Consider the following 41,510-nt stretch of genomic DNA (forward strand, 5'->3'; position numbering starts at 1 on the left):
GCGCTCGAATTGCACTTTATCCATCGCCAATAATTCAGTGGCGCGCTCGGGCGGCGCCGACCAGACGATGGAACAAAGATTGTCTTCATACAAAGGTAAAAATGCTAAGGGGCCATCCTGCAAAAACACCTGGCGGGCGGTGGCAAGGTGTGGCATTTCGGTGCGGATGGTGGCGACAATCGCATGGTGGCCATAATCCCAGAAGGTTAACGGGATCTTACATTGCTCGCGCACCCAAGAGTTCGCGCCATCGGCGGCAATCACCAGCGCGGCGCTGACGCTTTCTATGTCAGAATCGCCACCATTGGCAAGGGTTAGCCAGGCTTCGCGCTCACCAAAGGCGATGCGTTCTAGGCGTTGGTTTTGGATATGGGTGATATTGTCAAACTCACTGGTGCGTTTCGCCAGCGCATGGCTAATGGCATCGTTTTCGATAATCGCGCCGAGACTGGTTTCACCTATGCTGTTGGCGTCAAAGGCAATTTTGCCGAAACCGTCCTTATCCCATACCGCCATTTTTTGATAGGGTGTGGCGCGGGAAGTGTCTAGATAAGCCCAAGCACCTAAGTGTTCCAACAAGCGCTGGCTCGCCTTATTAATGGCGCTCACCCGCAGACGCGGCTCGCCGCTCACGGCCTCGGTATGGCCCGCATCGATAACCACCACATTAAGATTGGCCTGTGCCAATCCAATCGCGGTGGCGAGCCCCACCATGCCGCCACCCACAATGGCAATGTCATAGGCTTGTGAACTTAACATGGGTACATCCTTTTCGCGTTGCGATACCAGTAAATTACGGGGTTATTTCCAGCCCATTGCCCTTTGAGCGACGGGGGTTTTCAGTGGCGGAAACCAAGACAGTAAACGTAATCCGAGATTACGCCCTAGGACCAAGGGCCAGTATTGGTTTGAAAAGCCACGGACTAAAAATTCGATATTACGGATAGTGCTGTTTCTGTCCTGCTCGCGGGCATTGAGATACGCATGGGTCACGGCGGCCGAGCCGATATCATTCCCCTGGGCTAACGCCGTTTTAAGCACTTCAAGCAAGCTCACTACATCCCTCAGCCCAAGGTTAAAGCCCTGCCCCGCAATCGGATGCAGTGTCTGCGCCGCATTGCCGATAAACACACATCTATGGTGGATTGGCCTTGGCATATAAGACAAGTTCAGCGGATATGCATGGCGGGCGCTGACATCGACAAACTGACCCGCACGATAGCCAAAGGCTTGCTGCAGCGCCGCTAAAAACTCGGCTTTGGGCGCATTGAGCATCGCTTGGGCGCGGCTATCATCGAGCGCCCAGACTAGGGATAAACGCGGCTGGCCTTGGCTGTCTGCCATAGGTAGCAGGGCTAAGGGGCCGTTCTCGGTAAATCTTTCATAGGCCCAGTGCTGATGCGGCTTATCGGTTTGCAAATTGGCGATAATCGCAGTTTGCTCGAAGGCCACTTGGGTCGCAGGCAAATTAAAACTGCTGCGCACTTTGGATTGCAGGCCATCGGCGGCGACCACGAGTTTCGCCTGAATGCGCTCGCCCGTATCGAGCACTAAGGTGTGGCCTTCGGCGGCGGCTTCAATTTGGGCAAGTTTGGCGGGGCAAAAGAACTTGACCTCGCTCTTGTTCAACTCGTTAAACAGCACTTGGCCGACCCGCTCAAGCTCAACCACTTGGCCTAGGGCATCTAAATGAAACTGCGCCGCATTTAACTCTGTCATACCAAAATGACCGCGATCCGATACATGGATATTTTCAATCGCCGTGCCCAAATGGGCGAGTTTGGGCCATAAACCTAAACGGGATAATTCGAAGATAGAACCGTGGGCGATAGCGATGGAGCGAGCATCAAACCCAGGGTGGCTTTTATCGGGAACATGGGCCTCGATGAGCGCCACCGAAATGGGGGTAGATGTTTGGGAAAGACGGGCGAGCGCTAACGCTAAGGTCGCCCCCGCCATGGCACCGCCTACAATGGCAATGTCGACGTTTTGAACTGAAGTATCCATGTGATTGATGGCCGTCATGGGGTTCTCATTCAAGCTATGGCATGGCGATTAAGTGCGTAACGCCATAAATAATGCAAGTTGCAGAGGCTAGCATTCGGCCCGCCTCTTAAATCCGTACAGCAACACCACTGTGATCAGTGGATTACCGCCGCATCCTCCGACTCACCGAGCGGGATCTCTGGGCCAAATTCCGAATAGCACAGAATGGCGGCGATGCGCACAAACTCCAGCAGTTCGATATAGGCAGTTTCCGATTCTTCATCGTCGGCGACATCAAATTCGACTTGGGCGATTTCGGCGAGATCTTTGATCACTTCCCGCACCTCAACCGAAGCTTGGTTGAGTTTAGGTTGAATAATCGCGATCCCCGTTAGGAAGCTTTGGGTCCACAGGGACAACGCTTCAACACGCTGGCTGAGCGGTTCTTCTTCTTCGGGTAATAACGGTGTAAAACCAAATTCGAAGTCCACTAATCGGGCCACAGAATCTTGGAATAAATCACACACCAGTTGATGCAAAGGCTCGGGTAAGGGTTGACCATCATTCATCAGGTCAAATAACGGTTTTATCCAGATATCACCGGTTTGCTCTACACCGCCGCAGATTAAACCCACTAAGGCGCCGTGAACTTCCACTGGATGTTGGCCAATTTCAGCCGCATCGAGGGCGAGTTTTAAGCTGTCGATACGTAACGAAGGAGGGGTTGCCATATCAGATCCCAATCAGAATTTTCCAGCAGCAATGCTAGCAGAGATAGAGACTTGAACCAACACCGAATCCCGATTCTCTCTCCCTAAGATAAAAATTCCCGCAACTGCTCACACAAGCAGCAAACAAAACGCTGGATAGCCAATCCATTTGCGGCTTACCTTGCACTTTTAATATCAGCCCTATATAGTCCGCCCTATCGCTGCCAACAAAAGGATCTTCCGCGAATGAGTAACAGTGCTGTTGAAATTACCCTACTCGGGCGCACCTACTCTATCGCTTGCCCGAAAGGTCAAGAGGATGCCTTGCGTACTGTCGCCCAAGGGGTTGAACAACAACTTACTTCGGTGAAAAACCGCACTAATAGTTTGAGCCGTGAAGAAATTGCCATTATGGCGGCGCTGAATATTGGACACGAGTTGTACCAAGAAAAGCAGAAAAATAAACATTATATGAAACAAATGGATGACCGCATCAGTCTGTTGCAGTCGACCCTAGAAAACGCCTTAGTTGAGCGTTCAACTAAATAGATTTAAACTGGGTAACTCGGCACTTTAGCCACTCGTTTTCGAACAAGCGTTGCACAGTGAATAACTAAACTGGCCTATACTTTTATGGCCAATGCTTTAGTGATTCGATACCGTTTTTGCTCCCTGGGGTGCAGGCCAACTGGTAATGTCCCTGTGCCGATAATTTTGATCTCAGGGTGAATGCTTTACCGACATTGAGCATGCTCGGCTCGTACCGAGAAGCCTTAGGAGGTAATCATTTACCCGCCTTGAACCTACGGTTCAAGGGCTACACCGGTAGCGGCATTCTGGGGAGCATCTTATTACTATGGTTATTTCTGCCAAGACTTCTGACTCTTCGTTTTCCACTGTAGGAGCAAGCCTGCCCACTGCGACTAAGACGAATCGAGATCAATTAAGAAAAACCATCCGCGCCGCCCGTAAATCCCTATCGGCAACAGAGCAAAGCCAAGCAAGCTTAAGCGCCTGCCAACATATGCTCGATACATTGCAGACAAAAAAAGCGCAACATGTGGCCCTGTATCTCACCCACGATGGCGAACTCGCTACACCGCCGCTAGTCGAAGCACTGTGGCAACGGGGCATTCAAACTTATCTGCCAAGATTACATCCCTTCAATGCCGGACAATTGTTATTCCTGCATTACACCCCTGACACACCCATGCAGCCCAATCAATTTGGGATCTTAGAGCCTCAGCTTGATGTGCGCGCCATTATGCCAATAGAACGCCTCGATGTGGTAATCACGCCGCTGGTTGCCTTTGATTTAAAAGGTAATCGTATGGGGATGGGCGGTGGCTATTACGACAGAACACTGGCGAACTGGCAGCAAAAAGGTAAACCTCTGCCTATGGGTTACGCCCATGATTGCCAGCAAGTGACCAGTTTACCCTGCGAGCATTGGGATGTGCCTTTGCCCTTTATCATCACCCCAAGTCGGGTACTGACGTTTTGAATAAAGAAGGTGCAAGAAACTAGAAGCTAGAGCGCTTCGCTGCTAGAAAAAGCAGAGCGTCGCTCCATAACGACTTCTTCTTGAATCTAGAGCCATGCAATGGCGTTCTAGAGGCCGCAGGCCGTTCTAGATTTTTCTTTACCTCAAATGCCGGCCACCATCGACACTATGGCTGCGCCCCGTGACATAGCGACTATCGAGCAGATACTCGACTAAAGCGATAATTTCCTGATTGCCCGCTTCCTTTGGCAAAATTGCCTTAGCTAAAGTCTTTTGCCGATAGGCTGCATCATCGCCTTGATTAAATAGGATCATCGCCGGCGCGATAGCGTTCACTTTCACTTCGGGTGCAAATTTGGCCGCAAAGGATAGCGTCATATTGTGCAGTGCGGCTTTGCTGGCGGCATAGGCAATATGTTTCGCACTGCCCTTTTCGGCCACATAGTCTGTAATATGAATCACATCACTTGCACCTATCTCGCCTTTGGCCCCCGCTCGTAACAGCGACTCTAAGGCTAGATTCAACTGATAGGGCACGCTTACATGCACCTGCATCATCCGCTGCATCACCTCATGGGCAGCGAGGGACGGGCTGTTATCCGCCAGCCAATCCGATGCATTATGGATAATGGCGCGAAACGTTGGATATTGGCCTAATTGCTCAATCAGGGTTTGTACCTGAGCATTGTCGTAGAAGTCGCATTGGATTAAGGTCGCACCAAGGGCGTGTAGCTCATCAATGCTGGGATAATGGCTGCGATAGGTGCCAATCACCTGCTGACCTTGGGCGAGAAAATGTTTGGCTAAGGCGTAACCTATGCGTTTACCCACGCCTGTGATAATAATGGGAGATGTCATAGCTATCCTTCATTTTTAGTCAGTGATTCACTCGGTGGTAAGCCGCTCACTTAACAATAGGTAATCAGGTTAAACTGATGAATAACCAAGATATTACTGCACTCATTTGAATTTAACCTAGCCATATCGATAGAGACTACGCCAATACGATTCTCCACGGTGAAACCGCAACGGGTGAGGTGTTACTCGGGTTAGATGTCACCTGCAAAGCGTGGGCGCTAACTGGCACCCGCTCTTGGGTACAAGTGTTACGCTTACCGCTTATCAAGCCTATCGCAGATTGGGCTTACTTAGGTTTTGCTAAGCACAGATACCGTATTTCCTATCTACTGACGGGCAAAGCCCGCTGCGACGATAATTGCCAAATTCCCACTAAGCGCCGCTAAATTAGATTGAGAAAGTGCAAAACGCAGATATAAAAAACGGAGCTTAATGGCTCCGTTTTTATTCGTCATAACCTAAACAGATTATCCGAAAGATTACTTAACGAAATCAACGCCTAGTTTGATATCGCCCTTCAGCGTATCTAACATTGAATCACGGGCGTTAGCTTCAAATGCACTCACTTCACCGTAAGGCAGTACTTTTTCAATACCGTTTTTGCCTAACAGCACAGGTTGTGCGAAGAATTCTGCGTGCTCGCTGCCGCCGTCAACATAGGCACATTCAACGATGTTAGCTTCGCCTTGCAGACCACGAACCAGAGACAGACCGAAACGGCAAGCCGCTTGACCCATAGACAGAGTCGCGCTACCGCCACCGGCTTTAGCTTCAACCACTTCGGTACCCGCGTTTTGAATGCGAGTCGTCATAGTTGCCACTTCTTCGTCGCTGAAAGTCACGCCTTCAACTTGAGACAGTAATGGCAGAATGGTCACGCCACTGTGGCCGCCGATCACATTTACTTTAACGTCAGCAACGTTTAAGCCTTTTAATTCGGCGATGAAGGTTTCTGAACGGATAACGTCAAGGGTAGTCACACCGAATAAACGGTTTTTGTCGTAAACGCCGGCTTTTTTCATCACTTCTGCTGCGATAGCAACAGTCGTGTTTACTGGGTTAGTGATAATACCAACCAAAGCTTTAGGACAAGTCGCAGCCACTTTCTCAATCAGGTTACGTACGATACCTGCGTTGATATTAAACAGATCTGAGCGATCCATACCTGGCTTACGAGCAACACCAGCAGAGATCAGTACAACATCAGCACCAACCAGTGCAGGTGTTGGATCTTCGCCAGCAAAACCTTTGATTTCAACAGCAGTTGGGATGTGGCTCAAGTCAACCGCAACACCCGGAGTCACCGGTGCGATATCGTATAGAGACAATTGTGAACCCGCAGGCAGTTGAGTTTTTAACAGTAGGGCAAGAGCCTGGCCGATACCACCAGCAGCACCAAGTACAGCAACTTTCATAGTTATCTCCGTTATTTCTCGGATATGTGTGACATGGATCTAATTTGCGTTGGCGTCACATTACTGGAATGTCACGCTAATTTCAATTATCCCTTAGTCGTGGGACAAAAGAATTCCGGAATAACTTAGAAGCAATGTAGAACAATTACTCAAATTGATATTTTTACGCCCCCAATAAACGCTTAACCATAGGGAGTTAGTGAATTTTTATTCAACCAATCTGGTTATTTGTTGACAATTTTTCTAAAAATATTCAAAATGGGCCTGTTTTTTTGAATAACGAATAATAATATTATGCAAACGACCAAGAATCAGGATGACCTTGTTAGAATTTTTAAGTCGATTTTAAAAGAAGAGCGCTTTGGCTCTCAGAGTGAAATCGTCACCGCCTTGCAAGCAGAAGGCTTTGGTAATATTAACCAATCGAAAGTATCGCGCATGCTCAGCAAGTTCGGTGCAGTGCGGACGCGCAACGCTAAGCAAGAGATGGTGTATTGCTTACCGGCCGAATTAGGTGTGCCCACCGCCGGCAGCCCATTAAAGAATTTGGTGCTCGACGTCGACCACAACCAAGCGATGATCGTCGTGCGCACCAGCCCTGGAGCGGCCCAATTAATTGCCCGTTTATTGGACTCCATTGGTAAACCCGAAGGGATTTTGGGGACGATTGCCGGTGACGACACTATCTTTATTTGCCCATCGAGCATCCAAGATATCGCCGATACCTTAGAAACCATCAAATCTTTATTCAACTACGCAGAATAAAAAAACAGGTCAGCTCGCTGACCTGTTCTATTTTATCTGTACACCACACGGTCCAGTATCTTGACGGCATTTGAGTGGCTGTCCCGTTTACGTTACAGCTTTCACCTCAATATTACCTGATTACGTACCTTAGTAGGCCACACTGATCCTTTGATTGGGATGAGCCGCCTTTTCGGCTTCATCGAGCATGGCTTTAGCGTAGTCGGTGACAGAGATGCGGCTTTGACCATTAGCATCGGTAAAAAAGCTGTCGCCACCAAGACGATATGGGCCTTCACTCTCGCCAGGATAAATTTCGGCGGCTGGGCTAACAAAGGTCCAATTGATTGCCGTTTGTGCGGCGCGAAATGCCTTAAGTGCTTCGCCTTGAGCGAGAGCTTCATCTTTATAGGCTGCGGGGAAATCTGGACTAGAAACCAGTGTCACCCCCGGTGCCACTTCTAAACTCCCGGCCCCACCAACCCACAATAAGCGTGGCACTTTCGCCTGCGGTAATACCGCTAATAGATTATGCACTGTCTTAGTCACTAGAGCGTGATTTTGCTCGGCGCGGCCACCCACGGCCGCAATCACTAAGTCGACTCCGGTAAATGTTTCGGCATTTAATGGCTGGGTTAGATCGACACTGCGCACCTCCGCCGCTGTCATGCCGAGTTTGCTTGGGTCTCGCACCAAAGCGACAACGCTATGACCACGACCTAACGCTTCATTAAGAATGGTGCCACCAATCCAACCGGATGCGCCTAATACTGCAATTTTCATCTGATAAGTCTCGCTGCTGATTTACATTGAGCTCAGTTTACTTGCAACACTTCCCGTGATAAATATCAATAAATGAGCATGATTGTTTCAGATTGAGATACTAATATGGATAGAATTGCCGCAATACGTAGCTTTGTCGAAGTGGCAAACGGCGGTAGCTTTACCAAAGCTGCCGAACATTTAGACCTCAGCCGCCTACAGGTGTCGCGCCATATTCAAGAAGTCGAACAATGGCTTAATCTACGTTTATTGCACCGCACTACCCGCAGTGTGAGCCTTACCCTGCAGGGGGAAGAAGCGCTTCATTATTGTCAGCGCGTCTTAAGTGAAGTCGCCTCCATGGAGAGCCGTGCCCATAGCCATAACACTGAATTGGTCGGCAGTATTCGTATCGCCACGCCTATTGGTCTAGGTCAGCACAGCCTGTTCGATGTCGTCGACCGATTTATTAAGTTGCACCCTAAAGTGACTATTCAATTGGTGATGTCCGATAGCATGGCGCAATTGGTCGATGAAAGGGTCGATGTGGCGTTGCGTTATACCGAGCGACCCGATGACAGTCTTATTGCGCGGCGTCTGATGACCATAGACGCAGTGCTGTGCGCCGCTCCCAATTACCTCTCGACGGTCACGCCACCATCGGCTCCCATAGATCTGCTCGAACATAATTGTCTTATCCATTCATCGCAGCAGAATTGGCATTTTCTGAAGGAGCAGCAAACAGAGCTAATTAAACCTAGGGGAAATCTAAAAGCAAACGATATGGGCGTGCTACTGAATGCGACTCTGAGAGGACATGGGATTGCCCGCTTGCCCTGCGACTTGGCCAACCAATACCTTGCCAGTGGCCAACTTGTTGAAGTATTACAGGAGTTTACCGCGCCAGGCCAAGCACTGTGGGCCGTATATTTATCCCGCAGCTATCAACAGATTTTAGTCAGAAGCTTTATTGATTTTACCGCCCAGCAATGGCAGTTCGACATCAAAAAATGGACCCATGCCAATTAGCGTTACCCACAAAAAACGCACTTAGCCAGAGTAGCCTAAGTGCGTCATTCACATATAAAAAACTGATTAAAACTTGGCTTATTCGTCAAATTGCAGCATAAAATCTAAGGCGGGTGCAAAGAAGGATGAACCCGTCATCGCCTTAGTGAAATGCATTAAGTGATCATGATTCCCTTCGCCATCGCCAAACATCATGCTATGCAGCATCTGCTCAAAATGGTCCGGTGTACGGCAGTTAGAGATAAACATCAATCCCTGCTCTTTAAGTGAGCCATAGGGCATGCTTTGACGCAAAATCTCAATCGAATTGCCATCGGCATCCTTAAGATTCACCCGCTTAATATGGCTAGTTAAGGGTTTATCTTCCGACTCATATTCAATGTTATCTTGCTTAGTGCGACCGATGATATCTTCTTGCTTTTTAAGCGGTAATCTATGCCACTTACTCAAATTGTGGGCATATTTTTGCACATGGATATAGCTGCCGCCTTTAAACTCTGGATCTTCATCCCCCACTAAAGCCACCTCTTGGCGGTGACGACCCTTAGGGTTTTCGGTGCCGTCAACAAAACCGGTCAGATCGCGGCTATCCATAAATCTAAAACCACGTTCTTCTTCGACTAGTTCGACTAAGTCTTCAAACATCTGGCTGATTTCGTTAGCGACTAAATGCAGAATATCGTAACGGTCACAGCGGATATGCACGAACAAATCATATTCAATTGCCGGCGCTTCACGGCTACCCACTTGCATGGCAGGGAAAGGTTTAAGCATTTCGGGGCGAGAATCGGGATACAGGCTGTCCCAATAATTAGCGCCTATGGCGACAAAACCATTGAAGGCGCTATCGGAATACTGGTCCGTCAGCTCATAAATATACTGCGCTACGTTGGCAATACAGGGACGTAATTGCGACTCAACATTGTCATTGGCGTTAAACATCAAATAGACACTATGTAAGTTCCCTTCAGCACACACACCCAACTGTTCACGCGGCATATTTTGAATATCCATCTGATTATCACCCTTTTCTAGACTCATTTTCGGCAATATTATCCGCAACTTTACCTGAAAATGACATTAACTAACGCACAGTTTGCTTGGTTATCTCTATGATAATGCTAATTGCGGGGCTTTATCGCACCTAAGGTGCCCTCAAATATAAAAAATTGACGAGACCGCGAAAGTCTCGTCAATTAGCTTACCCAATATAGGACGAATACGACTAGCGCGCCGCCATTATGTTGCACTAATATCCCGCAGCATGCCCATCTTTACGACTCTCGGAGGCACCACGGTAAACCCCAGTTTCAGCATTAAAGCCAATGGCTTGATAACCACCAAAATCCCCTAGACCATCACGCAGAACATGGCCCTTCTTGATAAGCTCGCGGCGGGTTTCCACCGGGAAACCCGATTCCAGACTGACATAGCCGCCATCTTTCATCACTTCCCCCGTTGGCTCGGTTGAACCCATATGCAAAATTCTGGGGGCATCGCCCGCTTCTTGCAAGTTCATTTTAAAATCAATCAGATTCATTACAATCTGTGCGTGCATTTGTGGTTGAGTCGCGCCGCCCATCACCCCAAAGCTGAGCCAAGGTTTCCCCTCTTTGGTCACAAAGGCGGGAATAATGGTATGGAATGGACGCTTGCCCGGTGCGTAGGTGTTGAATCGTCCCTCGGTTAAATCGAACATTTGCCCACGGTCCTGCAGTACAAACCCTAGGTCTGGCGGCGTCATCCCCGAGCCCATGCCACGGTAATTACTCTGGATGAGTGATACCATATTACCGTCTTTATCGGCGGTGGTCAGGTACACAGTGTCGCCATGTTGCAGCGCAGGATTACCCGCATCGACACTCTTAGCGGCCTTACTGGGATCGATTAACTTAGTGCGATCATAGTTATATTGCTGCGAGATAAGCTCTGTAACCGGGACCTTATTAAAAGCCATATCGGCATAAAACTTAGCCCTGTCGGCAAAGGCCAGTTTTTTCGCTTCGACAAATAAATGCACATACTCAGGGCTATTAAAGCCCATGGCGGCAATGTCGAAGGGTTCCATGGTTTTTAGAATTTGCAGCGCCGCAATCCCTTGACCATTAGGCGGTAACTCCCACACATCGTAACCACGGTAATTGACCGAAACTGGCTCAATCCATTCGCTGCTATGGCTCGCTAAGTCTTCATAACTTAGGTAGCCACCTTGGGCCTTGATGTATTTATCGATACTTTTAGCAATATCCCCTTTGTAAAAGGCATCGCGGCCGCCCTTGGCTATTTTCTCGTAGGTGTTAGCCAGCGCAGGATTTTTAAAGATGTCACCCACGGCTGGCATCTTGCCATTGGGCATATAGGTTTCTTTAAATCCGGGGAATTTAGCGAGTTTTTTACCGCTGCCCTCAAGGTAATAGGCAATGAGTTCTGACACGGGGAAACCATCACGGGCGTAATGAATCGCTGGCGCGAGATTATCGGCCATAGGCAATTTACCGAACTTATTATGCAATTCATACCAACCATCGACGGCGCCGGGTACGGAAACAGGCAGAGGCCCAAGTGGCGGTAAATAATCTAAACCTAGGGATTTAAGTTTTTCTAAACTCAAAGATTTTGGGCTGCGACCCGATGCATTAAGGCCATAGAGACGTTTATCTTTGGCACTCCAGACGATAGCAAATAAATCGCCACCAACACCCGAGCCAGTGGGTTCAACTAGCCCTAACATGGCATTGGCGGCAATGGCCGCATCGACCGCACTGCCGCCCTGCTTGAGTATGTCGATAGCGACCTGGGTGGCTAATGGTTGACTGGTCGCCGCCATTCCATGGGTGGCATAGACTTCCGAGCGGGTTGCAAAGGCTTTACCTGTGATCCTATCCATAGCCATCACTCCTGAAGACGACATCGCCGTCGCCACTGTCACTAAGGTACAAATTGATTTTATTGTTTTTATCATAATTCCTCCAAATCTGAAGGGTTAAGGTACCAAGGACTGTCGAAAATATCACCAAGCTAAACGGCTTTTACTTAAGTTAAACGTAAGCAAAAATGTCATACTTTAGTTGTCTATGGCATGGGTCAGTAGGCCTAGGATTCAAGTCCTTCAGGCTTAACTAAGGTAAGCATTTCAGCTCATCGCACCCGACGTTATACGGCTGACAACTTAGCCACGCCAAAGAGGATATTTTCCGCCACGGTTAAGTGAGTAATTGATAGATAAATCGAGAGCGGAATACAACTTAACAGTTTGTTTTTAAAATGATTAAATTCAACGCTGGTGATTATCCCAAATCAAACTAAACTGAACATTAATTTGCATAAAATGGCTATAGGAGGCGTTATGTTAACTTTGCTGTTTGTTATCGTAGCCGCTCTTGCGCTATTTGCACTAGCCAAACTGAGGAGGGACAAGAAAATCCGTAAACATTATTTCGGAACCTTAAGTTCAAATGGCCGTAGAGCTAAAAGCGATACAACGCCAGATCATCGCTTTCACTGCGTCAGTATAGTGAATAAAGGTGATTGCTGCGAGCAAGTTAACACCCTCACCGGCAAGCGTTTTTTGTCGAAAGAGGCGCCAGCGATCCCCATGGAAGAATGCACCATGGCACACTGCGAATGTCGCTATCAACACTTTGAGGACAGACGCCAATCGAGTAATGAACGCAGAGTAGATTATGGTGTTACCCGGGAGCTTTTCGGGGTTTTTGGTGAACAAAATCGTCGAGATAGATCAAAGGGAAGGCGCACAACGGACAATTGAACGCCTATATACCCAATTATTGGGGGCGAGTTTCAATAAATGCGGGGAGATTACGCATCTCACTAAACCAAAGCGCGGTAGCTGGAGCCACTTTTCGCCAATCTAACTCTGGATGCCTAAAATCCACGTAATCCAGTAAACAAATTAACGCCAATTGTGGTGCTTGAATCGTGGCTTGCGTGATCACCTTGAGGTGTTCCATCTGCATCAATCCGCGCAATAACGCCTGCTCAAACCGCGAAGTCCAAAAGGCCGATCTCACCCCTTCCTCCTCACGCATTTGCTCCTGACGTAATTTGACCGCGCTATCGATAAGCCCTTTTATCATAGAGAAATGACACTGTAATACCCAGTTATCCCTCTGACTGCCAAACATCTGCTGTTCACCTAACTCAGCATCCAGGTAGCGCATAATCACTTCGCTATCAAACAGTGGGACACCGTCGTTGGTAATAAGGCAGGGGATTTGACCCAGTGGATTTGCATCGAGTAATTCCGCCGTGTTTTCGAAGGGATTCACGGTCACTTCTTCAATATCTTTAATATCTAAATAGCGGATCAGGCTTCTAACGCAGCGGGCATAGGGTGATGCCTGGGAACAGAGCAATTTCATTAATCATTCCTTCTATTTGTTTTAATTTCAGTACTAGCGCGTAATTCGCTCATAAAAACCGCAAGGCTTACCAATATTTTTCGACTGTTATTTGCCCTGGAGCACGGCGTAAATTTTTAGCGAGACCTTTACCTATCAGTGCCACCTGAGCACCCGTTATCATACCTGGATTACCGCAAATCATGACTTGGGAGTCAGTCGCGCACAGGGTTAACCCGACTTTACGCTCAATCTCGCCAGAGATTAAACCATCGGGAATACGGCACTGCAATGCCCCTTCAAAGGGTTCACGGGTCACACTCAAACATAAAATAAACTGATCAGGATATTGTTGCTCATAGGTCCGCAGTTTATCGAGGTAGGCCAGATCCTTCGCCTCCCTCACACCATACACTAATACGATTTTATCAAAGCGTTGCCAAGGTTCATCGGTATCGAGCATAGACAAGAACGGCCCCACGGCAGTGCCTGTGGCTAAAAACCACAAATGCCGACCTTGCAACTCACCCTTGGGGATTTCATCTAAGGTCATAAAACCCGTTGCAGTTGGGGTTATATCAATTTCATCGCCAATAGTCAGGTTTTGTAATTGCGGTGATAATTGCCCATCCTCTACCGCAACGGCGAGCACTTCGGCGTAGGCTTTATCGGGGGAATTAACGAGGGAGTAGGCTCTGGCAACGCGTTTATCATCACGCACTTGACTGAGTTTGATAAACTGGCCGGGAATAAAAGGTGCAAGGTCGGCGGCAATCCGCAGCGAAAATAATTTATCATTCCAATCAATACGTTCAATAACTCGTCCCCTAGTCCACATAACTTGTCCCCAAGTGAAACGTTAGATAAGTTTCTAGCATAGACTTTTATCGGCACAACAAAAACCCCTTATCAAAAGGGGTTTAAGTTTACCAACCGAGCAATGGCGGAGCTAAGATGTTGTCGATTGTGTCTCATCTGGTTTTTTATTAAAGCTATCCCTAAAGGCTTGCAGCCCCTCTTGCACTAGGCTGTAGGTTTTATCTACACCATCGGCAATGTCTCCCTGCAATACCTTAAGGCCCGACAAAATATCCCTTGCCTCCTGAAAACCGCTATCGATAGCGCCACCGATAATGCTCATAAAGCTATCGAGCTGCTCATCAAAATCCATACCCGAATTCTGCTGTTGATGAATGCTAAAAAACTGGGTTGCAAAACTCACTATGCGATCGGCCGTGGCTTCAGGAGATGTATCGACACCGTTGTCGTAGGCGGTTTGAATCGCGTTTTCCCCCATGGACGGGGCTAATTCTTTGTTGATCGCTTCGATTGCGGCGCGATAGAGCAAGACCATAGACTCATCGCCAGTTTTGATATTCACATCCTGCTGCGCCGATAGAATCGCTTGATTCATCAGCTGCTTACTCGTTTGCTGTGCGGTTTGTGCAGAAGTCGCTTCGACGGCTTTTGCATTCTTTGAATCACTCGCTTCGGCCCCCTTGGCAGCCATATTCTCAGCATACTTTTTGTGTGACACAGGTACTTGCGGCATATGAGGGGTTTTGTTGATTTCCATGATGGCCATCCATTCAATTTGAGTCGACTTAATTATCGACCAAAATTTAACCAACTTTAGTAATTTTTCGATTTGCAGTACCATCATGCCGCAACGCTATGGTAGAAACAGGATAATAAAATCATTCTCCCTTAACTCATTGCATCAGCCTACTTAAAAGGATGTAACCCAATGGCAGCAGACCGCAGTTTACACTTTTTCCACTTTATTTCCTTGGCTGGCCTCCATAGGCGCTTTCCCATATCTCCTGCGCGACTGTTGGCAAGCCTGGTGGTATTTATCGGCCTTGGTTTAACCCCGATTAATCACGCTATTGCAGACAGTAGGCTGATTATTTTAGTCAGACATGCCGAAAAGTCCGACTCTCCAGCAACGGATCCAACATTATCTCCCGCGGGGGAAATGCGTGCTATGGCCCTCATTAGCGCCCTCAATCGCACGCCACTATCCCAACTTATCGCAACACAATATCAACGAACACAACAAACACTAACGCCAGTAGCCCAAGCCCGCCACTTGCCTGTCACTGTTGTGCCCGCAACCAAAGCGATAGCGGCACATGTGCAGCAAATCGCTGAACAAGTGCATGCGGTCAAAGGCAATACCCTCATAGCCGGCCACTCCAATACGGTTCCCCTTATCATCAAAGCCCTTGGCGGACCTGAAATCCCAGCGATAAGTGAAGATGATTACAGCCAACTATTTTTACTCTCCCTCAATGAGGGTCAACCTGCGAGCCTGATTTCGACTCGGTACGGCCAAGAATAAAGGATAATAATATGAATGAACTCAATTGGTTTATGTGGGGACTCGATCTATTCTCTGGACTCTTTTTGATCCTTATTGGACTCGGTGTACTCGCCATTGTGTACATGTATATCGCCGATAAGATGCAAACGAAACAAGCGGTGAGACACAACTATCCCGTGATAGGTCGTTTTAGATATCTATTCGAAAAACAAGGAGAATTCTTTAGGCAATACTTTTTCGCCCAGGACAGGGAGGAACTGCCCTTTAACCGCGCCGAACGAAGCTGGGTGTACCGCGCAGCCAAAAATGTGGATAGAACCATCGCCTTTGGCTCGACACGTCCCTTGGACAGCGCCGGCACCATTATGTTTATGAATACCGCCTTCCCTACTCAAGATGAAGATATCACGCCCATTCATCCACTCACGATTGGTAGCCACTGTCGCCACCCCTACACAACACAGGCCATCTGCCATATTTCTGCGATGAGTTTTGGGGCACTATCGCGTCCAGCAATCACCGCCCTTTCCCATGGCGCAGCGCAAGCGGGTTGTTGGCTTAACACGGGTGAAGGCGGATTAAGCCCCTATCATCTGAAAGGTGGCTGCGATCTTGTCTTTCAAATTGGCACGGCCAAATACGGTGTACGTAACGAACACGGCCATTTAGACGATGAAAAACTGAAGGCGATAGCGGCACATCCCGAAGTCAAAATGTTCGAAATAAAAATGAGCCAAGGGGCTAAACCCGGTAAAGGAGGCATATTACCCGGCCTTAAGGTGACCGAAGAAATTGCCCACATTCGCGGTATTCCCCAAGGGCAGGACTCTATCAGCCCCAATGGCCATATCGAATTTAAAAATGTGGGGGATATTCTGGACATGATAGCCAAAGTACGGGAGGTCACAGGTAAGCCTACTGGCATTAAAGCCATACTCGGAGACGTGCTATGGCTCGAAGATTTATGCGATGAAATCGAGCGCCGCGGTGAAGATGCTGCACCCGACTTTTTTACCTTAGACAGTGCCGATGGTGGTACTGGCGCCGCGCCGCAACCGCTGATGGATTATGTCGGTTTACCACTGAAGGAAAGCCTCCCTATTCTGGTCAATATTTTGATCCAACGGGGATTGCGTAAACGCATTAAAGTCATTGCCTCCGGTAAGCTTATCGTGCCCTCACGGGTGGCTTGGGCGTTAGCATTAGGTGCCGACTTCATCGCATCGGCCCGTGGCAATATGTTTGCCCTCGGCTGCATCCAAGCCTTGCAATGTAACAAAGATACCTGCCCAACGGGCATCACTACCCACAATAAGAAACTCCAACAGGGGTTAAATCCCAGAGATAAGTCGACGCGAGTCGCTAATTATAATCATAATTTACACCACGACTTAGCGTTGATCGCCCATTCCTGTGGTGTCAGCGAACCAAGGCAACTTAAGCCAACGCATGTGCGAATCGTGCTCGATAGTGGCCTGTCACTCTCCCTCGACAAATACTATTCACACATAAACCAATAGCGTTAGGGCCCGTGGCACTGGGCTACTACTTTTGTCTATACTGACTAAGGTAAGGTATATTTGAATGCATATCACAAAAGAGGTAAGATCTGTGAGGTAAGCATTTACCGAATGTCTTAATGGTACAGAAATTTAAGGAAACACTTTTGAATTCAAGCTATGTAAGCCAACTGCCAGTCAGTAAAACTGTAAGCACGAGCTGTAAGAGCTGTAATCGCTTGACCGAAATCGAAGGCGAGCTGGTGTGTTTTCGTGAAGGCCAAATTATTCGGCTCACTCTCATCGACGAATCGACAACAAAATTAAATTTGTTGTGTGAAGGTTGGAAGGCGGGAAAAATTAAGGGAATATAACCAATCAATATTCCCTTTTACTCGGCATATCAAAAAATCTCTCGTTACATTATCTCCCACGCTAGCGTATCCATTGAGCGTTACTCAGATAACCCTTCGTCTCACGAATAATACCGGCCAAATTAATATCTTGATTGAATTTGGCCAAGGTCAGACGTCGAGTGGTCACTTTCAATCCCGCATTGAGCTCCGCGTGAATTCGCTGAAGAGAATCATAGTCAACACCGCGTTTTTTTAAGGTCGCCATGATAGCAAACCAATCTGTGTCGACCTTTTCTTCCTTGCCTTCAATGTTCACTCTCAGTGCAATATTTTCCATGCCAGATCTCTTCCTATTGATGTGTTGGCATTTGAGTATAGAGAGCCGAAGCTGAATAAAGACTGAACTATTAATGGTCTAAAGGTGTTTTTGATTGCTCATTTTGTATCCGCCACAATTTGGCATATAAACCATCCATAGCCAATAGCGTAGTGTGGTTTCCCTGCTCGACAATCTCTCCCTGACTCAATACGACAATCTGATCCGCATCTATGATAGTAGAGAGTCTATGGGCAACGACAAGACTGGTGTGCCCCTTGGCGACTTCCCGTAATGCCGACAAGATAGCCTGCTCGGAACGGCTATCGAGGGATGATGTGGCCTCATCAAACACCAACACGGGCGAGCCTTTTAAAATCGCCCGCGCAATGGCAACCCGCTGTTTTTCCCCACCCGAAAGCTTTAAGCCACGCTCGCCCACTTTGGTGTCCCACCCCTGGGAAAGTGATGCAATAAACTGCTCTAAATGGGCAAGTTTGATGGCATGTCGAACCTCTTCATCGCTCGCGCCTGGGCGGCCATAGCGAATATTTTCAACCAGAGAATCATTAAATAACACTGTATCCTGCGGCACTATGGCGATGGCACGTCGCAATGCATCCTGGGTGAGATGACGAATATCCTGGCCGTCTATCCTAATAGCACCCCGATCCACATCGTAAAACCGAAACAACAATTTGATCAGCGTCGACTTTCCGGCTCCGCTGTCTCCCACTACGGCGACTTTTTTCCCCGCTACCACTTTGAAGCTGACATCCCGCAAAATTTGCCGGTCACCATAGCTAAAGTTAACATTTTCGAAGCAAAGCTCGCCCTTGGAGGGTTGAAAATCTAAGGCATCCGCCGAATCGACAATACTAGGATGCTTATCCAACAAACCAAACATTCGCTCAATATTAGCTAAGGCACCACGAATTTCACGATAGACAAAACCTAAAAAGTTCAATGGGATAAAGAGTTGCATCATAAAGGCATTGATCAGCACAAAATCCCCTAGGGTCATTTCGCCATAGGTCACTTTATAGGCCGCCAATGCCATCATAGCCGTCATCGCCAATGCAATAATCAAGGCTTGCCCGCCGTTGAGCGCAAATAAAGACAAACGGTTTTTACGCTTAGCAACCTCCCACTGTTCGAGTGCTTGATCGTACCGAGTCGATTCATATTGCTCATTATTGAAGTACTTTACGGTTTCATAGTTCAGCAAACTGTCGATGGCACGGGTATTAGAAAGCGAATCGGCTTTGGCCGCATCGCGCACATATTCAGTGCGCCACTCGGTTGCGATAATAGAAAACAAAATATAAGCCAATACGGAGAAGAAGGTGATAGCCGCAAAGGCGATACCGTAATTAAAGAAGAAAATGCCGACGACCATGGCAATCTCCAATAATGTTGGCACTATATTGAACACCATAAACCGCATCAAAAAGCTCACACCACTGGTGCCGCGCTCTATATCACGGGATAAACCGCCCGTTTTACGTTCCAAATGAAAATCCAAATCGAGTCGGTGCAAATGATCGAATACGGCAAGACCTAAACGTCGAATTGCGCGCTCAGTCACGCGGCCAAATAAAGTGTCACGGATCTCCCCCGTAATGGCCGTCAATAATCGCACTGCGCCATAGGCTAAGACTAAGCCAACGGGTACGCTTAGGACCTGCGCCGTTTTGTCCACATCTAAGGTATCGACCAAATGTTTAAGAATGAAGGGAAGTCCAACACTGGCCAGTTTTGCGACCACAAGACAGGACATAGCGAGGATTATGCGGCCTTTATATTCAAGTAAATAAGGCCAAAGCAACTTGATCACATGCCAGTTGAGTTTATCGACCGGACCTTCAAAATATAATGTGGGGCGCATATGTCTTAACCTTTGCTGAGTTGGGGCAATTGTAACAGCAGACGGCGAGATTAAGCGAAGTCAATTACGCAAAGTTTGAATAAAATCAACCAGATTAATCTGACAAACCTCGGGCTTCCCATAAGGTAAAATTTACCTTCAACAGTGATAAAATGTCATGCTTATGACTTATCATCACAAACCTACTCCGACGAATGAAAAACAGAGGTGAGGGCAATTTTGTCGGTATGAAACAGGTGAAAATAGGTCGTAATATTGAGGTTTCTAGAGTTGATTATTTTTTCTGTTTTACCCAAAATGCCCTAGGGATAAGTGATGTAAAATTGCAGCATTAGCAAATCTCTCAATATTGCTTAGGATAATGAAGACACTGTAAACATCCATCCCCAAATAACATTAAGATTATTCAATTAAATCAAGGTCAAAGGAAGCTTTATGTTGGATTCCGCTAAAGTTCAATACCCACCATTACCACTCATCCAAACTTGGGTGTGGATGATGATAGAATCAGGTAATCCAGAGATTCAGGATAAAGGTCGAAATAACCTGATTGCTGCCTTTGGCAGCTTAGCCAAAGCTAACGAATATTTAGCCGAAATGAGCAATAAATAATAAAAATAAAGGCGCCGGGATAGCGCCTTTGCTTTTGTGCCTCGAAGCGATAATAACGCTTATATCAGTCGAATGACTTACCGCGACGACGCTCCACAATGCTCTGATTTAACACGGCAAGAAGACGCGCTGTGTCTTCCCAACCGATACAGGCATCGGTAATACTCTGGCCATAACATAAATCTTGGCCCTCAATAAGATCCTGACGACCTTCTACTAGATGGCTTTCAACCATCACGCCAAAAATTGCTCGATTCCCAGCGCCAACTTGTTCAGCCACATCCTGTGCCACCACCATTTGGCGCTGATACTGTTTACTGCTATTGGCATGACTGAAGTCGATCATTATGTTGTCTGCAAGCTTGGCTCTTTGCAGTTGTTCACTGATCTGAGCAACATGCGGAGCACTGTAGTTAGGCTCCCGGCCACCACGCAAAATAATATGGCAATCGGGATTGCCCTTAGTGGAGACGATGGCGGAATGACCAAACTTAGTGACCGACAGAAAGTGATGCGGTGCATTGGCGGCCCCAATAGCATCGATCGCCACTTTTATGGTACCGTCCGTGCCATTCTTAAAGCCCACGGGGCAAGACAACCCCGAAGCTAATTCACGGTGTACCTGGGACTCAGTAGTGCGCGCACCAATGGCTCCCCAGCACATGAGGTCCGCCACATATTGCGGCGTGATCATATCGAGAAACTCACCGGCGGTTGGCATACCACTATCGTTTAAATCCACCAATAACTTACGCGCGGTACGTAAGCCATCGTTGAGTTTAAAACTGTTATCCATATAGGGATCATTAATTAGTCCCTTCCAACCTACTGTGGTTCTTGGCTTTTCAAAATACACTCGCATCACAATTTCAAGTTGATCTTGATAACGCTCCCGCAGTGCAACGAGGCGCTGCCCATATTCCAGTGCGGCTTTGGGATCGTGAATAGAGCAAGGACCAATCACCACTAACAGGCGATCATCCTGTTTGGCGAGAATATTGTGTATGCTTTGACGCGCGTTAAACACAGTTGCAGAGGCTTTTTCAGAAGCAGGAAATCGTTCTAGAATCGCAATCGGTGGAAGTAACTCTTTTACTTCTTTAATGCGAACGTCATCGTTTTGGTAATACATCATTTACTGCTCCAACTCTGGTGTTTTAGGCTATTTTTTATCGCTGCAATACGGGATCTCAACTGCAATACTGAGTTCAATTTATCCAGTCTGCCACGTTAATGCAACCAAGTTGTCTCTATTTCAATAAATCAAATATAACTTATTGTTTTAATATATTTTTAAAAACAATAAATTCAAATATACGACTGTGTTCGCATGCTTATTAAACAAAATCGAATATGGCGGATAGAAATAATTGACGGGAATGTTCTACTAAAGTGAATGATGTCAGGCTTACAGGACAAGCGCTAGCCACAAAGAAAGCGCACTAGAGCAATTTTTTGCGGTAAGTTTCGTTCAACGAAACATAAAGCGACAGTGACTAATGCCGTTTCATCGCCTGTAATTTTGCCTGATAGCGGTGTTTATCCGTCTCATCAGCACTCAATGCCATGGCTTTTTCCATATTGAGCTTAGCGCGTTTTTCATCCCCTAACGCCCAGTACGTTTGGGAAAGGCCAAAGAAAAACTCATGGCGATAATCCGCCCGCGCAAGTGCCCTTTGATACCAAGCTAAGGCTTCATCATATTGATGCTCATCAAAGGCTTGCTGCGCCATATCATAGTAGTAATAGGGGTTACGAATTCGCGCCAACTCAAGCACTTTATGGACTTCTGCCCATTCATCTAACCGCCCTTGATCCCCTAAAATCACCGCTAAGTTATAGAGCGTTGTCATGTCATTCGGATCGAATTTAAGTGCGTAGCGATATACCTGTTCGGCGCGCTTTTCATCCCCTCTATGGCGGTAAATAACCGCCAACGTATTGAATGCCGGAACAAATTGCCCCCTTTTTAAACCTGCTTTAATCAGGGCATAGGCTCGGTCTAAATCACCATCCACTAGGGCTTCTGCGGCCATATTATTGTAAAACATGGTAATTAATGTCTGTCGATTGATTTGGGTTTTATCGTACCCGCGTAAAGCCCGTTCTGGCATAAAATCAACGAGTATGGCATGGGACGACACATACACAGTGTGCGTATTGGTGGGTGGCAGTAAGCGTAAATTGACATGACCATTGATTAAATAGAAATCCCCTTGTTTATCCCACACAGGTTCAATGGCAATATCTTGAAATTCGGTCTCAATGTTAAAAATATCCGCCAAGGCCGAGGTCATCACCACCAGCGACATGCAGTTACCCGCCCGCTGAGCGTAGGTTTCACTGGCTATTTGCGTCAGATTATCTTGATATCTAAACTCACGCTGGGTGCTGGTTTGATTGGCATTGATATAGTTGGCCAGCCATTCATGCGCGGTCAAAGTGTTACTGTGGGATAGGCTATATCGTTCGAATGCACGCCTCACTTCAACCACGGCATCCGGTGGTAAATAGAAAATGTCCTCTGCTGAAGGAATATCTGTCACTGGCGTGAAGAGACTATCGACGAACAAAGATTCGACCTCGTCGGCCTTTGGCATTTCAGGGCTTGAGCTACATGCCCACAATTGGCAAAGCAACACGCCATAAATGACACTCGAATAGACGGCTCGGAATAGTGTCGACATACATCCTCCAGACCATACGCTCTTCATTGAGCTTATAACAAATGGTCAAAAAGGCATTATAAAATGGTTACAAAAAGTGAATGTCGTTGAAAACCGTATGGCAAATAGTCGAACTAAGGGTCAAATCTCGCCCCACTTGCCTGTTTAAGCTCCACTATTTTTGAGGATTATCGACTTTAATATAGACTTCACGCTGCTGGTAATTGTAGGGACGATAGCTGTTTTCACCACAGGTATAATAACGGTAAGGCCGCATCTGTGGTACACAACCTATAGGCAATGCCTGCAGGATCTGAATTTGTTCCTGTCTTCTAAGTGACTCCTGCCACTCAAAATCCTTCAGCACTTGATCGCGCACGGCAAAAGCATCGAAATGTTCGCTAGAGCGCGTTACCACCACTTCACCGGCCAATACTGGCATACAAAAACAACCACCAACAAATACCGTAAGCCCCAACTGACGCACTTTGCCTGCAAATAAGCCCATAGGTCGCTCCTTAATGGGTAACAAAACAATCGCTTTCGAAGGATCAAAAAAGCAGAGCACTAGGCTCTGCTTTACTATCCCGCGATCTACACTGCGCATCAAGTCATATCAAGATGTTTTTAGCCCGCGCTTTTTACGGTCACAAACTCTGGGTAAGCGTCGATTCCGCAGTCAGAAGCGTCCATTCCGTTGTATTCCTCTTCCTCAGAAACGCGGATCCCCATGGTCATTTTGATCACAAACCATACGGCGAACGATGCACTGAATACCCAAGCAAAAATGATCGCAGCACCCGTTAACTGGGCCACAATAGTCGCGTCTGCATTCGATAAAGGCACACACATTAACCCGAGGAAACCCGCCACACCATGCACAGAAATGGCACCGACTGGATCATCGATCTTAATCCGATCTAAACCCACGATAGAGAACACGACTAAGCCACCAGCAACCACACCTATCACACCCGCCATCAACAGAGAAGGAGAGAGAGGATCGGCGGTAATCGCCACTAAGCCCGCCAGAATACCGTTGAGGATCATCGTTAAATCCGCTTTGCCCCAAATCATCTTACAGACGATAAGGGCTGAGATAGCGCCAAATGCCGCCGCGGTATTCGTGTTCACAAACACTTTAGCCACTGAACTGGCGTTCGCCGCATCGGACACCATAAGTTGCGAGCCACCGTTGAAACCAAACCAACCCATCCACAGAATGAACATCCCTAGGGTCGCCATTGGCAAGTTAGAGCCAGGAATAGGATTCACTTGACCATTCGGGCCATATTTCCCCTTACGAGCGCCGAGCAATAACACGCCTGCGATGGCCGCTGCGGCCCCAGTCATATGCACTATGCCACTGCCCGCAAAGTCCACAAAACCGAGCTTAGCGATAAAGCCTTGGCCCCAGGTCCAATAACCTTCTACTGGGTAGATAACCGCAGTCATCACCACAGAGAAGAACAGGAAAGCCCAGAGCTTCATCCGTTCGGCCACGGCGCCAGAAACGATTGACATCGCCGTTGCGACAAACACCACCTGGAAGAAGAAATCCGACTCTAACGCATGGCTTGCGTCGGAGGATTGTGAACCGATGAGTGTCCCGATAGAAGGCAACCATCCCCCCTCTGCATTATCGACGTACATAATGTTGTAGCCGACGAGCAAATACATCACACAGGCAATCGCATAGAGGACCACGTTTTTGGTTAAAATTTCAGTGGTATTTTTAGAGCGCACTAACCCCGCCTCTAACATGGCAAATCCTGCAGCCATCCACATCACCAATGCGCCCGAAATCAAAAAGTAAAAGGTATCGAGTGCAAAGCGCAGCTCAGAAACTGTCACACCTAATTTTGTTAATTCTTCCATCATCAGCCCCTTATAGCGCTTCAGTATCGAGTTCACCCGTACGAATACGGATAGCCTGTTCTAAGTCGACGACGAATATCTTACCGTCGCCAATTTTTCCCGTATGAGCCGCAGTGGTAATGGCTTCAATCAGCATGTCGAGATTTTCAGCTTTAGTGGCAATTTCAAGTTTGACTTTCGGCAAAAAATCCACTTGATATTCAGCGCCACGATACAGTTCTGTGTGCCCTTTCTGACGGCCAAAACCTTTAACTTCGGTCACTGTCATACCCTCAATACCAATTCCGGCAATAGCTTCACGGACATCATCCAATTTAAATGGCTTGATGATAGCGCTGACTAGTTTCATCCTGACCTCCAAAAAAACACGATTGTTATTAACTTGTATCAAAGGTAATTCAATCATTGGGCCAGAAATTCAATTGATTGATTAATAATAATTTTCACACAAACGCTCACAATGCTACGCTTAAAAATGCACCATATTTGTGCATATCACTGGGCGACGCACTCTTTTAGTGAGCAATTGAAGTGCAGCTTTTATTCGACCTTATGCCTATTGGTAACAGAACTGATTTGGGGTTTACTGGGGGAAGCGTAATCGAGATGAAATCTGAGCATCACAGCACAAGCTCTAAGATAAAAGCGAAGAACAACACTAAGACAATAATCAAGCGCAAAAGGAAGGCCCGATGTTAAAACCGGAAGAATGCACTCTCGTTATCGTCGATGTGCAGGGAAAACTTGCACAGATCATAGATAACAGTAACAAGCTGCACCAACAACTACAGACCTTAATCCAAGGTGCGCAGCTATTTGAAATCCCAATTTTATGGTTGGAGCAACTGCCCGATAAACTCGGAGCAACCAGTCCAGAGCTTCAAACCCTGCTGGAGAAAACCGGCTCACCCATAGCCAAGCAACATTTTAGCGGCTGGCACTGTGAAGAATTTGCACTGGCACTCACTAAGACCAATCGCAAGCACATCATACTGGCGGGCATTGAAACCCATGTGTGTGTTTACCAAACCTGTTGTGACCTTATAGAACAGCAATATTCGGTGCACTTAGTCGCAGATGGCGTCTCATCACGCAGTGCCGATAATAAACAACTGGGTATTCAGATGATGACGGCCAGAGGCGCCCTATTAACCAATGTGGAATCGCTGTTATTTGAATTACAACATCAAGCCCAAGGCGAGCGCTTTAGGGCATTATTAAAACTGATCAAATAGTCTCAAATTTATTTAGGGTCAAATAATTAAGGTCACATTATTTTGTGACCTTAATATTAAAAAATCGTTACAAACAATAAATTAGAAACGACCAGTCAAACCTAAACCAATAAATACACCATCAGCATCTGAATCTAATTCTCTAGCTAACTCAAAGTTTGCAGAGAAGCTATCAGACAGACGTAACCAATAAGCAGTTTTTAATACGAAAGTATCATCATGACCATCATCAGTATAACCTAGACCAACAGACCATGACTTAGTCACATACCAATCTGCACCTAAATTGAATGTGTCGTCAGAATCTTGATGTGTCCAGTTTGCGCTCAAATCCACACCTGTGGTTGATTGCAGTGCAATAAAGCTACGCACTTTTAAACCGTATGATTCTTCGATGCTATCGCTGCCATCGTTATAGAAAGCAGATACAGCAGAGCTATCGTTGAAGTAATAACCAACTTCTGCACCGTAAGTGTTCCAGTCAAAACTACCAATTTCAGAACGTTGATAGTTAGCTGCAATAAACCATTTAGAAGCAAATACATAAGTGCCATCAACACCAATGGTATCTAGATCTGATTCATCATAATTGCTGTAATTAGCACCAACATTAGACGTTTGAGCTAAAAATCCATTAAGCGCATAAGGACCTTTAGTTTGGTCTACAGGGCTAATGTAGAAACGATAATTCGCGTTCCACAGACCATCGCTGAATTCTTCAGAATTTGCGCTATATTTTAGACCTGCCTCGTGCTGATATGGGTTATCTTGTGCAGCAGCGGCATTAACACTTACAAAACCTAATAATATTGCTAGCGCGGTAATTTTTTTCATCAAAGTATTCCCTTATATGATTATAAGCTAGGAGTAAAAGATGAAGATAACGAAGAGACAATCTCAGTATTGCTGATTCCATTACCATTAATATCAATTTAAATTTGCATTTAAACTAATCTGCTCTCCTAGCGGCGCACACCTTAATCCAAAAAATATATAATTGAAATAAAAATTTAATGTTTACACTTTAATAAATGATATAAAAAAGCTCCCTATATAGGAGCTTTTCATTATTTTGAAGTCTACTTAAGTATTATTTATAAGTGGCTTCGCGTTTTTTCGCTTCTTCATCCCACTTAGGTAACATGTCTTTCTTGAATGCGTCTTTCTCTGCATTCATCTTATCCATATCCATACCTAATGCAGCCTGTGCCTTAGCTTTGGTAGAAATATCAGGTATAGCGACAGGATCTGTGATGCCTTTTTTCGCTAATAACTGTGCTAACTTAACCCGCGCATCGGCCGCTTTATCTACCGCGGTACCAAGAATACGCAGTGCTTCTTCGGGTGCATGGGCAGCAACGCCGTGGGAAGCAATAGCATAGTCCCAACGCCATTGTGAATGGCGGATGTCAGTCAAAATAGGCTTCATTTCTTCTTCAGTTGCACCCGCTTTCCAAGCGGCGGCGGCTTCAAAGTGTGCTTTCACTAATTGCGATTCGGCACGACCTTTCAACTCTTTCACTTTCGCCTTACGTTCATTAGTCAGATTGACTAAAAACTCTTTGCTTTGGCTGTGACAAGTTGCACAGGTTTCTTCGAAACGATCGAATGGGTTGCCCACTTTATGGTCAGTGTACTTACGACCCTTGTCGTTCGTCACTTTAGGCATATGACAGTCCACACAGCTCACATCGTTCTTACCATGGACACCTAGCTTCCATGTTTCATAGCCAGGATGTTGCGCCTTTAACATTGGGGTTTTAGACAGCGCATGAGTCCAATCGGAGAACTCGATACCATCGTAATAGACTTCCATTTGCTCAACAGTTGTGCCCATATCCCATGGGAATTTTACAAAGCCTTTTCTGTCTTCTTTTTTCTCGAAATAATATTCAACGTGGCACTGACCACACACCATAGATTGTTTATCTTTCTTCGATGCTTTATCGAATGGCGTGCCTAGAGCTTCCATACCACGTTCGGCAAAGGGGCGAGAGATGCGCAATTTTGGCGTGCCCTTTTCATGACAGTCGCCACAGCCTATGGTATTGACGACTTCTGGGCCGCCCTTGGCCCATTTACCTTTAAAGTAGCCATCTTCACCTTGCTCTTCAATTAAGCGAGGTACGTCAGGGCTCTTACAGCTCCAACATGCCATTGGCATTGGGCCATCTTCCGCGTTGGCTGGTGCACCAGTACGCAGGGTATTACGCACATCTGTCACGGCATACATATGGCCGCGAGGTGCATTGTAATCTTTAGCAAAACCATAACCTGCCCACAGCACGACTAGACTAGGATCACCACCTAACGCATCGGTGATCTCTTCACTTTTGGCGGTGTCATGCCAACTGTTATATTGATTGGCAAATTTATCTTTATAAACTTCATTGCGAGGTTCGGTTTTATCACTCGCCATTGCGCCCGCCGCCATGAAGCTGGCGGCAACCAATGCACTCAGTGCAAAGGACTTACCTGTCATCTTCTTCATCATCTCATCTCCGTGTTACATTATTTTAGTGAATCACGACATCTCCAAGGCCAAAGTTAGTGGCTTAATACCTCTAAAAATATACCTCTTAGTGGGTATCTGGCGCGAAGTTTGCGCTAGATCAAAATGTAATAGTGTTGTTGTTCACACTTTTGTGCTTTTGTTAATGTAGTACATTATTTTCTAATGTAAAAAGCACAGCTAAAGTGCCACAAGTGAATGATCATCAACTGGATACTAGACACATGAAACAAGGCAGCCTCACCTCTAAAATACTAGGATTAATGTTAGTATTGATTTTGCTTTCTAGTAGCCTTGCCATCTTCGCAATCATCAATTTGTCTTACAGTTTAGGCGATGCTAAAGCCATTAACGCATCGGGTTCACTGCGGATGCAAAGTTATCGGCTGATGTTTTATGCGAATTCTGGCAGTGAGGATGCACAGGAAAAAATCGTCGAATTTGAAGCAACGCTGCACTCAGAGGAACTGCAACCCTCCACGGGTTGGTTCAGCCCCAAAAAGATAGCCGACCAATATCAACTCGTCATAGATAAATGGCTAGTGATGAAATACTACATTGAGCAGGAAAACTCCCGAGACTACACGGCTTCCCTAAAGGATTTTGTCGATACCATAGACTTACTGGTACTAGAGATGGAGCACCATGCCGCCTTTAAACTGCGACTACTGGCCGCCAGTCAGATTTTTGGTTTAGGGCTGATGCTCGTCATCGCTTTTCTGGCGGTGCGTTTTACCAAACGCAAAGTGGTGGTGCCGTTACAGAAATTAATGGAATCGGCCAATACGATTTCTAAGGGCAATTTCGAGATTGAAATGCCCGAGACCGAATATATAGAACTCACCGCATTAACCCACGCATTGCAAAAAACGGCCAAGGAGTTGGCGACCCTATACGGTAACTTAGAGTCCCAGGTCACTGAAAAAACCTTAGCACTGACGAGGGCAAATAACGAGCTGGCCTTCTTATATGATAACCTGTTGACATTAAACGAAAATAAACTCGACTACAAGGCATTAAAAGCCGTACTAAATCAATTAAAAGACTATGAGTCGCTCGATTACCTTAGGCTTATTATCCAATACCCAGAGCAGGAGTTAGAGATTGTTCAGGCTGATGGGGGTTGGCCGAGTGACCCCATAAATAGTACCCGCTTCCAGCTACAATTTGAGCAAGCGGATCTTGGCTACTTAGAACTGATCTCGGCACAGGAACCCAATACCGCACTGTTTAAAAATTTTGCCATTATGCTCACCCGCTCCATAGTGATCCACAACGCGACGGAGCAGCGACAGCAACTGGCACTGATGGAAGAGCGCGGAGTGATAGCACGGGAGCTACACGATTCCCTAGGTCAAGTCTTATCCTTCCTTAAAATTCAAATTAGCTTACTGCGCAAAAACTTAGATTACAGTTGCCGTAGCCCTGCGGTTGAAAATCAATTAACGGAAATCAATGAAGGCGTGAGCACTGCGTATGTGCAGCTAAGGGAACTGCTATCGACCTTTAGATTAACGATTAAAGAACCGAATTTGAAAAATGCACTCGAGGCGATGCTAGAGCAACTCAGAACCAAAACTGACATACAAATCAACTTAGATTACAAACTTGCCCCCCAATGGCTCGAAGCTAAACAACATATCCATATTCTGCAGATCACCCGTGAAGCGACGCTAAATGCGATCAAGCATGCGAATGCAAGCCTCATTAATATCCGCTGCTATAAGGATGACAAGGGAATGGTCAATATCAGTGTCAGCGATAACGGGATTGGGATTGGATACTTAAAAGAGCGCGACCAACACTTTGGCATAGGGATCATGCACGAACGAGCCAGCAAGTTAGCGGGTTATGTTGTATTTAGTAGTAATAGTAAGTCCCCTGTCGGTAGCCAGACAGCGGCAGCACAGCAAACACTGATAAGCCAAACACAAAGTGGTACTCTCACTACCACGACCGACAGCGAACCAAGTCTCCCACAAGGAACAAAAGTCACGCTGATTTTTCCTTCTCAACAGGAGCCTGCAAATGGGTAAACCTTATTCCGTACTTGTGGTCGATGATCATCCTCTCCTACGCAAGGGCATCTGCCAACTGATCGCCTCAGATCCTGACTTTAGCCTCTTTGGTGAAGCGGGCTGTGGCTTAGATGCCCTAAGTGCAGTCGCTACGGATGAGCCCGATATCATCTTGCTCGATCTGAATATGAAAGGTATGACGGGTCTGGATACACTCAACGCCATGCGCCAAGAGGGCGTGACCTCTCGCATAGTGATCCTTACGGTTTCCGATGCAAAACAGGATGTTATCCGTCTGCTACGTGCGGGTGCTGACGGCTATTTACTCAAAGATACCGAGCCCGATTTACTGCTTGATAAACTCAAAAATGCCATGTTAGGCCATAGAGTCATCAGCGATGAAGTCGAAGAGTATCTCTATGAACTCAAAGATGCGGCCGACGAGCAAGAATGGCTGTCGAGTCTCACCCCGAGGGAGCTACAAATTTTGCAACAGTTGGCAGAAGGGCTAAGCAACCGTATGATTTCAGAGCATTTACATATCAGTGAAGGCACGGTCAAAGTACATGTCAAAAACCTACTGCGTAAGGCAAATGCCAAGTCGAGAACCGAAATGGCGGTAAGATATCTCAATCATTAAGCCAAATGCACGGTAGAAACAATAAAGGCAATCATTTGATTGCCTTTATTGTTTCTCTGCTGAGCCTGCAAAGGAAAATGGGGTCCCCCCCTAACTGCCCTTTTGCACAAACTCATACCAGCTTAATAGGGCCTGTTCGAAATCCTCTAGGCCACAATAGGCCTCTGACTCCGCATCATAGAGCGACATATCCTCTTCCAATTCATACTCTTGTTCAAAACCTAAAGTATTGGCAAAGACTCGCGCCTGCTCACGCTCTAACTCTAAGGTAAAATCATTGCCAACGAGGCGCCATGAGGTGAGTTTATCTGCCTGAATATCTTTTATGACATCCAACACTTGCTGAACTTTGGCTAACACTGGCCCTAGCTCTTCAGAAAACCACTGGCCTAGCACTTCATGATCCATGCTAAAGGTGGCTAAATAAGTGCCAGTCAAACTGTTACGCCTAAATTCATATTCCATTTTATTGTCTCTTTGCTCTAAGCCTACTGATGCTAATTTTAACCTATCCTTGGCGAAGTTGCTTGCCTCACTCAGCGCCGCCGATTTATGGCGATTGACTTTGACCTCATATCCGTTAAGCATCAGTACTGACTTCATTTTCACAGAAAAATCAGTTAGCTTGAATGCATAGTTGAGTAAGAGAATGGAACACAATAATGCACGATGGATTTATCTATAGCTTAGTGCTGAGTGGCGATCAAGCGGGCTCCACCTTAAGCCCGGCACAAATTGAAACCTGGGATCCCAATAACGGTTTGCTCTGGGTACACCTGCGTTATCGCCATAAAAAAGCCCGTCATTGGGTACTCAATAGTGGACTAAATAGAGTCGAAACCGACGCCCTCCTAGCCCAAGACACTCGACCAAGGGCTGTCATCGCCGGTGAAGGGGTATTGTTGGCACTGCGCGGAGTCAACCTCAACCCCAACTCAGCCCCCGAAGACATGGTTGCGATCCGTATTTACGCCGATAACCAAAGAATTATTTCGACCTGTGATCGCGAGCTACAGTCGGCCAAAGATGTGGCAGAACTCATCATAGAGGGAACAGGGCCGACAACGACTGGGGACTTTATCGTCGCTATATGTGAAAAGCTGACCACTCACAAGGTGGAATTTATTGACAAGCTAGAAGAGCAACTATCTGAATTAGAAGAGTTAGTTGTCTCTGGCAATGTCAAAGATCTCAGGACAGATATCGCCGAGTTGCGCCGCCAAACTGTTGCGCTGCGCCGCTATTTAGCGCCACAAAAAGAAGCCTTCTCTAAGCTCCTCAGCGATCAATTTATATTATTTAACGAGCCGGAGCGGCTGAAAATGCGGGAAACCACAGACAAGCTTGTGCGGACGCTTGAAGATCTCGATGCCCTGCGCGATAGGGCGAATGTGACCCAAGAGGAGTTACTCAGCCAGCAGTCGGAGCAACTCAATAAACGCTTATATTTCCTATCATTAGTATCGGCTATCTTCTTACCTTTGGGGTTTTTAACTGGTTTACTCGGTGTCAATATTGGCGGCATACCGGGGGCAGACAACACTTGGGCCTTTGCCACTTTCTGCGGCATTTTAATTTCGCTGGTTGCGCTGCAAATGGCACTATTCTATCGATTCAAGTGGCTGTGAACTGAAATAAAAAACGCCAATCTCGAGGGATTGGCGTGATTGTTTTCGGTGGCAATTACCCTGTGGGTAATTCAAACAGCTTTGTCATCACCTTATAGAGTTCTGTCCCTTGATGTACCGAGGCCGAAGCAAAGTGTAAAATCGGCACGCAGTCCTGTGGCAAACTGACTGTCTTTAGCTCATCCACCGTACCGTATAGATCCAGTCGCAGCAAATTCACTAAGGGCTGTCCCGCGACTAATGATTCCCCCACGGGCGCGAGGTATTCCACTAAACCTGAGCTTGGCGCGTGATACTTTTTATAGTCTTTCAGGTAACAACCAAAGCGTTGCATTTTAGCGGGCGCAACGGTTTCAGCGATCACGCCTCTGTGGCTTAAATACGCCATAATCCCTTGGGCATCAACCAGCGCATCCTCAAGACAGACTCGCTCTTGGCTCGCCAGTTCTAAGGTAAAGGCCGAGACAGCAATGTTAAGATCCCGCCCCTGCGTTTTTGCAACATCACTCAATTGCCACCAAGGACAAAACGCCGCCTCATCCATAGCGCCCCCAAAACTATTGGGGATAACTAAGGTGTAAGGGATAGAGAAAAACTGGGCTGCAGCCAAGTCATACTCTGGGCAATACAAATGCTTGCAGGACTTAGGACCCGTATGCAGATCGAGCACTATATCGGCTTTGTGAGCCATAGCCTGCAGATTAACCGCTAGCCTATGCCCCGTCGTTATCCCCCAATCAGTGTGCAATTTCTGCTGACAGGCCTCAACCAGAGTGCTGCGATAGGCTTGGATAAGTTCGCTATCACTGAGTTTGGCATGTTGGCTATACCAAGTGGGTAAATCGATGGCATGGTTCAGGTATTCACGGTTCCAATTCGCTCCCGTAATAGGATCGAAACGCCCTAGAGTAAACTCACCGCTTTTTTGGTTGATGCCTAATGGATTGGCGAGTGGCACTAAGGTGATCTCACCGCGGATATCACAACGTTCAAGTTGCTTCATCAATTGATAAATCACCGCATTACCTTGCACTTCAGCACCGTGAACATTGGCCTGAATATACACTTTAGGGCCAGTCGCCTTACCGTCGCTCGGCTTAAAATGGTAAATAGGTAATGTCAGAGCCTGCCCAGCGGCAAGCTCACCGATTTGCAAAGACGATTTTGTCGGCAGCATATTAGACGCCTTCAAACAGATTTTCGTGCAGTGCTTTAACCACCTGCGCCGCTTCCGCTTCGGCCACTAACACACATAAATTATGTGGGCTGGCACCTTGGCAAATCATCCGCACATTGTGGGGCTCTAGCACTTCAAACACTCGGCGACAAATACCCGGCGTGGTCGCAATTCGGTTACCGATAATAGCCACTAAGGCTAAGCCATCCTCGACCCGTACACGGCAATGTTGTGATAACTCTTGCAACAATACCTCACTCAACAGGCCTTGACCGCTGGAATCCGAGCCGGTTTTATCGAGTGTGAGTGATACGTTCACTTCAGAGGTGGTAATTAAATCCACACTGATCTTATGCCTTGCCAAGGTTGCAAAGGTCTCGGCCAAAAAACCCTGAGCATGCAGCATTTGTAGGCTGTGGAGATTTAGCAGGGTTTGATCGCGGCGCAGTGCTACGGCGCGGAAAACGGGCGCATCTTCCACTTGGTGACGGATCCAAGTGCCCCCCTTTTCAGGCTCTTTGCTCGAACCCACAAACACTTGGATTTGCTGACGAACGGCGGGAAGAATCGTCGCCGGATGCAATACCTTGGCACCAAAGGTCGCCATCTCGGCGGCTTCATTGAAACTGATTTCGGCAATAGGGTGCGCATTAGGTGCAAGGCGGGGATCGGTAGTATAAATGCCTGCCACATCGGTCCAAATCTCTACCGCTGAAGCATTTAAGGCTTCCGCTAATAACGCAGCAGAATAGTCGCTACCACCGCGGCCAAGTGTAGTGGTTTGCCCTGCTTCATCTGCACCAATAAAACCTTGGGTCACAATCACTTGTTCAGATAAAAGTGGTAGTAAGTGCTCACGGGAAAGCAAAGCAATCTGTTCAACCTGAGGCTCAGCACGGCCAAAGTGGCTATCGGTACGCAGCACACGGCGCACATCAAATGCACTCGAATTCGCGCCTTTTTCACGCAGTACCGCCGCAAATAACGCGGAGGAGCATTGCTCGCCGAGGGACAGTAATTCATCCATAGTGGCTTTGCTGCGCGTTGAGGCTAAAGCTTCGCTCAATACCGCCATGCGACTTAACAGCTTATCCAACGCGGCAGCAACATCGTTGGGACGACCGAGTTTATCTAAGATAGCGTATTGAATTTGAGCAATTTGTTTTAATCGCTGCAAACGACCATCGTCGTTAATCGACTCTTGGGTGAGTTCAACCAGTAGGTTGGTCACGCCGCTCGAGGCGCTGACTGCCACTAAACGGCAAGCGGCATTAGCCAGCACAATATCGGCGCAGCGATTCATCGCACCGTAATCGGCAACCGAGGTACCACCAAATTTTGCGACAACGAGGGACATTAGCGCACCTCCGTGAAACACGTAGGGCAAGGAATAAACGCAGCTTGAATAAGATATTGATTAACTAACATGATCACACTCCGAACTAACTTCGTTCGAAGAGCCTGGTGCTCAATGATAACGCACCCCAATAGAAGGGAAACAGCAATCGTCACCAGAAGCTCTCCACCAATTACAGGTGACAATCGTTAGGATTCAGCCTAAGCGACCGACATAAACATGCAGCAACCATATCTATGCCTCGGCGTTAATCTCCCTCATCAGTCATCGCTGGAGTTTGTGCTCCTCTGACCGACTACCTAGTTAACGCTCCTCTTCTGTTCCTTTCCGCCGGAAAGGGACGAAAAAAGTAGCAATAAACCCCTAATGAAGTCAATGCTAATTTCATAACAAATGAATAATTTAAATAAAATCGCTTAAAAATAGATGATTATGCGTCTAAATCCGGTAATTCATACACAAGCTGCACATAATCACTAAATTTACCTAAACAAACCTCATCCCGCTCTACCAGAGTGCAAGGTACTAAGCTCACTTCACCTTGCTCCACCATATAAATGGCGTACTGATTAAATTTTTTACCCAGTTGCAGCGCCATCGTTCTATCGATAAATACGGCCCAACTTTTTTCCATATGGGATAAATCCGGCGCCGCGCCGACCAAGGCACGGTATGGACCGCCCAATAATTCAATTTCACGGAGAAGTTGGCGATCGAGTAAACGGTTTTGACTGGGAGAAAGCAGCTTTGAAGCGGGATTATGGGCGGTAATAACAGCAAAGGAAAAATCGCAGGATAGTGCTTGAGTAAGCAAAAACAACGGCGTTTGATAACACTGCCACAAATCTTGAGTCGTATTGTCCATTGGTTGTCTAATCGAAAAATGAACCCGCGTTAGTGTAGCAGAGTGAGAATAAAAACCAAATAGGCGTGAACTAGCTCACAAGAATCAAAAATACATTAGCTATACTAATCAATGACTAAAGTAAATATCATGGTAAATCTTGGCTTCACCTTGAATTTTGTTAACATTTCATTTGTTAACAAATGCCTAAAACGAGTACAATGAAGTCACTGGCCTAGTTGGGCAAAAAGCCAAGATGCTTAGTGTTCAATATAGTTTGTTACATTTATCTGCAGAGATAACATAGGCTGGCCAGACATCTGTTTAAAATGTGTTCTACATTTGATTTATCATTTAAACATTTAAAAAAAACAATAGTTAAGGAACTATTTCTAACTATTGCTTATCGAAGTTGATACTGGTTACGTTTAATCGCATTACACTTTAAACGTGCACTTTTATATACATCCTGACATGTCGCCGTAAAGATCTTTCCTTTAGAAGCACAGAGCAGTCCGAGAAAGTATCAACATTTTTATGAATATAAGCGTCCGATGTAAGTGGTGCTTATGGTTAGAATAAAATTGGTTAAAATTTAGGTAAATAACATGCAAAATCCGCACATTCTGATCGTTGAAGATGAAGCCGTTACCCGTAACACGCTGAGAAGTATTTTCGAGGCAGAAGGGTATGTGGTAACTGAGGCCAATGATGGCGCAGAAATGCATAAGGCTATGCAGGAAAACAAAATTAACTTGGTGGTTATGGATATTAACTTACCAGGTAAAAACGGTCTGTTGTTGGCACGTGAACTGCGTGAAATCAACAATATCGGTCTTATCTTCCTGACGGGCCGTGACAACGAAGTCGACAAGATTCTTGGACTTGAAATTGGCGCGGACGATTATATTACCAAGCCGTTCAACCCACGTGAATTAACGATCCGTGCTCGCAACCTTCTGACTCGCGTCAACAGCGCTGGCAACGAAGTCGAAGAAAAAAGCTCTGTCGAATACTATCGTTTCAACGATTGGAGCCTAGAGATCAACAGTCGTTCACTGGTGAGCCCACAGGGTGAATCCTACAAACTGCCACGTAGCGAATTCCGCGCTATGCTGCACTTTGTTGAAAACCCAGGCAAAATCCTAACTCGTGCCGATCTGCTGATGAAAATGACTGGCCGTGAGTTAAAGCCACACGATCGTACCGTTGACGTGACTATTCGTCGTATCCGTAAGCACTTCGAAAGCTTGCCAGATACGCCAGAAATCATCGCGACTATCCACGGTGAAGGCTACCGTTTCTGCGGTAACTTAGAAGACTAATCTTCTATTACCCGATCCCATGCAATAAAAACCAGATCCGAGGATCTGGTTTTTTTATGCCTATTACTTAGCGCTCTTAAGCTGTCGAACGAGGAAATCCGCTAATGAGCAGTATAAGTGATTACGCACTTTCTCGCCGCGCATCGAATGTTTAGATCCCGGATAGTCGATCATCTGGAACAGTTTGCCTTCGTCCTGCAGCGCCTTATAAACCCGAGTACTGTTTTCAAACAAGACATTATCGTCGGCCATACCGTGATACATCAACAGACCCGCTTGATAGTTTTTCACATAAGGGAACACGCTGCTGGCTTCATAACCCTGTTCATTACCTTCGGGGTGACCTAAGTAACGCTCAGTATAATGGGTGTCATACAAGCGCCAGTCGGTCACAGGTGCGCCCGAAATCGCGGCTTTAAAGTAATCTGGTGCCTTAAATAGACTCATTAACGCCATATAACCGCCGTAGCTATGGCCGTAAATCGCCACATTATCGGCATCGACAAAGGGCAAACTGCGTAAATACTCCACCCCCACTTTTTGATCATTCACTTCCGCTTCGCCCAAATGGCGGTAAATCACCTGCTCAAACCGAGTACCTCGATGAGCGCTGCCGCGGTTATCTAATTGGAATACTACATAGCCTTGTTGCACCAGATACTGGGTAAAATAATCCTGCTCGCTCCAGCTATTGGTCACCAACTGCGCATGTGGGCCGCCATAAACCCGTACTACGACAGGATATTTCTTGCTCGCATCGAAGGGCACAGGTTTGAATAAACGAGTTTGCAGCACTTGGCCATCTTCGGCTTTCAGTTCACCAAATTCGGGAATTTGCCACAGACCCGCATAGTCGTACAGAGGATGACCTTGCTTGACTGCATTTTGCTCGACCCAAGCCAGTTGTTGGCCCTTGTCACCGTGCAAACTGATTTGCGGTGGCTGAGATAAGCTGTTGAAATAATCGAGATACACACTCTGATTATCGGCGAAAACGGGATCGTGCATCCCCGCTTGCTTGCTCACGCGCTCAACCTTGCCGCCCGCTAATGGCACGCGATAAAGCTGTTTCTCGATTGGCGTGTCTTTGCGACCAGTGAAATACACCCAGCCTGCGGTTTCATCTATGTACTCCAACGCATCGACGGCCCACTCGCCCTGAGTCAATTGCGTTTTAAGTTTGCCTTTTAAGTCAAACAGATACAGATGATTAAAACCATCACGCTCAGACGCCCAAATAAACGCCGACTGCTGCTTTAAAAAATGCAGATCGTTATTGAGATTTACCCAAGCATCGCTGCGTTCTTTCACTAAGGTTTTTGGTTTAGTCAGCGCATCTAACGCCACTAACTGTAAATCGAGCTGATGCTGATCGCGGCTCTGCCACTGGAACGACAGGTGTTTGCTACCCGGCAGCCAATCGACGCGCGGCAGGTAAATATCCTTATTTTTATCATCACTTAAGGTTACCCAATTGATGACCTTATCTTTTAGCGTGACCACAGCTAATGCGATGTCGACATTGTTCTTACCTGCGGCAGGATAACGCTGCTCAGTAAGCTTTATACCATCGGCATAGATCTCGTTGCGCGTCACTTGCTCAACCGCAGACTCATCGATACGGGTGAAGGCGATGGCCGATTCATCGGGCGCCCACCAGTAACCTGTCATGCGATCCATTTCTTCCTGAGCGACAAACTCGGCCATGGCATTTTTAATCGCCCCGCCACCATCGGTCGTCATGGCCTCAAGTTTTTTGCTCGTCAGATCTAACACATACAGGTTTTGATCCCGCACGAAAGACACAAAATGTCCCTTGGGCGATAGACGTGCATCTGTGGCAAAGCCTTCGCCAATCGGCAGTTGGGTCACGCTATTGTCGGCCAGGGAAAAGTAATACAGATTGCCAGAGGCCGGGATTAATAGCGCTTGGCTATCATCGGCCCAGAAGTACTCCATAATGCCTTCGCCATAAATACGTTGGCGCTCGCGGCGGGCTTTTTCTTCATCGGATAATTCATTGGTCGCGAGTTTATCGGCATTTAATAGCAGGCTCGACTCACCGGTTTTGACATCCATCTGCCAGAGATCATAAAAACTTTGATTATCTTTACGGCCAGCAAGATAGGTAACCCGCTGGCCATCGGGGGACAATTTCAAACCACGGGGACTGGTGCCCGCTAAGGCAGGCGAGGCATTCATTCGCTCAATCGTCAGTGGCTGTTTGCCACCTACCATTGCCAAAGCTGGGGTCGTTGCTGAAATCATAGCTGTCGAAATCATGGCCATTTGGCTCGCTATCAGTAAGGGAACGGCGCGCACCTTAAGCGAGCGCGCAGGGAACCAAGTTAACCTATTTTTAATCATTATTATTCCTTGGAAATATATTCGCCTTAGGCTGGCGATTAAAAAACTGCCGCCATTGTGCCAGAGGCGCGCTACAAATAGAAAGCGCATGCAATATGCCGATACAAATTAGGATCATCCCGTAGGCTCAGTCCAAATAATCCCTAAAAGCCTTAATATTCGCTAAAAGCATCAGCAACATCGCTGAAATTGTCGACTAACTGAGTTATCATTCGCGGCAAATAACGAAATTGACCTCATTGTTGAACCCCTAAAGGACATAACATGCAGACTCTGGCCCAGCACCTGACCTCACAGGCAGTGAACGACTCCCTCTCCCACTTGATTTTAACCTTAGCCGACACCTCAAAAGCCATTAGCCATGCCGTACGTCACGGTGCGCTTGCAGGCGTGTTAGGCGCGACTGAGCAGGAAAACGTCCAAGGTGAAACCCAGAAGAAACTGGATATCATCACCAATGACATGCTCAAAGATGCATTAAAAGCCGACGGTACAGTACGCGGTTTGGCATCGGAAGAAGAAGATCATGTAGTTGAAGTCAGCCAAAATGGCCAATATCTAGTGTGTTTCGACCCGCTCGATGGCTCATCTAATATTGATATCAACTCGTTAGTCGGCACGATTTTCTCTATATTACCAGCAGCAAAGGGGCCCGCCCCTGCTGGCGAGTTGACTGAAACTAGCTTTTTACAATCTGGCCGTGCGCAATTAGCAGCAGGTTATGTACTCTATGGTCCATCGACCATGCTGGCATTAACCACAGGTAAAGGTGTGCAACTGTTTACTTTGCACCCAGAAACCAATGAGTTTTTACTGACCAACGCCGCCATGAGCATTAGCCCTGACACTCAAGAGTTTGCCATTAACATGTCGAACCAACGTTTTTGGGAAGCGCCAATGCAGACCTATATTGCCGATTTACTGCTCGGTAAAATTGGCCCACGCGAAAAATCATTCAACATGCGCTGGATCGCGGCCATGGTCGGCGATGTACACCGCGTGCTTTCACGCGGCGGTATTTTCACCTACCCAACCGACAATAAAGATCCGAAAAAACCGTACAAGCTGCGCTTAATGTACGAAGCCAACCCAATGGCTTTCTTAGTCGAGCAAGCCGGAGGTAAAGCTTCTACGGGTTATGAAACCATTTTAGATATTCAACCAACACAAATTCACCAACGGGTTGCGGTGATTTTAGGTAGCGCCAATGAAGTAGACGCTTGCCTTAGCTACCATGGTATCGATTACAGCGAAGAACCTGATTTAGAGTAAGCTGAATCGCTTAGATTCTGGTTTTGCTGATAAAAGCCACTGATTACAGTGGCTTTTTTGTTGTCGCAGAATGCGACATTTGGGTTTTATACGGCTTTACCGCCGGAGTAATTGCGGCCTTACGGCCGAGGTAAACCAAAGTCGTGGGGCTTCACCCCACACCCGACCAAGGAGGACTGCTCGTCCTATCAAAAACGTCCATGTTAAATAGCCAGCTCGATATCC

General features: G+C 46.8%; 40 protein-coding genes, 1 other RNA gene, 1 pseudogene and 1 riboswitch. Of the genes and pseudogenes, 17 read left to right on the forward strand and 25 right to left on the reverse strand.

Translation table 11 applies throughout. From position 1 onward, the window contains the following. The 3 genes from COW15_RS15825 to COW15_RS15835 form a co-directional block, all read right to left on the reverse strand. Positions 1–759: FAD-dependent oxidoreductase (locus COW15_RS15825; RefSeq protein WP_293633545.1), on the reverse strand; the 759-nt coding region annotated here is incomplete at its 3' end. Between the two features lie 42 nt (positions 760–801). Further along, positions 802–2,025 carry a 2-octaprenyl-6-methoxyphenyl hydroxylase gene (gene ubiH / locus COW15_RS15830; protein ID WP_293633547.1) on the reverse strand — a complete coding sequence of 408 codons (1,224 nt, stop codon included), beginning with the start codon at positions 2,023–2,025 and terminating at the stop codon, positions 802–804. A gap of 116 nt (positions 2,026–2,141) precedes the next feature. After that, on the reverse strand, positions 2,142–2,717 hold the full coding sequence (locus COW15_RS15835) for a UPF0149 family protein (RefSeq protein ID WP_293633549.1): 576 nt from the start codon (positions 2,715–2,717) through the stop codon (positions 2,142–2,144). A gap of 225 nt (positions 2,718–2,942) precedes the next feature. On the opposite strand from COW15_RS15835, the gene COW15_RS15840 reads away from it, so the two are divergent. From COW15_RS15840 to COW15_RS15850, 3 genes are all read left to right on the forward strand, one after another. Further along, positions 2,943–3,245, forward strand: coding sequence for a cell division protein ZapA (locus COW15_RS15840; RefSeq protein WP_007644817.1), 303 nt, complete (start codon positions 2,943–2,945; stop codon positions 3,243–3,245). 117 nt (positions 3,246–3,362) lie between these two features. Beyond that, positions 3,363–3,543, forward strand: a non-coding RNA gene (gene ssrS / locus COW15_RS15845) — 6S RNA. A gap of 9 nt (positions 3,544–3,552) precedes the next feature. Beyond that, positions 3,553–4,200 carry a 5-formyltetrahydrofolate cyclo-ligase gene (locus tag COW15_RS15850; protein ID WP_293633553.1) on the forward strand — a complete coding sequence of 216 codons (648 nt, stop codon included), beginning with the start codon at positions 3,553–3,555 and terminating at the stop codon, positions 4,198–4,200. Positions 4,201–4,338: 138 nt separating this feature from the next. Here the strand turns inward: COW15_RS15850 and folM are convergent, their stop codons facing one another. After that, the gene (gene folM, locus COW15_RS15855; protein ID WP_293633555.1) at positions 4,339–5,058 is read right to left on the reverse strand and encodes a dihydromonapterin reductase; all 720 of its coding nucleotides are present in this window, start codon (positions 5,056–5,058) and stop codon (positions 4,339–4,341) included. Between the two features lie 119 nt (positions 5,059–5,177). Between folM and COW15_RS15860 the strand changes: the two are divergent. Beyond that, a pseudogene (locus tag COW15_RS15860) lies at positions 5,178–5,444 on the forward strand (DCC1-like thiol-disulfide oxidoreductase family protein); the annotation flags it as partial. Positions 5,445–5,537: 93 nt separating this feature from the next. On the opposite strand, the gene mdh reads toward COW15_RS15860, so the two are convergent. Continuing rightward, positions 5,538–6,473: a malate dehydrogenase gene (gene mdh, locus COW15_RS15865; protein WP_293633557.1), complete on the reverse strand. Its 936-nt coding sequence runs from the start codon at positions 6,471–6,473 to the stop codon at positions 5,538–5,540. Between the two features lie 294 nt (positions 6,474–6,767). Here mdh and argR point away from each other — a divergent pair, with 294 nt between their 5' ends. Continuing rightward, positions 6,768–7,238, forward strand: a complete 471-nt coding sequence (gene argR / locus COW15_RS15870) for a transcriptional regulator ArgR (protein ID WP_006080175.1) — start codon at positions 6,768–6,770, stop codon at positions 7,236–7,238. Positions 7,239–7,367: 129 nt separating this feature from the next. On the opposite strand, the gene COW15_RS15875 is transcribed toward argR, so the two are convergent. Beyond that, the gene (locus COW15_RS15875) at positions 7,368–8,000 is read right to left on the reverse strand and encodes an NAD(P)-dependent oxidoreductase (protein WP_293633571.1); all 633 of its coding nucleotides are present in this window, start codon (positions 7,998–8,000) and stop codon (positions 7,368–7,370) included. A gap of 105 nt (positions 8,001–8,105) precedes the next feature. Between COW15_RS15875 and COW15_RS15880 the strand changes: the two genes are divergently transcribed. Continuing rightward, positions 8,106–9,008 carry a LysR family transcriptional regulator gene (locus COW15_RS15880; RefSeq protein WP_293633573.1) on the forward strand — a complete coding sequence of 301 codons (903 nt, stop codon included), beginning with the start codon at positions 8,106–8,108 and terminating at the stop codon, positions 9,006–9,008. A gap of 78 nt (positions 9,009–9,086) precedes the next feature. Here the strand turns inward: COW15_RS15880 and COW15_RS15885 are convergent, their stop codons facing one another. Together COW15_RS15885 and ggt are read right to left on the reverse strand one after the other, a co-directional pair. Further along, positions 9,087–10,022: a Dyp-type peroxidase gene (locus COW15_RS15885; protein ID WP_293633575.1), complete on the reverse strand. Its 936-nt coding sequence runs from the start codon at positions 10,020–10,022 to the stop codon at positions 9,087–9,089. A 235-nt stretch (positions 10,023–10,257) separates the two neighbouring features. Next, positions 10,258–11,970: a gamma-glutamyltransferase gene (gene ggt / locus COW15_RS15890; RefSeq protein WP_293633577.1), complete on the reverse strand. Its 1,713-nt coding sequence runs from the start codon at positions 11,968–11,970 to the stop codon at positions 10,258–10,260. A gap of 384 nt (positions 11,971–12,354) precedes the next feature. Between ggt and COW15_RS15895 the strand changes: the two genes are divergently transcribed. Further along, the gene (locus COW15_RS15895) at positions 12,355–12,777 is read left to right on the forward strand and encodes a hypothetical protein (protein ID WP_293633579.1); all 423 of its coding nucleotides are present in this window, start codon (positions 12,355–12,357) and stop codon (positions 12,775–12,777) included. 16 nt (positions 12,778–12,793) lie between these two features. Here the strand turns inward: COW15_RS15895 and COW15_RS15900 are convergent, their stop codons facing one another. From COW15_RS15900 to COW15_RS15910, 3 genes are all read right to left on the reverse strand, one after another. After that, on the reverse strand, positions 12,794–13,390 hold the full coding sequence (locus COW15_RS15900; protein ID WP_293633581.1) for a glutathione S-transferase N-terminal domain-containing protein: 597 nt from the start codon (positions 13,388–13,390) through the stop codon (positions 12,794–12,796). A 67-nt stretch (positions 13,391–13,457) separates the two neighbouring features. Then, positions 13,458–14,207: a ferredoxin--NADP reductase gene (locus tag COW15_RS15905; RefSeq protein WP_293633583.1), complete on the reverse strand. Its 750-nt coding sequence runs from the start codon at positions 14,205–14,207 to the stop codon at positions 13,458–13,460. 111 nt (positions 14,208–14,318) lie between these two features. Continuing rightward, positions 14,319–14,945 carry a DUF5610 domain-containing protein gene (locus tag COW15_RS15910; RefSeq protein ID WP_293633585.1) on the reverse strand — a complete coding sequence of 209 codons (627 nt, stop codon included), beginning with the start codon at positions 14,943–14,945 and terminating at the stop codon, positions 14,319–14,321. A 171-nt stretch (positions 14,946–15,116) separates the two neighbouring features. Between COW15_RS15910 and COW15_RS15915 the strand changes: the two genes are divergently transcribed. The 3 genes from COW15_RS15915 to COW15_RS15925 all read left to right on the forward strand — a co-directional run bounded on the left by COW15_RS15915 (position 15,117) and on the right by COW15_RS15925 (position 17,568). Next, positions 15,117–15,713: a histidine phosphatase family protein gene (locus COW15_RS15915; protein WP_293633587.1), complete on the forward strand. Its 597-nt coding sequence runs from the start codon at positions 15,117–15,119 to the stop codon at positions 15,711–15,713. 11 nt (positions 15,714–15,724) lie between these two features. Next, a complete protein-coding gene (locus tag COW15_RS15920) occupies positions 15,725–17,215 on the forward strand; it encodes an FMN-binding glutamate synthase family protein (RefSeq protein WP_293633589.1) in 1,491 nt (496 codons plus the stop codon). Between the two features lie 146 nt (positions 17,216–17,361). Beyond that, positions 17,362–17,568 carry a hypothetical protein gene (locus COW15_RS15925; protein WP_293633591.1) on the forward strand — a complete coding sequence of 69 codons (207 nt, stop codon included), beginning with the start codon at positions 17,362–17,364 and terminating at the stop codon, positions 17,566–17,568. Positions 17,569–17,629: 61 nt separating this feature from the next. Here COW15_RS15925 and COW15_RS15930 read toward each other — a convergent pair whose 3' ends face one another. Both COW15_RS15930 and COW15_RS15935 read right to left on the reverse strand, forming a co-directional pair. Beyond that, entirely contained in the window at positions 17,630–17,887 is a 258-nt protein-coding gene (locus COW15_RS15930; protein WP_293633593.1) for a hypothetical protein, read from the reverse strand. 70 nt (positions 17,888–17,957) lie between these two features. Next, positions 17,958–19,754 carry an ABC transporter ATP-binding protein/permease gene (locus COW15_RS15935; protein ID WP_293633595.1) on the reverse strand — a complete coding sequence of 599 codons (1,797 nt, stop codon included), beginning with the start codon at positions 19,752–19,754 and terminating at the stop codon, positions 17,958–17,960. Positions 19,755–20,189: 435 nt separating this feature from the next. On the opposite strand from COW15_RS15935, the gene COW15_RS15940 reads away from it, so the two are divergent. Continuing rightward, the gene (locus COW15_RS15940; RefSeq protein WP_198781065.1) at positions 20,190–20,366 is read left to right on the forward strand and encodes a hypothetical protein; all 177 of its coding nucleotides are present in this window, start codon (positions 20,190–20,192) and stop codon (positions 20,364–20,366) included. Between the two features lie 64 nt (positions 20,367–20,430). Here COW15_RS15940 and aroG read toward each other — a convergent pair whose 3' ends face one another. From aroG to COW15_RS15965, 5 genes are all read right to left on the reverse strand, one after another. Further along, positions 20,431–21,498: a 3-deoxy-7-phosphoheptulonate synthase AroG gene (gene aroG, locus COW15_RS15945; RefSeq protein WP_293633639.1), complete on the reverse strand. Its 1,068-nt coding sequence runs from the start codon at positions 21,496–21,498 to the stop codon at positions 20,431–20,433. Between the two features lie 364 nt (positions 21,499–21,862). Continuing rightward, positions 21,863–23,053: a hypothetical protein gene (locus COW15_RS15950; protein ID WP_293633597.1), complete on the reverse strand. Its 1,191-nt coding sequence runs from the start codon at positions 23,051–23,053 to the stop codon at positions 21,863–21,865. 154 nt (positions 23,054–23,207) lie between these two features. Next, positions 23,208–23,474: a hypothetical protein gene (locus COW15_RS15955; protein ID WP_293633641.1), complete on the reverse strand. Its 267-nt coding sequence runs from the start codon at positions 23,472–23,474 to the stop codon at positions 23,208–23,210. Positions 23,475–23,659: 185 nt separating this feature from the next. Continuing rightward, positions 23,660–24,910, reverse strand: a complete 1,251-nt coding sequence (locus COW15_RS15960) for an ammonium transporter (protein WP_293633599.1) — start codon at positions 24,908–24,910, stop codon at positions 23,660–23,662. A 10-nt stretch (positions 24,911–24,920) separates the two neighbouring features. Next, the gene (locus COW15_RS15965; protein ID WP_006080143.1) at positions 24,921–25,259 is read right to left on the reverse strand and encodes a P-II family nitrogen regulator; all 339 of its coding nucleotides are present in this window, start codon (positions 25,257–25,259) and stop codon (positions 24,921–24,923) included. A 343-nt stretch (positions 25,260–25,602) separates the two neighbouring features. Here COW15_RS15965 and COW15_RS15970 point away from each other — a divergent pair, with 343 nt between their 5' ends. Continuing rightward, positions 25,603–26,145: a hydrolase gene (locus COW15_RS15970; RefSeq protein WP_293633607.1), complete on the forward strand. Its 543-nt coding sequence runs from the start codon at positions 25,603–25,605 to the stop codon at positions 26,143–26,145. 81 nt (positions 26,146–26,226) lie between these two features. Here the strand turns inward: COW15_RS15970 and COW15_RS15975 are convergent, their stop codons facing one another. After that, positions 26,227–26,979 (reverse strand): putative porin, encoded by a 753-nt coding sequence (locus tag COW15_RS15975; RefSeq protein ID WP_293633609.1) that lies wholly within the window; start codon positions 26,977–26,979, stop codon positions 26,227–26,229. Positions 26,980–27,235: 256 nt separating this feature from the next. After that, positions 27,236–28,639: an ammonia-forming nitrite reductase cytochrome c552 subunit gene (nrfA, locus tag COW15_RS15980; RefSeq protein WP_293633611.1), complete on the reverse strand. Its 1,404-nt coding sequence runs from the start codon at positions 28,637–28,639 to the stop codon at positions 27,236–27,238. Between the two features lie 242 nt (positions 28,640–28,881). Between nrfA and narQ the strand changes: the two genes are divergently transcribed. Next, a complete protein-coding gene (narQ, locus tag COW15_RS15985) occupies positions 28,882–30,693 on the forward strand; it encodes a nitrate/nitrite two-component system sensor histidine kinase NarQ (RefSeq protein ID WP_293633613.1) in 1,812 nt (603 codons plus the stop codon). Continuing rightward, positions 30,686–31,315 (forward strand): response regulator, encoded by a 630-nt coding sequence (locus COW15_RS15990; RefSeq protein WP_293633615.1) that lies wholly within the window; start codon positions 30,686–30,688, stop codon positions 31,313–31,315. Before narQ ends, COW15_RS15990 begins: the two co-directional genes overlap by 8 nt. A 90-nt stretch (positions 31,316–31,405) precedes the next feature. Here COW15_RS15990 and COW15_RS15995 read toward each other — a convergent pair whose 3' ends face one another. Then, the gene (locus COW15_RS15995) at positions 31,406–31,780 is read right to left on the reverse strand and encodes a YacL family protein (RefSeq protein ID WP_293633643.1); all 375 of its coding nucleotides are present in this window, start codon (positions 31,778–31,780) and stop codon (positions 31,406–31,408) included. A 197-nt stretch (positions 31,781–31,977) separates the two neighbouring features. On the opposite strand from COW15_RS15995, the gene COW15_RS16000 reads away from it, so the two are divergent. Continuing rightward, positions 31,978–32,943 (forward strand): zinc transporter ZntB, encoded by a 966-nt coding sequence (locus tag COW15_RS16000; RefSeq protein ID WP_293633617.1) that lies wholly within the window; start codon positions 31,978–31,980, stop codon positions 32,941–32,943. A 55-nt stretch (positions 32,944–32,998) separates the two neighbouring features. On the opposite strand, the gene COW15_RS16005 is transcribed toward COW15_RS16000, so the two are convergent. The 3 genes from COW15_RS16005 to COW15_RS16015 all read right to left on the reverse strand — a co-directional run bounded on the left by COW15_RS16005 (position 32,999) and on the right by COW15_RS16015 (position 36,342). Continuing rightward, the gene (locus COW15_RS16005) at positions 32,999–34,120 is read right to left on the reverse strand and encodes a succinylglutamate desuccinylase/aspartoacylase family protein (RefSeq protein ID WP_293633619.1); all 1,122 of its coding nucleotides are present in this window, start codon (positions 34,118–34,120) and stop codon (positions 32,999–33,001) included. Position 34,121: 1 nt separating this feature from the next. Then, positions 34,122–35,477, reverse strand: coding sequence for a lysine-sensitive aspartokinase 3 (lysC, locus tag COW15_RS16010; RefSeq protein ID WP_293633621.1), 1,356 nt, complete (start codon positions 35,475–35,477; stop codon positions 34,122–34,124). 150 nt (positions 35,478–35,627) lie between these two features. Next, positions 35,628–35,802, reverse strand: a riboswitch (Lysine riboswitch). Between the two features lie 105 nt (positions 35,803–35,907). Then, positions 35,908–36,342 carry a DUF3293 domain-containing protein gene (locus COW15_RS16015; RefSeq protein ID WP_293633623.1) on the reverse strand — a complete coding sequence of 145 codons (435 nt, stop codon included), beginning with the start codon at positions 36,340–36,342 and terminating at the stop codon, positions 35,908–35,910. 587 nt (positions 36,343–36,929) lie between these two features. Between COW15_RS16015 and arcA the strand changes: the two genes are divergently transcribed. Then, complete coding sequence (gene arcA, locus COW15_RS16020) at positions 36,930–37,646, forward strand: two-component system response regulator ArcA (protein ID WP_007644695.1); 717 nt, start codon at positions 36,930–36,932, stop codon at positions 37,644–37,646. A gap of 63 nt (positions 37,647–37,709) precedes the next feature. Here arcA and COW15_RS16025 read toward each other — a convergent pair whose 3' ends face one another. Further along, a complete protein-coding gene (locus COW15_RS16025) occupies positions 37,710–40,013 on the reverse strand; it encodes a S9 family peptidase (RefSeq protein ID WP_293633635.1) in 2,304 nt (767 codons plus the stop codon). Positions 40,014–40,277: 264 nt separating this feature from the next. On the opposite strand from COW15_RS16025, the gene COW15_RS16030 reads away from it, so the two are divergent. Beyond that, a complete protein-coding gene (locus tag COW15_RS16030; RefSeq protein ID WP_293633637.1) occupies positions 40,278–41,285 on the forward strand; it encodes a class 1 fructose-bisphosphatase in 1,008 nt (335 codons plus the stop codon). The last annotated feature ends 225 nt before the right edge of the window (positions 41,286–41,510 follow it).

Origin of the sequence: Shewanella sp. CG12_big_fil_rev_8_21_14_0_65_47_15 (assembly GCF_002783505.1) — a bacterium.
GTDB lineage: Bacteria > Pseudomonadota > Gammaproteobacteria > Enterobacterales > Shewanellaceae > Shewanella.

What these genes read in the sequence shown, in the direction of transcription:
- ubiH (WP_293633547.1), bottom strand. Translation starts at nt 2,025, where the DNA reads ATGACGGCCATCAATCACATGGATACTTCAGTTCAAAACGTCGACATT.
- COW15_RS15835 (WP_293633549.1), bottom strand. Translation starts at nt 2,717, where the DNA reads ATGGCAACCCCTCCTTCGTTACGTATCGACAGCTTAAAACTCGCCCTC.
- COW15_RS15840 (WP_007644817.1), top strand. Translation starts at nt 2,943, where the DNA reads ATGAGTAACAGTGCTGTTGAAATTACCCTACTCGGGCGCACCTACTCT.
- COW15_RS15850 (WP_293633553.1), top strand. Translation starts at nt 3,553, where the DNA reads ATGGTTATTTCTGCCAAGACTTCTGACTCTTCGTTTTCCACTGTAGGA.
- folM (WP_293633555.1), bottom strand. Translation starts at nt 5,058, where the DNA reads ATGACATCTCCCATTATTATCACAGGCGTGGGTAAACGCATAGGTTAC.
- mdh (WP_293633557.1), bottom strand. Translation starts at nt 6,473, where the DNA reads ATGAAAGTTGCTGTACTTGGTGCTGCTGGTGGTATCGGCCAGGCTCTT.
- argR (WP_006080175.1), top strand. Translation starts at nt 6,768, where the DNA reads ATGCAAACGACCAAGAATCAGGATGACCTTGTTAGAATTTTTAAGTCG.
- COW15_RS15875 (WP_293633571.1), bottom strand. Translation starts at nt 8,000, where the DNA reads ATGAAAATTGCAGTATTAGGCGCATCCGGTTGGATTGGTGGCACCATT.
- COW15_RS15880 (WP_293633573.1), top strand. Translation starts at nt 8,106, where the DNA reads ATGGATAGAATTGCCGCAATACGTAGCTTTGTCGAAGTGGCAAACGGC.
- COW15_RS15885 (WP_293633575.1), bottom strand. Translation starts at nt 10,022, where the DNA reads ATGGATATTCAAAATATGCCGCGTGAACAGTTGGGTGTGTGTGCTGAA.
- ggt (WP_293633577.1), bottom strand. Translation starts at nt 11,970, where the DNA reads ATGATAAAAACAATAAAATCAATTTGTACCTTAGTGACAGTGGCGACG.
- COW15_RS15895 (WP_293633579.1), top strand. Translation starts at nt 12,355, where the DNA reads ATGTTAACTTTGCTGTTTGTTATCGTAGCCGCTCTTGCGCTATTTGCA.
- COW15_RS15900 (WP_293633581.1), bottom strand. Translation starts at nt 13,390, where the DNA reads ATGAAATTGCTCTGTTCCCAGGCATCACCCTATGCCCGCTGCGTTAGA.
- COW15_RS15905 (WP_293633583.1), bottom strand. Translation starts at nt 14,207, where the DNA reads ATGTGGACTAGGGGACGAGTTATTGAACGTATTGATTGGAATGATAAA.
- COW15_RS15910 (WP_293633585.1), bottom strand. Translation starts at nt 14,945, where the DNA reads ATGGAAATCAACAAAACCCCTCATATGCCGCAAGTACCTGTGTCACAC.
- COW15_RS15915 (WP_293633587.1), top strand. Translation starts at nt 15,117, where the DNA reads ATGGCAGCAGACCGCAGTTTACACTTTTTCCACTTTATTTCCTTGGCT.
- COW15_RS15920 (WP_293633589.1), top strand. Translation starts at nt 15,725, where the DNA reads ATGAATGAACTCAATTGGTTTATGTGGGGACTCGATCTATTCTCTGGA.
- COW15_RS15930 (WP_293633593.1), bottom strand. Translation starts at nt 17,887, where the DNA reads ATGGAAAATATTGCACTGAGAGTGAACATTGAAGGCAAGGAAGAAAAG.
- COW15_RS15935 (WP_293633595.1), bottom strand. Translation starts at nt 19,754, where the DNA reads ATGCGCCCCACATTATATTTTGAAGGTCCGGTCGATAAACTCAACTGG.
- COW15_RS15940 (WP_198781065.1), top strand. Translation starts at nt 20,190, where the DNA reads ATGTTGGATTCCGCTAAAGTTCAATACCCACCATTACCACTCATCCAA.
- aroG (WP_293633639.1), bottom strand. Translation starts at nt 21,498, where the DNA reads ATGTATTACCAAAACGATGACGTTCGCATTAAAGAAGTAAAAGAGTTA.
- COW15_RS15950 (WP_293633597.1), bottom strand. Translation starts at nt 23,053, where the DNA reads ATGTCGACACTATTCCGAGCCGTCTATTCGAGTGTCATTTATGGCGTG.
- COW15_RS15955 (WP_293633641.1), bottom strand. Translation starts at nt 23,474, where the DNA reads ATGCCAGTATTGGCCGGTGAAGTGGTGGTAACGCGCTCTAGCGAACAT.
- COW15_RS15960 (WP_293633599.1), bottom strand. Translation starts at nt 24,910, where the DNA reads ATGGAAGAATTAACAAAATTAGGTGTGACAGTTTCTGAGCTGCGCTTT.
- COW15_RS15965 (WP_006080143.1), bottom strand. Translation starts at nt 25,259, where the DNA reads ATGAAACTAGTCAGCGCTATCATCAAGCCATTTAAATTGGATGATGTC.
- COW15_RS15970 (WP_293633607.1), top strand. Translation starts at nt 25,603, where the DNA reads ATGTTAAAACCGGAAGAATGCACTCTCGTTATCGTCGATGTGCAGGGA.
- COW15_RS15975 (WP_293633609.1), bottom strand. Translation starts at nt 26,979, where the DNA reads ATGAAAAAAATTACCGCGCTAGCAATATTATTAGGTTTTGTAAGTGTT.
- nrfA (WP_293633611.1), bottom strand. Translation starts at nt 28,639, where the DNA reads ATGATGAAGAAGATGACAGGTAAGTCCTTTGCACTGAGTGCATTGGTT.
- narQ (WP_293633613.1), top strand. Translation starts at nt 28,882, where the DNA reads ATGAAACAAGGCAGCCTCACCTCTAAAATACTAGGATTAATGTTAGTA.
- COW15_RS15990 (WP_293633615.1), top strand. Translation starts at nt 30,686, where the DNA reads ATGGGTAAACCTTATTCCGTACTTGTGGTCGATGATCATCCTCTCCTA.
- COW15_RS15995 (WP_293633643.1), bottom strand. Translation starts at nt 31,780, where the DNA reads ATGGAATATGAATTTAGGCGTAACAGTTTGACTGGCACTTATTTAGCC.
- COW15_RS16000 (WP_293633617.1), top strand. Translation starts at nt 31,978, where the DNA reads ATGCACGATGGATTTATCTATAGCTTAGTGCTGAGTGGCGATCAAGCG.
- COW15_RS16005 (WP_293633619.1), bottom strand. Translation starts at nt 34,120, where the DNA reads ATGCTGCCGACAAAATCGTCTTTGCAAATCGGTGAGCTTGCCGCTGGG.
- lysC (WP_293633621.1), bottom strand. Translation starts at nt 35,477, where the DNA reads ATGTCCCTCGTTGTCGCAAAATTTGGTGGTACCTCGGTTGCCGATTAC.
- COW15_RS16015 (WP_293633623.1), bottom strand. Translation starts at nt 36,342, where the DNA reads ATGGACAATACGACTCAAGATTTGTGGCAGTGTTATCAAACGCCGTTG.
- arcA (WP_007644695.1), top strand. Translation starts at nt 36,930, where the DNA reads ATGCAAAATCCGCACATTCTGATCGTTGAAGATGAAGCCGTTACCCGT.
- COW15_RS16025 (WP_293633635.1), bottom strand. Translation starts at nt 40,013, where the DNA reads ATGATTAAAAATAGGTTAACTTGGTTCCCTGCGCGCTCGCTTAAGGTG.
- COW15_RS16030 (WP_293633637.1), top strand. Translation starts at nt 40,278, where the DNA reads ATGCAGACTCTGGCCCAGCACCTGACCTCACAGGCAGTGAACGACTCC.